Genomic DNA, 57671 nt, shown 5'->3' with positions numbered 1-57671 from the left:
AAAACGGGAAGGGCGCGAAGCTACTAGCTCCGTTTCCGCCCACTGCACTCACGCCGGCAGCGCAATGACCACGAACAGGGTCGCCGCGGCGATGACAGCAGCGCTGAGAGATCCAGCCTCACCGCTGTTGTCATCGCCGCGGCGGAGAACTGGCCTCGGTCCGGCCAGCAGCCGAAAACCGTGGTGCGGAAAGCACCGCTGGCATCCATTAGGGGAGCGCGGTCACAGCTGTAGTCCAGCCTGCTGGTGAGTAGGACCGCCCGGCGTGGGCCGATGGCGACGCCCTTGGGCAGCTCTGCGAGCAGGTCGGCCTCCCGGTGACCAACGCCAAGCAAGTGTTCAATAGGGGTTCACTTCCTCGGGCCGGCAGCAAGAACCCGCCCGTCACGCCGACCTGTTGGGCATTTGCTGGGTGCGCGGGGTTCCGAGGCCACGCTGATCCCGGCCAGTGAGTGCCTGTCCCGCCATCAGGTGCTCCCTCGGCATGGTCACGGCCCGTCCCAGCGTCTGGCGGCCCAGCAGCGCATAAAGGGGACAAAGGGCCAGCGCACGCGCCACGGGCATGCCAACGTCAGTAGCCAGAGAAGGAGTTTCTGCGGCGCATCTGAACGAGCCAAAGATGCCAGAGCGGGGAAGACCTATCTGTGAGCGAGGACCAAGCAGGCGAGCCTACGCCCGCGTGGGCACGCTGACGATTGGAGTGCACATGAGCACGACATCGCGCACCACGCTGCTGATCTTGGACTGCTATACCGTGGAGCCTTCCGGGCTGGGGGTTCCGCCGTACCTGTCCACCTACGCCCGAGCCGCGTACGGCGCGCTGCGTTCCGTGCAACCGCGTGCCCGGGTCGCCTACCTCACGATCGACGACGTTCGCTGGTGCCTCAACGGCGGCCGGCCCTACGAGCAGCTTCCGTTGTCTGACCGGCTCACCTACTCGGTCACCACCAACCGCGAGGAAGCCTTGCGCTTACTCGGCGACGCCGCCCTCACCGTGGTGATCGCCGGGGACGCCGTCCCGTCGGTACACCTTCAGGCCCAGAACGGCTCGGTCGAGGAGATCGCGCGGGCTCTGGCCTGTACTCGCGGCCGCCGCGTGCTGCTCGGCCCGCTGGCTTCCTACGCGCTGGCCGACCCCGCGGGCTACGGCGGACTGTTCGACACCGTTCACACCCATACGCTCACCTCAGCCGGCCTCAGCTCCGGTAGCCGGCAGGCCGCGCCGTACGAGCGACTGGCCGCCGACCGGGTCGATTACTGCGGCCTGATCGAGCAGTTGCGGTGGACACCGATCGCCGAGATCGAGCTGTACCGCGGCTGTACCCGCCGCCGGTTCTGCGACTTCTGCAACGAGCCGGTCAAAGCCCCTACGGTGGATTTCCGGCCGGTCGAGGACGTCCTGGCGGAGGTCGCCATCCTGCACGCCGCCGGGGTCCGGCACTTCAGGCTCGGGCAGCAGACCTGCTTCTTCTCCTACATGAACCGCGACGCCGGAGCGATCGAGAAGCTGCTGGCCGGCATCCGGGAGTCGGCCGCCCCCGACCTGGTGACGCTGCACATCGACAACGCCGACCCGCTCGCGGTGGCCTCGCCGTCAGGGGCGAAGATCGCCCGGCTGGTCGCGTTGTACTGCACCGAGGGCAACTGCGCGCCGATGGGCAATCGAGTCCTTCGACCCGAAGGTCATCACGCGCAACAACCTCACCTGCACCCCCGACATTCTCTTGCGCGCGGTCGAGCACGTGAACCAGGCAGGTGCGCACGTCGGCCCCGGTGGGCTGAGCGTCCTGCTCCCCGGCCTGAACCTGATCTACGGCCTGCCCGGCGAGACCCACCGCACCCACTACGAGAACCTCGCCGGGCTGACCCGGATCCTGGACGCCGGGCTGCTGTGCCCACCGCATCAACGTCCGGCAGGCCCGCGCCTACCCCGGCACGCCGCTCGCCGCGATCCAGGCACAGGGGCCGCTTCCCTCGGCCGAGCACTTCACGAGCTGGAAGGCCGACATCGACCACATCTTCGACCAGCCGATGAAGCAGCGCGTCTACCCCACCGGACGGCAGATCACCGGCCTGCACTCGTTCTTCGTCACCAGCCGCGGCACCTGGCACCGGCGGCTCGGCTCGTACCCCATCCAGGTGGTGGAACGCGACACCGCCCGCCCGCTCTACGAGAGCGCCGACATGACGATTACCGGCCACGCCCCCCGCTACGTCTACGGAGAACGCCATGGCTCTCCAGCAGGTGCCTGATCATCACCGCCCCTTATCGCACGCCGGTGTGCTGGTGCCGTGGGCCAACACGGTGGTGGAGGCCGAACTGCGGGGCTGGGGCCGTGGCCTAACGGTGTGGCACTACGCCCGACTGGTCCCCGCCTGCGGCGGCACAGCCCTCGATGACGACTTTCTGTCCGGGCTGATCGAGGCCGTGCCGCAGGCGCTCCACCAGCTCTCCCAGATCCCGCTGCACCGGGTGTACCTGGCCTGTACATCGGCGGCCTTCACCCGGCCCGGGCGCTTCGCCGACGTCACGGCCGCATCACCGGTGCTCGTGGTGAGCGCGTTCGAGGCGATCGTCGCGCAGCTGCGCAGGCACGGCGTGCGGAAGGTCGCTTTGGTCACGCCCTACCCGGACGCGGTCACCAAGGCCGAGGCCGTCCAGTTCGCCGAGACAGGCATCACCGTCACCGGATCGACAAGCCTCGGCCTCGCCGATGGGTACTGCGGCGTCACCCTCGCGCAGCAGATGGCGCTGGCGGACCAGCTGGGCAACCGAACACAGCCGAACGACACGCACTTCGGCCTGATCAGACGATGTCTCAACCCACCCGCCAGCGCCGTCTTCAACGCTTCCAACACTGGCGCAGTCCACCGTCATGGAAGTGGACGAACAACCCACTCACGGCAGAGCCGACACCGTCGTCTGTATCGATCACGACCACCCGACCATCGGCGTTCACCAGCGCTCTCGGTGCCGGCCCGCCGTGGCTGTGCCGTCGCAATGAGCCAGGTAGTGGTGGAGCTTGTGGAGGGCGTACGGGCGAAGCCCGTGCTTCTGTATTTGCCGCGAAGCGGCTTATATCGACCGGCCGCCTTTACACTGTAGATTTCTAGAGGCCGGCGTTCAGCGCATTCTGTGCCTGGCCGCCTTCATCGCTACCCAGGGCGGCTCACAGCTTCCAGGATGGATGGGCCGCTCGCAGGCGGTGGGCGGTGCATGCTCGCGTGGTCATAGCGTCAGCTCGCCGAGCCCGTGCTCTGGCACCGCTCCTCATGCCGAGGCGCACGCCGGTTCGTGGCCGGCATCTCGATGTGGCTTCGACAGCGCTGGTCGCCCATCCGCTTGCCCTGGCTGGCCGAGGCTGCGCGCGGGACGAACGCTTCGGCTGGGCCGCGCCTCGGACACCTTCTCGCGGGGTCCGCAGTGTCGGTGCCGTCGAAGGAACGAACGTCTCGTGGAACGCGGGAAACGGTGTGGCCCGGGGTGAACGGTCTGACAGTCGCTGTCGGTCCCCGCGAGCCCATCTGATCGTGGGGCGCAGCCGGGCAGGGCAATCTTTGCGTATCCGGTCTTGGAAATCCTGCCCGTGGTCTGCCAGAGGGCCGTACACATCGGATCCTTCCCTGCAAGAGCGGCGGCCCATGCCGGGCTCGAGGTGAAGGCGCAGCATGCGCCGGCGAGGACGGCCAGGGCCATCTTGGCGGAGGGGTGCATGAGATGCGCCTCGCTGTCGGCGAAGACCGGTCGGGCAGTCAGCAGGTGGAGAGCATCTCCAGCAGGGCGTCTTTCTCGCTCGGCTGCATGGACAGGCCCCAGTCGTGTTTGACGTCGATCCAGGAGCGGGCGTACTCGCAGTGGAAGGTCGTCAATGGAGGCCTCCACGCGGCCGGGTCCTTGTCGGCCTTCGACTGATTGACATTGTCGGTGACCGCCCAGAGCTGGGAGTCGTCGAGACTGTTGGCGAATGCTTTGCGCTTGTCCCTGGTCCACGCCCAGGCTCCGCTCACCCACGCCTGCTTCAAGGGCACCATGTGGTCGATGTCGAGGTCTTGCGGGTCGCTCCACTCCCCCGCGTCGTACGGGCTGATCCAGTGGCCGGAGAGGGCCCGGCAGTTGGCGTCGGTTTCGACGTTGTGGCCGTCGCGGATAAGTACTGTTTCGCGGGTGTCGCATTCGCCGTGGACACGAGCCCAGTGGATGAACTTGGCGCGGTCGTAGGTCGCCGCGTTGCTCTCCTCGGCGATGGTGATCGTGTCGAGCTCGGAGCGGGCCTCGTCGACGGTGGGGATGCCGGGCGGGCTGGCCAGGGCGGCGCCGGCGGTCAACGGTGACAGCAGCAGGGTGAGGGCGGCGCTGGCGGCGGGCAGGGCGTAGCGGCGCATGGTGGTTCCTTCCGGCCCCTTCTCGGGCCGGGCATGTGCCATGGTCAGGAGGCGAGGCGGGGCTCGGTTCGAATATCTCGAACCGGCGACCGAACCCGCGATGGCGTCGTCGAACAGCAGGTGACCTGCGCCTTTGGGCGTGTCTGCTGTAACGTCACCGGCCGGTCGCCCAGAATCGGGGCAAAGGCAGGAAACCGTCGCTGCAACCCCCGCGCCATCGGTAGAGAGCTGGGAGCCGGGCTCGGCCATGTCACTCGGAAGGGGCGCTGCACCGCTTGGTCTTGGCCGGGTCCATGTCGGGCAACCGCGACACGCGGCCGCCTCCCCAGATCCGCAAGGTCCGGCGGCTCGTCCGGGGCCGGGCACCGCAGGGTGGCCGACGCAGTCATCGCTGCAGCGCCGCGCGGGGTCACCACGTTTGCGCCCGCGTCCTGGTGGTGGGCCCGGCCGCCGGCACACCACCAGGACGCGCCAGCGCAGGCGGAGGCCTTCGTTGCCGCACCGCGATCGCGGGCGGCTACGATCGCGGCCTGGCCCTTCGCCGGCTGCCGGAACCGAGACGTCGACGACGCTCACCTGGGCGGCGGGCGGGGCCCCGGTTGACCAGTGCGGTGATGAGGTTGACGGCAGCCACGGCCAAGGGGATGAACTCGTGCAGGTGATGCATCTTTTGCGCTCCGTCGCTCGGGGAAAGCACCGGCCCGCTGTCCGGGCCGGTGCTTTCCATTGGCGGGCCGCACGCCGTGTCCGGCAGCTGTCTCGGACCGGCCGGACACATCGGACCAGCCTGCTCGCGATGGCGCGGGAGGGATCACCTGGGCCGCACGTGCTGCTCCGCTGCGCCGGCTGGCGGGGCCCCATACGGGTGGCGCGATGACGGCGTCCCGCCCGGGCGCGGGTTCCGGCCGGCCCGGCACTCCGCCGGACCCGGGCTTGGTACGTACCTGCGAGCAGCTGGGGCGGGCGCTCAATGCTCTGGCCGGCGGACGGGGCCCGACCGCCATCGCCGCTGAGGCGCGCAAGCTCTCCCCGCCCGAGTCGCTGACCAAGCAAACCGTGAACGACCTGTACCACAAAGGCCGGCCCAGCGAGGCGACGCTGGCCGCGTTCCTGCGTGTCTGCGGGGTTCCGCGGGACCAGCACGCGGCGTGGCAGGCCGCCCGCGAACGCGCCGTGGGCCGCCCGGGCGGGACATCGGCTCTTCACCGCCTGGTCGATCTGGTCCGCATCGACGCTACCGACCCGCGTGCGCTCGGAGTTCACGCCGCCATCGACGTGCCCGGCGCCGCGGGCGCTCTGCCCACCTACGTCGAGCGGGACGCCGACACCGGCGCGGCCGGCCTGCGCGCGCGCATCCAGCGCGCCGCCGCCGAGGCGACAGGACAGTTCCTGCTGCTCGTCGGCGCATCGTCGGCAGGCAAGACCCGCTGCGCCTACGAGGCGATCCGGCATCTGCTGCCGCACAGATGGCTGCTGCATCCCGCCGATGCCAAGCAGTTGCGCCAGGCTGCGGCTCATCCTTTCGCAGGTCTGGTGGTGTGGCTGGATGAGCTGCAGCAGCATCTCAGCGGGAGGGGCGGCCTCACCCCGCATCTGGTACGCGCCCTGACCAGATCCGGGGTGCTGCTGGTGGCCACCTTGCGCGAGGACTTTTTCCAGCAGTACGCGCGCGAGATCGGCTCCGGCGACTCCCGCGCCTACGTCAGTGCGTGGGAGGTGGTGCGCAAGCACGCCAGCGTGCTGACCATCCCCGCCCGGCTGAGCGCCGCCGAACAGGCGCGGGCCCGGGCAGCCGCCGCTGATGACCGCCATCTCGAAGCCGGGCTGCGCATCGACGCGGTCGAACTGTTCCCGGCGATCGCCGGCGCACCGGTGCTGGCCCGCCGCGCCGACGGCGCCGATCCCTGCGCCGCGGCCGTCCTGGCGGCCGACGTCGACGCTGCCCGGCTCGGGGTGCTGTCCCCGCTGAGCATCGGCTTCCTGCGCCAAGCCGCGCCCGGCTACGGCCAGGAGCGGCACCGCGGCGCGGCGCCGCACGACTGGTTCGAGTCCGCCATGGCCTATCTGACGCAGCCGCTCGTCGGGCCCACCGCGGTGCTGCAGGCCAGTGCCCCGCCGGGTGCCATGGGCGTACACGGTTACCGCGTGGCCGGCTACCTGCTCCAGGAGCTCGCGCGCCGGCGCCGCTTTACCCCGGTGCCCGCAGCGGCCTGGCGCGCGCTGATCGAGCATGTGCACGACCGTGACGATCTCGTGCGTATCGCGGACGCGGCGGAGTATCGGATGCTGTTCAGCACCGCCAAGAAGCTGCTGTATCGGGCGCACGTCCCGGACGGCAACGACGCATCGAGGCCGCTGGCCCGTCTGCTGATCGGCCAGAATCAGATCCGGCAACTACGCGCGCTGGCCGACAACGGTGACGCCATCATCGCCGACCTCCTGGTCGACCACCTGGTCGACCTGGGCCGCGCTAAGGAGGCCCAGGCCGTCCTCGAGGTCCACGGCAGCCAGGCGATCTCCTACGCCTGGCGCTTGGCCGACTTGCTGGCCGAGCAGGACAAGACCGACGACGCCCTCGCCCTGGCTTACGAGCTCGCCGCCGACAGCGCTGACCCCTTCGCGGACTGGCAGCTGGCCTACCTGCTGGCCGAAGCGGGCCGCATGGACGAGCTGCGCACGCGGGCCGACGCCGGCAGCGAGGAGGCCGCCTTCCGGCTGACGTCCTTGCTGGCCGAAGCGGGCCGCATCGCCGAGCTGCGCGACCTGGCCCACGCCGGCTTCCCCTACGCCGCACATCAGCTGATCGAAACGCTGATCCAGCGCGGGAGATCCGACGACGCCATCACCACCTTGCAGGCCATCCCGCCCGCAGGGCGGTACCCCATCGTGGTGAGCACACTGACCAAGCTGCTGAAAGAGCGTGGCGAGACGGACAAGGCCAACGCCATGGTGCACACCCTCCGCGGCACCAGTCGCCCTGACGCCTTCGCCGAACCGGCCGAAACGCCGGCCGAGGCAGACCCCACAGTCGACCTGGTCCCCCTCGACGAAGCCGAGCTCCACCCCTCCGCCCATCATCTGTCTCCGTTGCCGGCCCTGAACGGCGCGGACAAGGAACAAAACCAGGACCTACGCCCCGGGGCCCCCACCGACCACGACCCTGCCGCGCTCCAGCCTCCCGGCTTGCTCGCCGAGCCGGACCTGTCCAAAGACCTGAATGTTTCGGCCGAGAAGGGAAGCGGCAACTCCGTCGAACGGCTCGCCCAGCTGGGCAGGACGCAAGAGTTGCGCGAACTCGCCGATGCGGGCCATCACAGTGCCGCCCGATGCCTCGCCCGGATGTTAGCTCAGCAAGGCCACGAAGCCGGTCTGCGCGACATGGTCGCGGCCGGCCACTACGAGGCTGCCGACCACCTGGGCTCGCTGCTGGCCGAGCAGGGGCGGATCGAGGAGTTGCGCTCCCTGGTCGAGGGCGGCGCCCCCTACGCCGCCGGCCGGCTGATGAACGCACTGATCGATCAAGATCAGGAGGAGGCAGCAGACCAATGAACCGCTGTGGCTTGCCGCCGAAAACGCAAGGCGGGGGAAGAGCCTGAGCGGCCGCTGCATCCGCGGCCGCCGCCGCCCTCAGCGGAGAGCATCGCCACGGGCCGCGCACGATGGCTGCGCCTTTCGGTGGCCGGTTGCCGGCTCCGTGCGGCCCGGCAGCCATCGCGGGAACGGGTTCACCCGGTCACCCGAATTCGCTCAGCGACTGCCTCCTGTACGGGTAAGCTGCAGACCCGATCTTCCGCGAGGAATCGGTTCACTACTTCATCTTCTTACTGCGACACTACATTTTGTTCAGGTGACAATGACGAGCTTGTACACACATGCCGGCGGCGAAGAAGCTCTCCGCCGCGCTGAAGAAATCTTCTACGACAAATTGCTCAACGACCCAGTACTCAAGCCGCTCTTCCCCGAACGCAGGCCCTCGCACGTGCCTAACCTGACCTCATTCACCGCTGAATCCTTCGGCGGCCCCGATCGCTTCACCTGCGGCCCAGGTTTCGGCCACATCGTCAAAGTCCACCGAGGCTTGCGCATCACCGAAGCACAACGGCAACGCTTCGTCGAGCTCTACATGCAGGCAATCGAAGAAGCCGGGCTACCTCGCGACCCGGATTTCCTGAAGGCAGTGCATGAGCACGTCGATTTCGGCTCCCACGTCGCCATGCAGAACTCCCACGCCGAGACCGACGCCGACCTGCACCCACTTCGTGCAGTCCCCCGCTGGACTTGGGCCGGAGACGAGCCCACGGACGAAGCCAGCTGAGCCAACGCCACGACTTCTACTGGACTTGGCGCGGTTCGCCGCGCCGGGGCCTGAACGGCTTCGTGCAGACATCAGCGCGGCTCAGTGGAAGGCGTCTCATTCTCACACCTCCCGCGCACCTCGGTGATCCTGCGAGAGACTACCCTCTCCGAGCAACATGATGGTCTGCGTCGCGGACACAGCGGGTCCACGCTGTGAATCCGAGGTATCCATTCACCTCTCTCGTCACGACGCTATGCTCCGGCAGGTGGCGACGACCACGAAGCTGCGGTGTCGCCTTTCTGCAACGATTCCACCCGATGAGCAAGTTCTGCCCGAGAGAACGCTTTTGCTACCGCTGTGCGGAGGTAGGGGCTGAGGCCGTTGAGCTCGCGGACTGCGATCAGGAGGTCCAGGCCAGGCCAATCGCGAATATCCCAGCCATAAGCGTCCGTGAACTCGTCGAGCTGATCTCCCGACACGCGCCTGAACCGCCTATGCATGTAGTGAATCTGCATGAGATCCCATTCGCGCGGCCCCACCGCGACATGATCCCAATCTCCCAGGACTGCCCGGCCTGAGGGGTCCCGCATCAGGTTGTTGGGGTGCGGATCGCCGTGGATCAGGCCCAGCGGGTGGGGGAACTCTACCTCCTTCCATGCCAGGCGCAGCTCGGCGATCCGGTTCGCGAGCCAGTCGCGGTGCTCTCGGGACACGCCCTCTTGAATGGTCTTAACAGCGCGGGCCACACTGGCCAGCGGGTCTGTGAATTGATTGACACCCGCCGGGGGCGGCTGCAAGTGAAGTCGGCGCAGGATTTCACCCAGATCCTTCATGCTTGGAGCTGGCGTGGCCACCGCATCCACATAACGCCAGAAAGACACGATGCGATCGTGAACCACCAGAGGTTGGCCGTTGATATCAGCGGGGACTATACACGGAAATCCCAATTCTGAGAGACAGCGTGTCACCTTCACAGAAGACGCGACTTGATTCAGCGCATCGGGGTTCGTCGCAATACGGACCAGTAAGCCCTTGCCAGGGAGCACGAAAAGTGCATTGCTATGCAAGCGTAGTAGTTCAGCCCCCACCGTCGGCACGCTAAGACGCTCGCCAACATCGTCAAGGATCGCTCTCATCTCCACGTACAGGCTGTCGTCAGCCACGGACATCACCCTGCGGTTGGGGCTCAGCAGCCTCAAAAACTTCCCGCACAGCGGAAATCTGCCGATAGGGCGACAAGGCAGTCAGCGCTTCACTCAGCCGAATGTTCACACGCCGAGAGTTCAGTTGCGCCGCCGCGATGATCAGCTCATGGCCAAGCGCACAGACCCGTTCGATATCGAAACTTGTCGTCTGGGTGAGTCCGATGATTTGAACGCCGATCGAGAAGGCGCGTGGGCGTATATCTCGACGTAGTTGCATTGCATCTTCAATAGCGTGAACGGCGTGATCGCCCATCCTGAGGTGGCTATAGCATCGAGCAGCCTCGTGCTGCAGATGCCCCCAGCCGTACGCCTCCATCCACTCCGGCTCATCTCGGCTGCCCGCTTTCTCATGAGCCGCCGAGATCGCATGTAGAGCATCCAATGTCGCTGCACGATCCCCTTTGAGGGAAAAACTCAACGCCTGCTTGGTGAGGATAAACGCTCGCGCCATCGGCGGAGCGTTGGATGCCATGGCAGCCGCACCAGTCGTGTAGGCGATGGCCTGATCGAGATGCGCCCGATAGGCGTGACTTCCGTCACGACGACGGGCAAGCATCGCCTCGTGGATCTCCTGCTCGCCTCGACGAGCCAAAACCCACGCCGCGAGCGTCACATCATCGCTTTCCTGGGCGATGGCGAAGGCCGTGCCGAGCAAGGTCTTGGAGATGCTCGGGTGGCCGGCATCCAGATGCATGGCAGCTACCCGCAGGCTGAACTCGGTGGCGACACTGAATAGTGCACGCCGAACGGGAGAGGAGGCGGAATTCTGCAGACGGGGCGTGATGACATTGTGCAGGTAGTCAGCCGCATAGGCACGGGCATGACTGCCGCCAAACTGCCGATCGCTCGCGATCAGGGCACGCAGCATATCCCTGATGACCGTAATATCCGTTTCCTGTATGCGTGGGATGCGCAGTTCCAACGATTGGGGCACTCGAAGCTCGTCATAGCGGCCAGCCGCTTCTGCACGCGCACGACGCCGCGCAACCGCACGATCCGGCACCAGTTCCGTAAGCGCACCGTCCGCGCCCAAAGCCTTCTCCAGAGCCTCCACCAGCGACCGAGAAGGGCCCTTGTGGTCGTTGGCGACCCGGGAGAGATGCCCCACGTCATAGTGAGTGAGCCTGGCCAGTCCACGCAATGAAATCCCGCGCTCCACCATCAACGCCAGCATCTTCTCACCGAAAGTTGTCATCGCGCATCCACGTCTCGAGTGGCTTGTTGACCACTGTTGTCTGTTGACTGCCTGTTGCCGTTACACAACGGGCAACAGGTCAACACCTTCCACCGTAGCCGCGGCTGGTGGTTGTATGGCTGGCCGTAAGCAGACACCTACGGCTCGGAAGCCTGACGGTGATCTGCCTCCAAGCTAAGGCGGCCCCGGCCTGGTGCGCTAACACCAGGGAGCCCGGGACCTTGATCAGGAATCGAGGTCCTGACCCATGAGGAAGCGTAGAACCATCTCGGCGCTCCGACACCTCGCACGTGAAACCTCATGAGCGCTGCCGCGATGCCTTCCCAGGATGCGGGTGCGCTCCTGCGCTCACGGTTCGGAGCAGCGATGAGCAGCACCTCATCCGGCAGCGCGGTGCACGGCGACGTGACGGCCTCACCGTTCACCTCGGCGGTACACGGGAAGGTGCCGGAAGGCGTCGACCCGATCACGCCCAATGTGGCGCGGATGTACGACTACCTCCTCGGCGGCAAGAACCACTGGCCTGCCGACCGGGAAGCCGCCGAGCAGCTTCTCAAGGTGGCGCCCTGGGGGCGCGAGGCCGCCCGCTCCAACCGCGTTTTCCTCGGACGGGCGGTGGAGGCCGTCACCGCCGACGGCGTGCGCCTGTTCATCGACATCGGCTCGGGCCTTCCTACACAGGACAACGTGCACGAGGTCGCTCAGCGCGTGCAGCCAGGCGCTTCCGTCGTGTACGTGGACATCGACCCAGTAGTCCACGTGCATGCCCGCCCGATCCTCACCGGCAACGACAGCACCCGCGTCGTCCAAGCCGATGTGCGCGACATCGACGCCATCCCGGACCATCCCGACGTTCGCAAGCTGATCGATTTCGAACAGCCCATCGCCGTCGTCATGGGCGCTCTGCTGCACCTCCTCACCGACGCCGACGACCCGGCGGACATCCTGGACACACTTCAGGAAGCGCTCCCGCCGGGCAGCGCGCTGATCTTCAGCTATGCCTGTACCGATGACCTTGAAGAGGGAACCATCAAGGAGGCGACCTCGGTCTACTCGGGCGCGGCCGCGACGATGACGGCCCGTTCGAGCGCCGGCTTCCGCAGGCTGGTCGGCGACGAGTGGACGTGGCGCGAGCCTGGCCTCGTGCCGGTCCGTGGCGGGCGACTCGACCTGGACGACAAGGCCCTGCTGCCTGACATGGCAGCCAACTTCTTCGGCGGTGTGGCCCTCCCACGCCGATACCAGCAACGGGAAGCCGCGTGAGCGCCACCATGGAAGACATCCCCTCGCACGGCCTGGGCCACGAACCGCCCATGCCCGCCCTGTACGACCTGCGAACTGCTCTAGCCGACCACCACCTGGAAGCCTCGATCGTGTTCCGCAATGGCCAGCCCCACTTGCTCATCGGCGAGGCATCAATGCTCGTACGACTGGACAGCAACCACTTCACCTGGCGGCCGGCCAGCCCGTCAGCACCGGCAGACTGGGCCGGGCAGCACGCGGCCGACGACATCGACACCGCGGCCGCCGCGCTGTCCACCGCCATCACCGACGCTCTCGTCCGCCGCCTGACGACCCGGGCCACGCCGGAAGAGCTCGACACTGGCGCACCGGATGACCAAGGGTTCCCCCTTGCTGTCCGGGATTCCGCCACCGCATCAGCCGATGGATCCACCTCGCCAGCTCATGACGCGAGTGCCGAGTTCGAGCACGCTTGCGAAGCGCTGCGATGCGGCACTCTGCAAATCCACGAGCTGTCCCTCGACATGGCCACCGACGCCGAACGCGCCTCACCGGCCCTGGCCGGCGGCGAGGCGCTGGCCAAGGCACTGAACTCCCGGTTTGACGACAGCGCCACCGCCATTCCGATCAATCGCTGGGTGACGGCCATCGGGGTGTGCCGCAACTTGATCGCGCTGACCGATTCCACCCGTTTCGTATGGCTTCCACCTATCGGCCCGGAAGAGCCCGCGAAGTTGCGTGCCACACAGGCCCTGCCGAACGCCGTTCGCCTCCTGAGCCGAGAGAGGGCGCAGATCACCGCGCCTCGCGCGCCATCGGCGCCCACCTGAACAACAACGCGGCCGGAAGATTCTCTGTCGGCCGCGCTTCTCTCCGCAGCCCACGACGATTAGTAGTTCGTCGTGAGCGGGAACTCCACCGTGGGATTCCCATTTCCCATGCACCCCTCCCTTTCCCTGGAGATGTTCTTGAGACGAACGCTTTCAGTACTCGTATCGCTGTCTTTAGCGCTTAGCGGCTGCACGAACACCGAAGCCCCGCAGCCGAACAAGCCGGAGAAGATCACCGTTGCCTACATGCCCATCCCTGACAATGCCGCGCTGTTCATCGCCATGAATCGCGGCTTCTTCGCCCAAGAGGGCCTGGAGATCGAACTCAAGGAAATCAGAGGTACCCTCGAGGCGGTCCCCAAGCTGCTCAGCGGGGCCTGGCAGTTTGCGCTGGCCAATTATGTGACATTCTTCCAGACTGAAGAAAAGCAGCCCGGCAAGCTTCGACTGGTGGCGGACGCGTACCAAGCTAAGAAGAACACCTTCTCCCTGATGGTGAAGAAGGATTCGCCTCTGAAGAGTCTCAAGGACTTGAAGTGGAGCGGCAGCGGGCGCAAGAAGCGTATCGGCGTGGCGACGCCTCAGTCTGTCGCGACGCTCACCACTGAGATAACGCTTGCGACGGAGAAAGACCTCAGCAAGGACGACATCGAGTTCGTTTTCATTAAGTTGCCCGACATGCCGGAGGCGGTCGAGCGCGGCGGCGACCACGGCGGCGTGGACGTGGGCTGGGAGGTCGAGCCGTACATCACCGACAGCGCCTCGGACTACAGCGCCCGGCAGCTGGCTGATGCGGCGTCGGGGCCAACCGACCAGTTCCCGATCGCCGGCTGGGCGGTGTCGACGAGCTGGGTCAACGCCGACCCGGGACAAGCACGTCACCGCGCGGACGTGGTGGCCCGCTTCCAGCGGGCCCTCAGCCTCGGGCAGCAGATCGCGGCCACTGACCGCAGCGCGGTCACCGCGATCCTCCCCACCTACGCGCACATCGAACCTGCCAAGGCGTCCGTGATCGCGCTCGGTTCCTTCCCGACCACGCTGGAGGGACGCCGCTATCAGCGGGTCGCCGACGCCATGCTCCAGTTCGGCTACCTCACCAGCGGCAAACCGATCAACGCCGAGAACGTGATCTGGCGCAGCCCTCTGGCTACCTCTTCCCCCAGTGTCTCTTCATCCACAGGAGCGACCCCGTGACGACCTCCGAACACAGCAGCAGCGGAGCGCAGGCCACGTCGCCGCCCACGTCTACCTCCGGCGGGGACAAGCCGCTCACGATCCGCCACCCACAAGGCGACGACGCGCCCTCCTTGCTCCCTCAACGCGCCCCGGAGGGTTCGCGGTCGCCGTCGATGACGCCGTCTTACACGTCGCCACGCGACATCATCCAGGACATGATCAACGCCCCGTTGCGGTTCGCCGCGCTGCACGCGTTCGTGACGGTGGGCGGCCCGGAGCGTCTGGCCGCCGCAGGGGAACTGTCTGGTGAGGAGTTGGCCGCACGCTGTGAGACCAACACCGCCATAATGGATCAGCTGCTGTCGGCTTTGCACTGCTACGGCATCGTCTCACTTCATCGTGGCCGCTATCGGCTGTCCCCGACGGGGATGGCGCTGTTGCCTGATGCGGACGACTCGATGCATGCGGCGGTGAAGGTCACCGGCTCATCGCTGTGGTGGCAGGCGGCCGGCACGCTGCACCAGACGGTGCGCACCGGTCATCCCGCAGTACTGGACGGTGCACGCGACCCGTACGAGCGCCTGGCCGACGAGCCCGAACTGTCCGAACTGTCCGAGCTGTTCGATCAGTTCATGGCCTCCCGCAGCGCCGCTGTCGGTCGCGACTTGGCCAGTTTGGCGGACGGTTTCGTCGGCGCGCAGACCGTGACTGATCTCGGCGGCGGGCAAGGCGGCGTGCTGGCCGCCATCTTGCACGCCCACCCCACCCTGCGGGGGGTCCTCGTGGAGCGAGCAGATGTCGTCGCGCGAGCCCGCGCTTACCTGACCGATCAGGGCCTGTCCGATCGGACCACGGTCGAGGTGGGCGACATCTTCTCCGTCGTCTCCCCGGGCGCGCAGCGCTACCTGCTGTCGTCGATTCTCCACAACTGGTCCGACCTGGAATGCGTGACGCTGTTGTCGCTCATCCGCACCGCCATGCGCGACAGCGGCCCCGACGCGGAGCTGTGGTGCATCGAGGCCACCAAACCGGCGCAGCCCGGGATCTACAGCCCCACCATCGATCTCGGGCTGCGGATGATGGCGATGTTCCCCGGCGGCAAGGAACGCACCCAGGAGGAACTGCTCGCGTTGATGGAACAGGCGGGCCTGCGGTGCCGCACGACCCAGTCGCTGGCCCACGGTCAGTCGCTGCTGATCGCCGTTCCAGCGGAGGCGGGCAACTAGCGGCAGCTTCGGAAGGCGGTCGGCAGGCCAGAGAACCACACGGCCTGCCTCCGCTTAGCCCTGCCATCTCGTCTGCGCTCACCCCCGTTGGTCATGGCAGCTCGCTCGGTTTTCGCAGCGGACCAGCGCCCTTCTCAATATCGCCCGGAAGTGGGTTCACCATGCGTATCGGTTCCGGCCCGACCTCGATTCGGGCGGGCGCGCTCACCGGCCGGACGCTGGTCATCCCGGAAGTGGTCCGCTGTCTGATCAAGACCCTGCTGACCTTGAGCAACGTCGTCCTGGCCGTCTCCCGAATGTCCCGGGTGTTCGGGACGGCCGCAATCTGTGGGCACGGCCCGAAGCTGTCCTCCGCCCGACCTCACCCTCCAAGGAGTCCGCGATGAGGGCACCAGCCTTCTTTTCGCCGCGGAAACGCATCCTGCTCGGCACGGCCGGAATTGGAGGCGGCGCCGCTGCGGCCGAGATGGCCAGCTGGAGCGGCCTGATCGATCCCCGCTTGCTGCCGCGCTTGTCCACCGTGACCGTAACCGGAGTCGCACTGCCCCTGGACCACGAGTTCTGGACGCACATCGGTGCCACGCTGGCCGCCTGCGGCATCGGCCTGCTCATCGCCGTCTTCACGGCGGTGCCCGCGGGGCTCCTGCTGGGATCTGTGCCGGCGGTGGAACGGGCAGTGCGGCCGCTCCTGGAGTTCCTGCGCCCCATTCCCGCCCTGGCGTTGACCCCTCTGGCGATCTTTCTGTGGACGGAAAACCAGGATGCCAAGATCGCGCTGATCGTCTACGCCAGCTGGTGGCCGCTGCTGATCAACACCATGTACGGCTTGGCGGAGGTCGACCCGCTGGCCAAGCAGACTCTGCGCAGTTTCGGGTTCGGCCCCCTGGCCGTGCTGCTGCGCGTCTGTCTGCCGAGCACCGCGCCCTTCATCGCCACCGGGCTGCGCATCGCGGTCTCGATCACGCTCATCGTCGCGGTCAGTGTGGAGATCGTCGCTGGAGGTATGAGCGGCATCGGTACCTTCATCGCTCAGGCGGGCAGCGCCAACGACGTCGAACGCATGCTGGCGGGCACGCTATGGACGGGCGTGCTCGGCATGGCAGCCAACGCGCTGTGCGGCATGGCGGAGCGGCACCTGTTCCCTTGGCGCCGCGCGAGAACGGAACCATCGTGATCGCCTCGATACGCCGATTCGGGCTGCCCGCCGCCGTCGCCGCGGGCTGGGAGGCAGGAGCACGCACAGCCGGCATGTTCTACTTCCCGCCGCCGAGCGTGATTCTCGCCCGCATGCACGAGATGTGGTTCAGCGGTCCGCCCTCCCGCGGGTTTCTCACCCCGGAGGCTGCCAGTGACCTGCTGCCCAGTTTGACCCGGCTAGGGACCGGGTGGGGCATGGCCGCCGTGGCGGGGATAGCCCTCGGGGTAGTGATCGGCAGCCTGCGCGTGGTGTCCGCGCTGCTGGAGCCGGCGTTGCATTTCGCCCGATCCATACCTCCCTCGGCGCTCTTTCCACTGTTCATGCTCTTGTTCGGAATCGGCACGCCGCTGCAGGTAGCGCTGATCGTGTTCGGAGTGATCTGGCCCATCCTGATCAACGCCATGGAGGGCGTGCGCTCGATCGATCCGGGCTATCTCGACACTGCCGCCGTTCTGCGGCTGGGGCTCGGTCACCGGCTGTTTCGCATCGTGCTTCCCGCCGCGCTGCCGAAGATCTTGGCGGGGCTGCGGCTCAGCGTCTCCCTTGCGCTGATCATGATGGTGGTTTCGGAGATGGCCGGCAGCACCGATGGAATGGGCTATCGGTTGCGTGAGGCGGAAGGCAATATCGACGTCGCCGCCATGTGGTCGGTGATCACGCTCCTTGGCGTGCTCGGCATCGTGCTGAACGCGATCTTCGTTGCCCTGGAGCAGCGCCACCTCGCGTGGAGGGCGCATGCATAGCGCCGCCGTAACCAGCCGAGACTGCAGCGTCGATCCCCCTGCCTTCGACGGCCAGGGCCTGCGACGACATCGGCGCATAGGTTGGGCCCGCTGGCGAACTTGTGCGGACGGGCACTCCAGCGCTCGCCCAGGCTGTAGGCCTGACTCATGTGCTCGGCGGTCAGCCCGGTGTGGGCTGGCGCCATCCTTGCTGTGGACCCGCCAGCCGCCGCCTTCGGCGAGGCCCACAGCCTTCCCGCCCCGCGCTGGCCTGGACGGGGCGGCGGGCCGGCGGCCGTGAGGCTGCGCACCAGCGCAGCCTCACGGCCCATTTCAGCCCTGTCGGAACCCGGGTGCTCACTCTGTGCTGCGCATGTCCGCGCGCGGCCCGCATCCCTGGAGCATCACCACGTGAAGGTGGAACCCCTGTGAGGACTCAATCGACGACCGTTGGCGATCCGCAGCCATATCTGCCGCCCCCCGGACAAGCGGCACCGCGGAAGACGAAAGCTCTCCGCAGCCGCTTCCGGCTGCGTGACCTGCGGGTGCGATGGCGCCTTTTCGCCCTCATCGTCATCCCTACCACCGTGGGTGTCGTGGTCGGTGCCCTGCAGATCGCCTCCTCCATCAGCAGCGCCGCCCAATACCAGCGCATTCGGGAAAAGGCCGAGCTCAGCGCCGCGATCACCACGCTGACCCACCACCTGGCACTGGAGCGAGACCACGCCGTGTACTTCGTCGCCACCGGCCGGAGCAGGACCCGCGAGAAAGCGCTCCGCGAGCAATTCGCACCAGTGGATGCGGCGATCGCCACGGTCAGGGACAAGGCCGCCGCCATCACCCGCGAGCACGGCGACGGCGCCTGGTCCCTGACCCAGCAGATCCTCACCCGCCTGCCCGAGATCGCCACCACCCGCGACACCGCCATCACCTCGCGGCTGCCCGCGCTACCGACGCTGACCAAGTACTCGCAGATCAGCGACCTCTTCCTGCGCATTCACACACAAATCAACCAGGGCCTCCAAGACGAACCGCTCAGCAACAGCGTGCGGACCCTGTCCGCCCTCGCCAAGGCCAAGGACGCCGCTTCGCAACAGCGCGGCCTGCTGGCCGGCGTCGCTGCGGCAGGACGGTTCCAGGGCGGCGAACTCAACACCCTCACCGACGCCCGCGCCCAGCAAGACAGCGAAGTCGCCGTGTTCCGGTCGGTGGCCACCCTCGATCAGCAGCAGTTCTACGACGACACCGTCGCAGGTCCCAACATCGACCTCGCCGAACTTTTCCGGCTACGCGCGCTCGGCCAAGCCAATCAGAACGCGAGGCTCGACCTCGCCCCCGGCCGCGACGACGCCGGCCGCTGGTTTGAGGCCATGACCGACACCATCGACGCCATACGCACGGTCGAGAAGCGCATGACGGAGTCGATCATCGTCCAGAGCCGCACTCTGGAAGAGGACGCTCGCCATCGGGCGCAGCTGGCCGCGGCCCTCATGCTTCTGCTCCTGCTCACGGTTCTCGTCGTCACCTTCCTCATGGCCCAGTCGCTGGTCAAACCGTTGCGCAAGCTCCGGGTTGAGGCCCTGCAGATCGCTGGCCGCCACCTGCCGGACACCGTCCGCCTGCTGCGTGACAAGGGCGCCGACGCGTACGCCGACGTGACCCCCATAGGTGTCGATTCCCGCGACGAGATCGGCGAGGTGGCCCGCGCCTTCGACGAGGTTCACCGCGAGGCCGTACGCCTGGCTGGCGAAGAGGCCCGGCTGCGCTCCAACGTCAACGCGATGTTCGTCAACCTCTCGCGCCGCAGCCAGACCCTTGTGGAGCGGCAGATCACCCTCATTGACGGGCTGGAGCAGGGCGAGCAGGACGAGCAGCGACTGGGAAACCTGTTCAAGCTTGACCACCTGGCCACCCGCATGCGGCGTAACAGCGAAAACCTGCTCGTCTTAGCCGGGCAGGACCCGCCACGCCTGTGGAGCCGGCCCGTCCCCCTCATCGATGTCGCCCGGGCCGCGCTGTCGGAGGTTGAGGACTACCAGAGGATCCAGATCCTCCTCCCCGGCGACAACCCGATCGCCGGCCAAGCCGCCAACGACGTCGTCCATCTGCTAGCCGAACTTATCGAAAACGCCCTATCGTTCTCCCCCCACGACACTCCCGTCATCGTCTCCTGCAACACGATCGACAGCGGCGGCGTACTGCTGTCGATCAGCGACGCCGGGATCGGCATGACGTACGAAGAACTCGGTCAGGCCAATGAGCGGCTCACCAGCGCCCCCACCGTGAATGTGGAGGTTTCGCGCCGCATGGGGTTGTTCGTGGTCGCCCGACTGGCACACCGCCACGGCATCCGCGTACAGCTGCGCCCACACACTCCTGCCGGGCTCACCGCCACCGTGCTGCTCCCCCTCACCCTGCTCGCCCAGCCGACCGGCACCTACCTGAAGCCCATCGGAACCCCGTTCCTCACCGCGACGTCCCCCGCAGCACATCCCGCGCCCGTCGACTACCAGTACGCCGACACTCCACATCCCTTCGCGCCGCAACCGGGTAGCCGGCAACCATCAATGCCGGGCGAGCAGCCCGCCCATCCCGCCAGCATCTGGCAGTCCTCCCCGGGACCAGTCACCGACGAACAGCAACGCCCCGGAAGAGCCCTCCCGTATCGGCCGCAAGAGTGGGCGGAGCGGAAACCTAACCTCGCCTCACCCCCTACGCTGGGACACAGCGGCCGCGACATGGAGGCGGCGGCCACCGGCCCGATTCCGACGGTCACGCCCGCCTCCGTCGGGGACGACTACCTGCCGATCTTCGCCTCCGTCGAATCGGCCTGGTTTCAGCGCGGCAACAGCGACAACAGCCGCTGGGGTTCTCCCCAAACCGATGCGGGGTGGAGCGCAGCCGAGGCCGTAGCCAGATCCGTCGGAGCCGGATCCACAACGTCCGGCCTGCCCAAACGGGTGCCGAAGGCCAACCTCGTGCCAGGCGCGGCCAAGACCACGGCCACTGCAGAAGTCGAATCCCAGCCGCCGGTCTCGCCCGAGGCAGTACGCAACCGCCTGTCCACTTTCCAGCAGGGCTGCCGAGCGGCACGCGACGACATCAGCGCAGGAAAGATCAACGCCGCTGATTCCGAGGACGGACACAAGGGCACATGGACAGCCTGAAACAGGGGGCACTCGGAATCGACTTGATGATCTCTGAGCTCGTCGACGCTGATCCAGGAATCACCCACGCGGCCGTCATCTCCACCGACGGGCGGCCACTCGCGACCACCTTGCACCTTGCCCCTGAGCGGGCCGAGCTCCTGGCGTCATACGCCTGTGAACTGTTGAAACTCGCCTGGGGCGCGGCCACAGGGTTCAACGCCGGCTCAGCGCGCCAAGCCTTGATCGAAATGGGCGGGGGATTCCTGATCGCTGAGATGATCAACGACCAGCTGGGCCTAGCCGTCCTCGCCGACCCCGAATGCGACCTCGGCAACGTGGCGTGGCACATCACACACGTCGCCAATGAGGTCCGCAAGACCGTGACACCAGACGTGCAGAAAGCGCTCCATGCCACCCGATTTCGGTAACACCGCGATCCTCACAGGCTGCCCGCCACCGTCGGCACCGTGGGCCGACCGGCTGCGGCCGCACCAGCTCGACGCGGTCGAGCAAACCCTCAAGGCCTTCGCCGACGGCGACCGCGTGACCCAGGTGCTGTCGTGCGGAACCGGCAAGACCCGCATCGGCGCCGTCGTCGCGGCCGAACTCGCCCCGACCGAGCTGCGCCTCATGCTGGCCCCGACCGTCATGCTGCTCGCCCAGCTGCTACGCGAGTACCACCTCACCCTCGGCGACGCCGCCCTGGGCACCGTCCTGGTGGTCTGCTCCGCCCTCGACGCCGCCGAACGAGCCGGCGTCGAGGAACTGCAGGCCCTGCACGTCCGCGTCACCACCGATCCGACCGTGATCGCGGCAACGGTGTCCCGGCCCGGCCCGGCGACGATGCTGTCCACCTACGCCAGCGTGGCGACAATAAGCCGGGCCCATCACGAACACGCCATGCCGCCGGTGGACGTCCTGGTCGCCGACGAAGCCCACCGGACGGTGTCCGGGCCGCAATGGCGGCGGGTTCACGACGACACCCATCTACCAGCCAGGAAACGCCTGTACATGACGACCACCCCGCACAGGCTCCTCGGCGCACGCCGGGACGCCGACGCGGTGGACATGGACGACGAAACCGTGTACGGGCCGACGGTCTACCGGCTGGGCTACTGGACCGCTCGCGACCTCGGCCTGGCCGTCCCGTACCGCCTGGTGGTGTCGCTGGTGAGCGACGCGCAGATCCGCGCGATCACCGACCAGACCCACGGCCGCGCCGCCATGCACGTACGCGGAAAGACGATCGCCGCGCAGATCGCGATGCTGCGCGCCGCAGCCACGTACAGCGTGGCGCGTGCGATCACCTACCACAACACCAACAACGACGCCCAGCACTTCGCCACGACGCTTCCCGAAGTCGCCCGCCCCTGGTGGCCGCCGACGCGCGGCCCGCCGCGCTGCGCGCTGGCCACATCCGCCACGAGCACAGCCTCGCAGTGCGCCGCCAGCGGCCGCAGCAACTCGCCGACGGACTCGAGGACGGGCTGGCGGTGCTGTCGTCAGTGAGGATGCTGTCTGTTCCACTTCGGCCGGGTTCCGGCGAGCGGCCGCAGCGAGCTGGACGACACCGGCGTAGCCTCCGGCCAGGGCGGCGATGTTGGATTGGCGCACCAACGCGTACGCTGCCATATCGGCAGTCGTCGGCGCATTACGCCCATTCCGCCGCCCGGCGCGTCCATTGCGTGGCCGTCTCCAACTGGCCCAGGTCCTGGTACAGCCATCCGGCCATCTCGGCGTGATAGGACAGCAGCTGCAGCTCGAAGCCGACACCCTGTGGTCACCTGGGAAGTACATGGCGATATCGACAGCCAATTCGCATGCCTCGACCGGTCGTACGTAACCAAGGAATAGCCCCAGACCGACATGTACGACGTCGACCGAGCGTCCAGCGCCGTAGACTTGCACACCAAGATCCGCCCGGCCACCTCGTACTCGAAGGAGGCAGCAGCTTTCCGGGTGAGTCTCGGCAGTCCCCTGCTCGACATCACCCGCGTCACCTACAACGAGGCTGGCCAGCCCCTTCCACTGCTACGCTGCCTCCTCAGCCCGCAGTGTGTCCACGTCGGAGACCGACGCCTGCCGCTCACCGTGCCCTGAACGGCGGCCCCTCCCCTTGAGCCTGGACCAGCACGTGATCTTCCAGACGTCGAACGGCTGAGATCCGAAAGCCCGCAGGAGGTAGTTCGCTAACCGGCGAAGAGGCTTCGCGGCCCGGCAGGCGGATGAGGACCTCGTCAACCAGACCTGCCGCAGCGTAGAACTCTCCAAAACCATGCTTACCAAGCACCAGCAGCGACCGAACCCCTGCCGCATGGAGCGTCTGCAGCACCTTCTCTGGATCACCCTGCGGCATCTCACCAGGCAGAACGAACGTATCGCCATGTCCGCCCGGCGCGCCCTCCCGCAAGCGCCCATCCGGGCCCACCACAGCGTCGTATCCGTGCACGTCGAAGCCCGCGAGCTGGCGGTGATCCCCGGCGTCGTACGTCCACGTCACAAACGGGGCACCCCGCTCCAATGCGGTCAGCCAGGGGCGCAGCACCAGCTCTGCCTCACCGGCCAGCACCCCGACCTCGACATCTACCCCAGCCCGGCGCAATTCGGCCACGCCACCCTCGCCCCGCGACGTCGGGTCAATCACGGCAACCACCACGCGCGCGACGCCGGCCTCGATCAACAGCGCGCGGCAGGCGGGAGCACGCCCCACATGGTTGCAAGGTTCCAAGGTCACCACCGCCGTCCCGCCAACGGCCGCGGCGCCAGCCGCAGCCAAGGCGTTGCCCTCTGCATGAGCCTCACCCTTGCGACGGTGAAAACCCTCACCGATAACGCATCCGCTAGTGTCGAGGATCACACAGCCCACCGGCGGATTCGGGCTCGTCGTGCCCAGACCCAGCGCCGAAACGGCGATCGCACGCCGCATCGCCGCGACCTCCCCGACGGACGCCATCAGACCGCAGACGTGGCGTCGAGCTCGGCCAGGAACTCGGCGACAGGATTCAGATGTGCATGAGATACGAGCTGAGGCGCGACCGAAGTGACCATGGAAAGGATTCTGGTCGATCCGCTGTCCTGGGCAACAGTAAGCGCTTGAATGGCGGCGTTCGCCGCACCTTCCGGCTGGCGCTCAGCAGCAAGAGCGACCGACAACCCGGCGTGGGCCAGCCCGCGGTCCCGTTGGTAGGTCGGCGACAGATCCGTGATCGCGGACTCGAACGCCTGCACTGCCCGCCCAGGACGCCCTAACGTGAGCCAGACCCGGCCGCGCTGCATCTCGATGTACGCTGGCGTGCAGAAAGAGCCGTGACCAGCCCGAGCGTCGCCAGCATCATCCATGATCGCGCACTCACGCGCGCGGTCAAGCAGGTCATGCGATGCCAGTTCAGCTCCCTCAAGCGCCAATCCATGTGCCTGCTGCTGAAGAATCGCAGCCAACATGGGACCAGTGACATTGCCTTGCTCACGACACGCGGCCTCGGCGAGACTCACCACCTGAGCGCCATTGCCCGCTGATTGCGCCTGCTGGCTGCGCCGGAACAACGTCCACGCGACCATCGGACGGTCGCCGGCCTCCAACGCCCACTCCATCGCATGCTGCGTCCAAAGACGGCTCGCGGTCAGATCGCCAGCATCCTCATACAGCCATGCCGCGGACTCGGCGTACTTCGCTGCGAGGCGGAGGGAACCGTTCCGAAGCGGCGGACGCACATGGCGAAGTAACGCCGTCATAATCGTGAGTTGAGTACAGACGCCACCAAGGGCATGCCGCGGACCTAGCAAGTTGTCTGTCCGAACCAGCGTGTGCCACTGCTCGCCCACATGCGAAAGCAGTTCCTCGGTATGGCTCGGAGATAGACGCTGCATGCGGCGATCCACCAGCGGGTCCTCAGTGGGTACAGGCAGAGCCAGCGGATTCACCACCTTCATGTCGTTGTGAGGCGGAGCTGTAGCGGCCCTCGTCCGGCTTCGCGCATTCGCGCGTTCGGGCACCAACTCCACGAGTTCGCCAGCAGCTTGCAGTTCCCCATCGAGCTTGTGAGCCAGCGGCAGAGATGGGCGCTTCAGGTCATTCGCGACCTTTGACAGATATCCGACGTCGTAATGGATGGCCCTGGCCAGCTTGCGCAATGAGACGCCGCGCTCCTCCATCAGCGCTCGCATCTTCTCGCCGAAGCTAGTCATTGCCTGCCCATGTGTCGGAACGGTGTTGACCTGTTGACCGCAGTTGCCTGCTGACCGAAGGGCAACGGTCAACATCTCCCACGGTAGCCCAAGTCGTTGATTCCATGGCTGACAGAAGGCATATCACGCTGGCCGACCTGCTTGTCGGCACTGATTCGCCTCTAGAAAATGGTTCGGCCCCGGCCCGGTGCGTGAACACCGGGGGAGCCCGGGGCCTTGATCAGGAATCGAGGTCCTGACCCATGAGGAAGCGTAGAACCATTCCGTCACTTCGGCACCCCGCACATGAAATCTCATGAGAGCTGCCACGATGGCTTCCCACGACGCCTCCGATGAAGTCCCGACATCGGCCGGTCCCGGAGACATGTTCTCCCGCCCCTCGAAGGCCCGCGTCTACGACGATCTGACCGGCGGCCGAGACAATGTCCTGGGCGACCGGGAAGTGGCGAGCGCGTTGGAGAAGACCTCCAGCCAGATCCGGGTGGCGGCCAGGGCTAACCTCGAGTTCGCTTCGCGCGCCTCCCGCTTCGTCGCGGAGCAAGGGGTTGAACAGTTTCTCAACCTGGGCTGCGGTCTGCCTCCGAGTAAGGGTGAGGCGACCTACACGACGGTCTCCCGCTGCCTCGACGATCCTCGCGTGCTGTACGTGGACAGCGACCCGCATGTCGCCGTCCACGCCCGCGCCCTGCTGGACGTGGACGACCGCACCGGATTCGTGGACGCCGACGTACGCGACGTGGACGCCGTTCTCAGCGACAAAAAGGCTCAGCGGCTGCTCGACCCTGGCAGGCCGGTGTGCATCATCGCCACGGCGGTGATGCACTTCATCGCCCCGTCCGACGACCCGCGCGGCATCCTGTCCCGATACATGGAGCACTTCACCGCGGGCGGCTACCTGGTGTTTTCCTACGCCCGCGATGACCTCCTCTCGGCGCAGGAGAGGGCGCAGATGCTCGCCGACTACACCGCCGGCGACGTCTACCCGCTGCCGCTGGACACGATCCGGGAGCAGTTCCTTGCCGGCCTGGAGCTGGTGGAGCCGGGCCTGGTCGAGGCATCGACGTGGCGGCCCGACGACCCGATCGAGCTCGACGTCGGCCGCGCGCACTTCGTCGCCGCAGTGGCCACATTCCCGGCTCGCGGAGACGACACGGAGGCGGCGCGGTGAAGAGCGACGTCCCCGATGCCAGGACCGCCTGGATCCGGATGTGGTTCGGCCCCATGGCGGTAGCCAGCACGATGGCCGGCATCCCGTTCTGGTGGTACCCGCCCCTGCCCCCGCCCTCACCGCCGCAGGAGCAGGACGACACACACGAGCCCTATCGGAGGTATCCGTGACAGTGACTGACCGTCCGACCTGGGAGACGCTGCCTCAGTTCGTCCGCGAGGCTGTTGAGGAGCGTCTGGGCACGGTGGTTAAGTCGGAGTGCGTGCACAGCCGGCGGCCCGGGTTGGCCGCGCGGATCTACGCGACCGAGGAGGACGCGTTCCTCAAGGCGGTTCCGTTGAAGTTCGCGGACCACATCCTGGAGCCGTTCCGGCGCGAGCGCCAGGCGGCTTCCTTCCTGCCGTGGCCTGGTGCGCCGGCGCCGTGGCTGGCGTGGAGGCGGGAAGTGGGCGATTGGTTGATATTGGCTTTCGAGCTGATCAACGATCGCGCCCGGTACGTGAACCTGCGGCCGGACGACCAGGATGTCCCGATCGTGGTGGGCGCGGTGGAACGGCTGTCCTGGCAGCCGTGCAGGGAGGGCTGGAAGGGCATCATCCCGTCGGCACGGGAGCACGTGCATGCCCTGATGGACACGGCGCGCTCGCTTCTTGACCAGCCCCCGGTGGCACTGACCGACCCTCAGCTCTACAGCCGAGCCGTGGACCGGTTGTCGGTGGATCGGCTTGCGGCTGGAGTCCCCACGCTGGTGCACGGGGATCTGTGCCGGAAGAACATCCTGTACAAAGAGTCTTGCGCCTAGCTGATCGACTGGTCGCAGGCGTTCGCCGGCCCTGGGTGGATGGGGCTGGCGGATCTGGCTCCGCTGCTCATATCGGAGGGTCATTCTCCGCAGGAGGCTGACAGGCTCCTGCGCGGCTCCTCGCCGCTGTGGGAGAAGGCGCACGCAGACGATGTGGCCGGTTTGGCGGCGTTGATGAGCCTGCGTCACTGGGCCCGAGCCGGGCAGCAAGTCGATCCGCCGTACAAGCGGGACGCCCCAGTTCTGGCCGAGGCCGGCCAGAAATGGCTGCGCTACCGGATGGACGCCGTGACAAGCAGACCGTGAGGGGATAGGTCCGCCTTTTTGCCTCTGTAACGGTCCGCGCATCCGCGAGCGCGAGCAGGTGCCGGGCACCTGAGATTCGATTCATCCCCTCTTCACAGAAATCAGCCATGCCATGCGACAGTTACACAAAGTGATATTTTCACTACTTATAGTGGCCATAGCATCAAGATGCTCCGGCACCGCACCTTCCCTGCGGGGCACCGCCGGAAGCGTGGCGATGCCGAAGCTCGAAAGCGGCGCGCTCGACTTCTCGATCATGAACTATGTGGCGGCCATCCAGAAGGAAGTTGCGGATCATCGAGGCCAAGCACGAGCGGGGACGGCCGTACTGGCACGCCGTCGCCCGCCTGCGCCTGGCGCTCACGCTCGACCGCGGCGGCAAGCACGAGATCGAGTTTCACAACGGCCACCTCGCGCCCGCCAGCCCGATCACTCGGCAGGCAGAGGCGGAGGCATGGCACCTGCTCGTCAAGGACAGCCTGCCGATCATCGCGGTCGGCGACTTTAACGCCGCCGCCCTCAACGACCCCGCCCTCCAGATCGCGACGAGCGACTCCATAGCCCGGCGCAAGCTCCACACGGGCGCCGCCCAGGCGCTTTCCGACGCCGGCCTGCACGATGTCGGCGCACTGCTGGGCGTCACCGCGCCGACCGTCCAACGCCCCATCGCCTACCGATGCGACCGGCTTTATACCACGCGCCCTGCCTGGGCGCAATCTCTTGACATCCACGAGACGGGAGAAAGCGATCACCCTCTACTGATCGCCACGTTCACCGTGCCGCGCGAATGAGCAGGCAGGTCACAACACCAGATCGCCCAGCAGGCACCTTCCAGGCGCAGGAGACCTCACGGGATTCTCATTATGAAGCAATTCAGGCAGTTCATAGGACCTTCATTTACTCGGCAGCGTCGCGGTCTCTTACCCCACTTTGAGCCGTTGACCGCGAGCGAACGGCCCCTACGTCCCGCAGCAGCCGACGGATGTTCCCGCACCTCGCGACTGGCCAGCCGCAGGGCCGCCGCATGCATCCCATCCGCGGTATTTCCACCGCCTTCCCGAAACATCTGATCTCCCGCGAGAGGGCCCACCATGACAGCAGACGATATTTCCACCACACGACGGCAGCCTCAGCGGCTGCGGAGTGCCTTGGTCGACCAGTTGAGTGCGCAGGGCATCATCCGTACGCCATCAGTAGAGAACGCCCTGCGCGCCGTTCCTCGCCACATCCTCGTGCCGGGAGTGTCGCTGGAGGAGGCCTACGCCCGGCATTGGCCCGGTGAGGACGGCGTTCTCATGCCGACCGAACCCGCCATCGCCGCCGTACTCCTGGAACTCACGCAGACACTTCCCGGAATGCGGGTGCTGAAGATCGGCTCCACTACCGCCTACCCCTCCGCTCTCCTGGCCCACCTCGCCGGTGAGCACGGCCAGGTGACGAGCATCAACACCGAGGGTGACTTGGGCCAAGCGGTCATCAACCAGTTGTCCCTGACCGGCTATGACTCCATCCGCGTGCTCAACGGCAACGCCCCTGACGGCTGCGCCGACGGCGCCCCCTATGACCGGCTGATCAGCTTCAATGGCATGTGGGATGTGCCACCAGCTTGGCTGCGCCAGATCGCGCCGGACGGGCGGCTGGTCGTTCCGCTACGCATGCGCGGCAGCGTGTACCGGGTGCTGGCCTTCACCCGCACCAACGACCACTGGGAGGAGGTGGCTTCAGAGGAATGCGCCTTCGCGCGGAGACTCGGCGGCATCGCCGACGATCCCCTCACCATGGTGTCACTGACCACCGCCGGCACCGTCACCCTCCACCTCCATCAGGACCAGCACGTCATCCCCGAGAAACTCCTCGGCGTGATCGACCGCACCCGCAGTGAATTCTGGACGAAAGTGCCGATCACCTTCGGCAACCGAAGCGGCGACTACAGCATGCTCGAGCTCTTCCTGTCCGTGTCGATGCGAGACGGACTGTCACGGATGGACGCCAGCATGAGCGCGATCGACACCGGATTGGTCGCACCGATGTTCCCGTGGGGTTCGATGGCCGTACCCGGGAGGGACGGCGACCTCGCCTACCTCACCCTCCGGCCCACCGGCGAGACCGTTTTCGGCGATCCGGTGTTCGAGATAAGCGTCATCGGGCACGGACTCGGCGGCGATGCCTTGGCCGGCCACCTCGCCGACCAGATATGCCTGTGGGATCGTGACTACCGGCACGCCCCGTTACGGGTCGCTCTCCAGCGCGCCGACAGCCCACAACGCATCACTGGCACATATGAGCTTGACAGGCCCAACGCCCTGCTCGCCGTCAGCTGGGGATGACCGTATGGACGGCATCTGCGGCGATCGCTCCGACGCGCCGCCGTCATCTGGACCGGCTCTGACCGCTGCGGATCTTCGCTTCTGATGTCAGGGGAGCCGCTGAACCACGGCGGACGACTCGGCCCGAGCAAAGGACTGACTTGCCCAGCGGGCAAGAGGCCTTCATGTCCGCCCGGCCGACCCACAGGGAACAAGGTGTCACCAAATGTCGCTGCGATGGCGCGGTCCGGTCAAGTAGGTCGTCGGCGAAGCAGCCCTGATCAGCGAGAACGTGACAGGCCTGCTGCCGCCTGAGCCGGACATCGTCACCGGCCAGGTCTTCACCGCGTTGACCCACCGCCCCGAGGACGTTTCGGCCGTGGCCGGGCAGCTCAGCCGCCTCTACGACGAGCCTGCAGGATTGGCGCTGCCGGACCCCTCCTACGTCCGGCGTTTCATCGACGCGATCTCCACCCAGGACAGCGGGCACGTGCCCGACTGCTTCGGCGGCGCCCGCCTGTGGTTCATCCAGCCCGACGGCTCGGTCTGGGACTGCCCGTCCGACCGCCGGATCGCCGCCACCCCGGCCGCGCGCCGGCGCACCATCCAAGGCGCCGACGCGCGCCTCCTGTTCGCCGACCGGCCCGCGTGCACGAACTGCACCCTGTTCAGCAGGGACTGCGTGAACATGTGGCCGCTCGTGCTGGACATGCCGCGGCTGCTGAACGCGAGGGCCGCCCGATGACGCTCCCTCAGATCGGCGGCGGCGAGCGGCTCGACGGGCAGCTCGCCGCCATGCTCGGCCAGATGCCCGACCCGAGCGGCGGCCCGGCCGCCGGCCAGCTCGAACGTGAGCTGGCCGAGGCGTTCGGCGTCCCGCACGCCGTCGCGCTCTCCTCCGGCACCGCAGCCCTGCACGCCGCCCTGTCCGCATGCGGCATCAGCCCAAGGCGACGAGGTTCTTGTGCCGGCGTAGTCGACGGGCGGCTGTGCGCTCACCCAGCTATGTAAACTGTCTTCCTTACACAAAGTAATCTCGCTGGCAAGGTCTTGCATGACGGTCCGGAGGAACCGTGTCGTCCGCCTGAGGCCGAGAGGAGAACACACCATTGGCCTTCTGGACTGATCCACTCACTCTGTACATGAGGGAGATACAGATCCAGCGCTACGCAAGCTCCCTGTGGTGGGATCAAAGCAATCCGAACCTGAAGCCTCCTGCCAACCCGCGGCATCGTCGGGTGATCTGGTTCAAGAGAATGAGGCAGCAGTACCAGATTCAGCCAGCTGAGGTGGTGCGTACAGGAACTGGATGGACCTGGCTTCGCCTGCCTCAACCTGAGTCCGGATCGAGGAGTTGATCTCCAGGTTCCCGGATGATGGTGATCGTGGTTATGTGCTTGTCATCGGCACGGATGACGTTCGACTCCCATCTGACCGTGTCACCGACAGGGCATCCGGTGAATAATTCCTTCACTAAACGAAGCACGCGTCGCTGCGCGGCCGCCCGTCTTTCTAAGCGTGTGCGCCGAGCATGGTGGATGGCGGTGCCATATCGTAGGTCGGCTGGATGCACCCCGAAATGGGCGGCGAGTCTGTGCAACACATGCGCGGAGGGCTGACGATGATCGTTCTCCAGGAACGAGATGTAAGTGGTCGAGATCCCGACCCGCTTGGCTAGCATGCCTTGGGAGAGGCCCGCTCCCAAGCGCAGGCTTCTGAGCCGTCCTCCAAGGGTTTCCGTCTCTGGCATTCATCGCTCCACTTCTCAGGTGTGCGGCGGCACCATCCAGGACGATCAGAATGGCTGTTTATCGCAGTGTGGCAGCGCGTTGGTCGGCGCGGCGATGTGAGGGTGCTCCTGAGCTCGCTTGTCCTTGTTGCGGGGCGTCGCTACTTGTTGATGAACGCAAGTGTGCGGCCTGAGCGGTGCGGCTGAAGGGTGCGGATATAGAGGTCATAGCCGTGGCCTCAAGTGCAGTGTCAGCCTGCTTAAGCACCTCTTGTACGCCCTCCAGAGCTTGCGCCAGGTCTCGCGGGATGCTAGCCATCCGGCTTTCCACGCCATTGAGCGTAAATTGCAGGCCTCGTGCAGCGCTCGCGATATGTCGCGTAACGAAGTCGCGGACTGTTCGTAGGAATGTTTGCACACGAGGATGGGAAGTTACTCTTTCGTAGTGCTTACCGAAAGCCCGTTTCATACTGACGCCTAGATTCTGGGCAGACTCGTACGCGTATCCGATTTTCTGCACAGCGGGGACATGGCCGATCACGGAGGCGTGCCGGCTGAGATCCTTGACAGCCTTGGCTACTTCTGGAGTTTCACTCCAGATCGGCGTGATCTCGTCGATGAAAATGCCGCGTTGCGCTGCCAATTCGGACCGTATGAGCAGGTCCCGCTCCGTTGGTGCATGGCCGAGCGCGTCTCGGAGGACAGCGAATTGTAGATGAAGATCGGAGAAGTCGCATGGTTCGCCCGCAGGGATAATGTCCACAGCAGCAGCGAGCATTCCCTCGTATGCCCTGTTAAGCTCTTGTTCTTGCATAGTCGATGCGTTCATTAACGGGCTCTCCGTTCTTCGGCGGCGCAGAGCGTCCGGATCCCACGCGAACCGCTATGCGAGGAGACTTCCCAGATTCATGTTGAGGTTCTCCTGAGGTGGCGGCAAACAGCGTCATGGAGGCACTACTGGAGGAGTTGATGGCTACGACATCCGCAGTTCTTCGAATGTCGGAGAAATTTTCGCTTGTCCTGAAGCTACCGATTCTTCGTGGTCAAATATCACGATCTATCGGGAAATCGCGTCCGAAGATCCTTGCAGGACCGTCGCACAGCTCGCCACACGATCGAGCCACAAAGCTCCGGCTGAGGATGTCATCCAAGAGTTCTCAGCTTCTTCTGGTCGGCGTTCGCTGGAGCGCATTATCACGTTGCAAGGTGGCACCTCTGGGAGGTTGACCGTGACTGGTGGTTACGGCAGGTGCAGTCGAAGTCACCAGTAGAGCAGCTTGGGCGCGACGCACAAGCACGAAGTGATCGTTGCCGAGATCCCTATCCGCAAGTAGGCCGACATCAAGCCGTCTGCTCACACTTTGAAGATCGCGCCGTGCATCTCTATGATCAGCGGTGGTCCTTTGACTGATCTGGCCTAGGACGTAGCGGACGTTTCCCGCCATATGTTGGCCGGCTAGCTTTCGGACGGTAGCAAACAGCTCCTGCGTGCGCGGATCTGTCAAGATCTTCTGATAATGCTTGCCGAGGGCTTGTTGCACGCTGACGCCGAACTGGTTCGCGCTATCGCATGTTCGCGTGATGGCCAGCGCTTGTGGAAGGCGGCCGATAACGCGAGAATGCTGATTGAGTTTGGAAACTCCTTCTACTAGTTGGTCATGCTGTTCCCAGATGGGACCTTTCATTTCGGCGGACTTGTATGCGGGCGGGACATTTGGCGCTTGGGCGTATCTGCCGTCTGGGGGGGCTCCGAGCTGTTTCTGCAGCTGGGCGAACTGGTGGTGCATGTGTGCCAGTCCGGACATCTCGGTTGGGGGAACGAGTTCGGCGACGGCGGTGAGAAAGCGTTCGTAGGCTTGGGTCAGCTCGTGACCTATGGGTGCTGAGGGCGACATCGCCAGCTCCTGAGGGTGTGAGTTTGACGGCGTTATGGGAGGGGAGCGGCTGCAGCAGCTATCTCGGGCGACGATGTTGTGGGGAGGTCCCACGTCACAGCTCGGGCAGGTCGGTGTGCTGGTTTGTCAGGGCTGATCATGCAGCGATGGAGGGGTCCATGGGGGGCTCGTAGCTCCCGAATCGCGGGATCGAGGCAATCGCGGTGCCAGGTGTCCGGTCCGGTGAAGCCGCCTGCTTCCGGGTCGGTCCAGTACTGCCATGCCAGCCACAAGCCGTGCAAGCGTGCGACAGCCTCTTCGTGTTCCCACCACGCTGGGCACCATGGTGCGGCGGAGCTTGGAGTGCGTTCGCTGAGGTAGGTCGGGATGAGCAGGTGGTCAACCCACTGCTTGAGCAGCGATAGCTCCACGGCATACTCGGTCGGGTTGAGGCGGACGATGAACGACGGTCCTGGCGGCGGGTTCGCTGATTCAGCATCGTGACCGGAATTTTCGGCATCAGGTGGTTCGAAGAGGGTCATGGGCTCTTGCCACGAGCCGGGCAGCGTGGGCTGCTCGTCGTGCGACTCGTCCGGCGGTGGGGTCATGGCACCTGCTTTCGGATGGCTCGGTCGGTGATCTGTTTTTCGATGCGGGCGGCGGCGAGGCGGAGACGCGGGCCGAACGGTTCCCTCATCCACGGCCGCATCCTGATCGGCACGGGGCGGATGCCGGTGAGGAGCAGAATGGCGGTGAACTTTTTGAGGGCACGGATGTCTGCCGCGGTGTAGATCCGCTCTTTGCGTGCCGACACGCTGACGCTTCGGCCGCTGGAGCTGTAGGAGACGCTCGAGTCGATGACTTTGTGATGTCCCACCAGGCGGCTGACTTTTTCGGCGTGGTCGGCGTCGTCGATGCCGGCGCCGATGATCTTTACGGTGCTGGCGCTCCACAGGGCATCCATCCCGGGGCCTCCCCAGACGCGAACGCCTTGCTGGTAGCTCTGCAGGATGGTGACCACTGGTATTCCGGTTCCGCCCAGGAAGCTGTAGAGGTCGGGCAGATCCTCGATGGGTGCTACGTTCGCGGCCTCGTCCAGCACCATGATGAGCGGCGGGTCGGCGCGGCCCCCGACGCGTTCCGCGGCCGCGATGCCGGCTTGCAGGACTGCGTCGGCCAACGCGGCGACGAGGGGTGCTGCGCCGTTGCGGCCTTTCTTCGAGAACAGATACAAGGTGTCGGTTGAGGTGACGAAGGTGGCCGGGTCGAAGACCGGCTGGCCTGGCGTGGGGGTGATCCATCGATTGATCTCTGGGTCCAGCAGGCAGGCGATCGTTTGTGCGGCGGTGTCATACACGCCGCCGCGGGTCTCGGGCGGTAGGGATACGGTGTGCTCGAGTTGGCCCGCCATGCCGACCGCGCCGGCAGCGCGCAGAGCGTCGATGGGGTCCTGTTCGGCCGGGTGGGCCAGCCACTCCAGGACTTGGTGGACGTTTGCCCCGCTGGTGGCGGCGGCGTGGAACAGGTTCGCCAAGAGGTTCCCGGCAGCAAGTGCCCAATAGTTGCCGCGTTCGTTCGCGCTGAAGGACGTGGTGACGAAGTGGGAGGCCAGCCGGCGAGCGCCCTCGACGGTGCGAGCGGTTTTGATCACGTCCCACCAGAAGGTCTGAGCTTGGTGGCAGATCTGCTGGGGGTCGAACACCCATAGCGTGCCGCGGGCCTGGCGGGGTGCGGCGGTGGTGGTGAGGGCGTCTGGACGGATGCTGGTGACCACAGCGGCGCCGGGTGCGCGTATCGCGGTCTGCGCGATGATCGTCGTTGTCTTGCCGCTTCGCGGGCCCATGAATACCAGGTAGACGTCTTCGAAGCTGCCGCGCAGCTCGACGCCGTCGACATCCCCGATGAGCACGCCGGCCTCATCTGAGGGGACGCGTTTGACCGTGCGTAGCGACGGCCGTAGTCGGCGCGCCTTCGTCACCGCCCCGCGATAGGTAAATTCGCGTAGATCGCGCAGCCCGGCAAGCCCGGGCGCGGGCGCGAGCCATCGGTAGAGGATCAGAGCGAGCGGAACGCCTGTTGCGGTGCCGAGGCTGGCGGTGGCGACGATTCCGCCCCACACGGCGATCGGCGACGCTTGTGGCCAGATCGTCTGGGGGCCGGCCGCCAGTTGTAGCAGCAGCCGTACGGTGAACGGCGGCGGGTGCCAGCCGGCGCCGCCCACCACGGCGCCCAGTGTGCCGCCCAGCCAGACTATCCCGGTCAGTAGACCGCCGGTCAGCATGGTGCCGGCGGCCAGCCAGGGCGCGAGTTCGGTGCGCGCACTGCGCTCACGCACCATGGCCGTCTCCCGGGAGGGTGCGCGGCTGCATGGCTCCGTCGGTGTAGAAGAGTCGTTGTTCCCGGGGAGTCAGTTGCATTTTGACGGGCACGCCCAATCTGGTGCCGACCTTGATGAGGTACTTGCCACGTCCCGGGTGGAGCTGAGCGGCGCCGTCCAGGCCGGTGCTGGTGGCCGCCGCCCATGATGCGATCAGGTCGATCTCCGCGCCGGTCAGGGGTTTCTGGGCGCTGATTCGGCGCAGTTCGCCTAGCGGCATCGCCGCCAGGATCAGGACGTCGCACCTTTCCATGAGCCCAGCGGCCTTGGCTCGGTCCTCCTCGGTCGGCAGAGCCTCCAGGTCGCGGATCGAGTGTGTCGACATCAGGGATATTTCGCCGTTTGACCTGTTCAAGCGGGTGATTCCGTCCATCGCGTCAACCATGCCCGGGCCGGCGCGCAGAGCGCGCCACATCTCGTCCAGGGGCAGCACCAGGGGTTTGGACAGCAGGCCGAATGCGCGGGCGATGTCAATCGATCCGTACGAGTAGGCCCAGCAGGCCAGCAGTCCTGCTGCTGCGACCTGCTCGCCCGCCGTGCGTAATGCCGACAAGTCAATGGACACGGCCGGGCGTGACAGGTCCAGGTGCACCGACGTTTGACGATCGAATAGCCCTGCCATGGGTCCGTCGCAGAGGTTCTCCAGACCGGCGATGACCGAGCGGGTCGCGGCACGGTAGTCGTCGTCGCGCACGGCGAGGATGCGCTCGCGCAGGGGTTGAGGTCCTTGCCTCAGAATCGTGATGACGTCGGGAATGATCGGGTCGCAGTCCAGGGCATCGGCGGCCAGCCGGACGGCGGCGTTGAGCGCGGCGCTTTCCTCGGCGAGGGGTCGGCGGCCCAGGCCGTGAGGGGTGGCCAGCAGGGCATGCAGAAGTTCGCCTCGGCGTCCGTCCAGTTCGGCGCGAACGCGGGCCGCCTGGGTACGCGGGAGACTTCCCAGAGCCCGTCCGAGCGGGCCGGAGTCGAAGGGGTTGATGCTGTCCAGTCCGCGGCCCACTCGCACGACCTGGCCGCCGAGCTCGGTGACGAGCGGTGTGTACTCGGCTTTGAGATCACCTGGGCAGAGCATCTGGTAGCCGTAGCCGATCAACCCCAGGCTCAGGCGCTTGAGGATGGCGGATTTGCCGATGCCGGGCTCACCCTGCACCCAGACCGATGGGTTAGTGGTCAAGGAGCCGACCCAGCCGGGCGGATCAACGCAGACCAGTTCGCCGGTGAGCAGGTCGGGGCCGATCGGCACGCCGCAGGCTGGCAGGCCGCCGGCCTGCACAAAGGGGTACAGGCCAGCGACTTGGACGGATGTGCCGAGGTAGAGGGATCCCGGTTCGACATGCGCCGCGCGTCCGCGAGGCCAGCCTCGTCGGGGGGCCAGCGCACCTGGCTCGATCCGCAACAATGGGGGCATCGGCGGCCGCCGGCGGCGAGAGCTGTTACCCATCACTCGGATACACCCCGCACGGCAATCCAACGGCGAAGGCTGCGGCTTGGCCCCAGCGGGCCGGCCGCAGCCGTAGCCGGCTGTGTCCGGCGGCTTGGAGGACCTCCCGCCGTGCCTCCTCCAGTTCGTCTGCACGGGTGACCGTGGTGGTGACGTAGATCGTCCACTGCACGATCGCGGCGCCGCGGGCCTCTTCATGCGCGCCGATGGCGGCTCGTTCAGCGTCCGCCCGTTCGCGGGCGGTCGGCGCGCGACGTGCGCGGCGGCGGACCTCCTCGCGTACCGCGGCAGCGTTGACTTCGCTCTCGACAACCCCGGCGCCGACGAGGCGGGGCAGAGCTCGAAAGGTGAGCGTGACACGGCGGCGGTAGCGGCCGGGGCTGAGCAGGTGCAGCAGCACGTCGTGCGGGACGCGCTGGCGGGGCGCCTCGGCCAGGACCCAACTGGTGGAGTGGGCGGCCTCGTGGTCGTAGCGGTCGCGTCGTTCCCGGGCGTAGGTCGGCCCGGCGTCGCGCCAGCGTAGCTCGTCCCAGCCGGCCGGAGCGGATTCGGCTTCGGGGTCGAAGGCGCAGCGGACGATGCGGATGAGATCGGTGGCGCTGGCCCGTTTGACCGCTTCGGCGCCTGCGGCCGCGACTCCGAGACCATTGAGCGAGGACAGCAGCGATGCGATCGCATCGGGGAGTTTCACGCGGGAGGTCGCACCGAGCGATGGGTCGCAGGTCAGCGTGAGTCGCACGGCCACACGGGATGCTGCCCGAGGTGCGGCGGCGACCAGATCGGCCATGACCGCAGCGGCCAGTCGCGGCGCGGCCGGGTCGAATCGGCTGGCGACATGATCTGCCAGTTGGCTGCCGTTTTCCGGCAGCAGGTCGATGCTGACGACAGCGTGGCGGATGGTGATGTCGTCGGCCAGCCGAGCCAGGAGCCCGCCCCAGGCGGCGACTTGCCGGTTGACGGTGTCGACGTCGGCCAGCAGTGCGCCGCTCGGTGACAGTAGCAACGTGGCCGAGACCTGTCCCGTGCGCTGATTCCACAGCACTCCGATCCGGCCGCGGCCGGGGTCGGCGGCGTCGATGAGCTTGAGGGGGGCGAGCATGCCGGGAAGCGCGCCGTCATGCTGGATCGGGGCGGCCACGTGACCGAGGTAGATGGTGTGGGTGCGCCAATCCGCGTAACGCCATCGCGCCCATCCGCGAGCGATGTCGATGAGCAGCATTCCGTCGCGTTGGGCGATAGCCGCTGCGATGCACAGCAGGGACAGCGGCGCGGTATACAGGGCGACGGCCTGGTCGATGAAGATGCCGGCCATGACGGGCACCAGCACGGCCGCGAGAACCGTCAGCGTTTGTCGGCTGTCGAGTTTCCCGAGTCCCGCGCTGCGGCTGCGCCGCCATCCGCCGTAGGAGCGTGCTTGTGAGGTACTCGTCATGGCGTGTCCGGGCGCCGTGAGCTCGCGTGCGCAGGGCGGGTGTCAGCTGCGGTCATGAAATCCTCCGTCACCGGAGTCGGAGGCCGGTGCAGGGTGCTGGTCGACGGGATGGGGCGTTGCTGCCTCGCCCGCGGCGCCGACGTGCTGCTCCACCACGTGCAAGCCGTGGTCGGCGGCCTCGGCTGCGAAGTACACGACTGCTCCGCCCGGGCCGGCGGTGGCCGTGGTGGCCGCTGTGCCGGGTGTCTCGGCCGCCGTCGTGGTGGCCGAGGTCAGCGGGGCGCTCGCGGTGTCGGGCTGCGGTGTGCTCGGGGCCGCTTCGGCTGTGGTGGCAGCGGGTTCTTCTGCCGTTGGCGGGGGCGTGGCCGAGGGAGCGTCGCCCGACACCGGTAGATCGGCTGGGACGGCCGATCCGGCTGCCGGGTCCGCCGGCGTGGTCGCGCTGCCCTCTGCGGGCGCCGAGGTGTCGGCTTCGCGTTGCTGTGCGAACTGTCCCGCGGAGGTGGGCTGAATCTGCTCGACGTCACCGCCGGCGGCCTCGACGCCGCCGTCGTCGCGGCTTCCGGAGCGGCCGGCCATCATCGCCAGGTCGGTGAGAGCGCGTGTCATGCCACCACCGCTTCCGCCTCCTCCGGCCACGACACCGAGGGGGGCGAACACCCGAAGCAGAGCGGGCATGGCGATGAGGCTCAGCACGAGCATCACCAGGCCGTACACCAGACCGTGAGCGTCACGAGCGGCGGACCACTGACGCGTTGCCGCTGTGATGATCAACGCGACTGCCGGCTGGTAGACGATGATCGCTGCGCCGGCGGTGATGATTTTCGGCATCCACTGACGGGTGGCTCCTCCGCCGACCATCCCGGAGGCGGCAATGGGCAGCAGGAGAGCCAACAGCGGGAGGGTGGCGTTGCGTAGCAGGACCACGACGATCTGGATGATCAAAACAAGGATCACCAGAATGCTGAGCTGCCATTGCACGAAGATCGACGGAACCGCGCCGACAGCGTTGTTCGTGAGTGACATCAGCGTGAGGATCTGCTCCTGGATGCCTTGCTGATCCATGGGCTGGCCATCCGCGGACATCTGATCGAAAATGATCTTTGTGACGACGTTGGCGCCTTCCATGGCAAGGGCGGTCAGACCGACTCCGGCGCCTCCGACGAACGCGGTGATCGTCAATCCGGCGCCGGCCTGGATCAGCGGCACGGGCCGGCCTTGCACCATGGTGCGCATCATCTGCGCCACGACCAGTACCACGCTGATCAGCCAGCCGATCGCGATCGTGACCCCGTAGAGGGTTAAGGCGCCCTGGGCGCGCAGATCGAAGGATGTGAAAGTGACGAACAGGGTCACGAATACGCCGACCAGGGACCGGATGGCGTCAAGCGCCAAGTTGGCCATCGGTTTGATCACGCCCTGTTCGAACGCCTCCGTGGCGGCGTCGCGCAGCCCCTGCCCGGCCGCATCTCCTGCCTCCTGGATCCTCGGTGTGTTGCAGTACAACGCGATGATCGGTGATGGCACCTTGCACAGCTCAGGGGGGATGGTCGGCAGCAACTCCCAGGGCTTGGGCGTGGGTGCCGTACCAGAGGGGGAGGGCGTGGCAATCGCTGTGCTCGTGGCCGTCGGGGTCGTCATGGCGAGCGCTGCCGGATGGGGGACAACCTGCGAGTCCACGGGCGAGGACGGCGGTACGGACCCCTGCGGAGTCGTCTCTGCGGCTCCGGTGCCGGCTTCAGCGGGCCCGACGAACATGACCAGCGTCAGCAGCAGAACGCCGATCGTTCGAGCGGTAGGACCATGGTGGCTGCGCATTGTCACTCTCCCGGGCGGATCGCCCGCCAGTGGCCGCTGTTGAAGGCGGCGCTACCGGGGTCGGCGTAAACCGGGCGCGGCATGCGCGCGGCGGGGGTGCGCAACACGGCCCAATCGCCGCCGCGCAGGCCTGTCTGCCAGCGCAGGTGTCCTGTGCCGACCACGGTGACGGTGCGCATCGGCGCGTGTGCGCCAGCGATCATGTCAATGCGCATGGCCACACTGACATAGACGTTGCCGGCGTCGGCGATGCGCCATTGCACGCCGACAGGCTGCACCGCGACCGTGGCCCCTGCCGGTGGCGCGCCCTCACGCGGCAGGGCAAGCAGCGCACGTAGCCAGGTCACGCTCGCGGCGGCTTCACGCCGGGACTCGTCTCGATCGCGGGAACTGAAGTAGACGTCGACGGCGCCGAGGGCGCGACCCTTGTCGAGGTCCCAGACGGCGGAGAACATAGCGGCCGCGGCCGCGGCGGCACCCTGTGGCGTGCGTGGCCAGCCGACCGGATAGTCACGGCTGAGGCGTCCACGCGCCTCGGGCAGGGTGACCCACCGGGCAGGCGTGACGTAGCCGAAGGTAGGTGCCGGTGTGGCGGGCATGACGCTCGCGGTCGGTGCCAGCGTGGGATCAGCGTTCGCGGGGTCCTGCGGGCTCTTGCTCAGCAGAATGGCCAGCGCCGCGCCGAGCAGGACTGTCATCAGCGCACCTGCGGTGCGCGCCCGGCGTATCCGCTGGCGAGCCAGCTGATCGAGGTCGGTGGCGAAAGGCATCTCGAAGCTCGTTCAGGACCAGTTGGCGACGAAGTCGACGATGGGGATGGTCAGCAGGACTCCGCCCAGCCCGACCAGGACCCAGCCTGCGTGGCTCATGCCCTCGGCGGCCATGTGCTGGCGTGAGGACTTGCCCCACATGACCTTGATCCAAGCCGCAGCCATCATGCAAGCGCCGACGACCCCGCTTACCACCTTCAAAAAGCCGAAGATGCGCCCTCCGAACCGCGCCAGCTCAGGCGGCGCCGTTGCGGGCGGGTCACTGATGATCGGAATGCCTCCACCCGGGTTTCCCGCACGCAGGTCCTCGGCATCGGGAAACACCTGCATCACCGACTGGAGCGCATCCATCAGAGCCGTCATGGGCGTGATCCCGAACCGGCCGGCAGTTCTCGTAGGCGGTGACGCAGCCGCCGGGCCAGGCGGGCGATCCGCCTCGACGTGGTCAACGCCGTGGTGACGTCCAGTTGGCGCAGGGCGAACACGTACGGAACGTTGATCACTCCGCTCACCTCGGCACTGATCGCTTTGAGTTGATAGCGCGACAGCGGCGGTAGGCCGAACGGGTCCGCCTGCCGCACGAGCAGCACCGGCCGGGGGATCTGATCAGGCCATTGGGCGATCATTTGCGCCGCCTGTGCTGTGCCTGGCGCGGTTGAGGACGCCACCACGGCGATGCGACTGCTCTGCGCCATCGCCTCGCCGGTGAACTCCACGGCGTTCGCCGTATCAGCCTGATGATTCAACAGCAGGACCAACGTCGATGTGCCGGCGCCCGGATGTGCGCCGATCAAGGTCCAGGGAGGGCCGGCACCTGAGTGCCTTCTGCTCTTCTGCATATATCGCCTCTTACGCGCCACTGGCGTGTGGAGTACCTTCTGCTACTTGACAGAGGTTCTAACACTCTTGACAGAGCCTTGACAAGAACGTCAGCAGAAAGGACCCAGGCGGCAGACAATGCGCACCGTTTTGATCCTCGCCGTCGCCCTGCTCTTACTCCCCTTCGCGTGCGCGCCTACGATGCTGGCCCTTGCCTCACCGCTGATGCTGGGCCTTGCCGGCGACTCGATCGTCAAAGAAGGAGCCGTCGCGGGCCTCCCCGGCCTCCCGCAGGGGCTTGAGCGGCTCTACCAGACGGCCGCGAACACCTGCGCTGGACTGGACTGGACGGTGCTGGCCGCAATCCACAAGATCGAATCCGACTTCGGACGCTCGAACCTGCCTGGGGTCAAGGCCGGCACCAACCATGCTGGAGCCGCAGGCCCCATGCAGTTCCTCATCTCAACCTGGGGAGGCAGCGCTCGCATCAAGATCGGTTCCCGGTTCAACGGATATGCGAGCGACGGCGACGGCGACGGCTGGGGGGACGTGTACAACACCGCCGACGCCCTCTTCGCCGCCGCGAAATACCTGTGTCGTCATGGAGCGCCACGCGCTGTGCGTCAGGCCGTCTACGCCTACAACCACTCATGGGACTACGTCGACAGCGTACTGGCCCTGGCCAAGACCTATGCCGACGCATCTGAGCTCCGCCCCGAGCAACCCAGAGGCGATGATCGCGTCACACCGCGCATGCGAACTGCGCGCGACCTGCTGCTCCAGCGTTTCCGCATACCTTTCGGAGTCGGCTGCTATCGGCAGAACGACAGCGTCGCCGGCGGCGGTCGCGGAGAACATCATCTTGGCCGGGCATGTGACTTCATGCTCAGCAGGGGCACCAAACCGTCGCCGGGCAACCAGGCGCTCGGCGACGCGATCGCCGCATGGTTTCAGGCCAACGCCGCACGTTTGGGCGTCTCCTACGTCATCTGGAAGCAGCGCATCTGGTCACCCGCACGCGCCGGTGAGGGATGGCGGACCATGTCCGATCGGGGCGGCGTCACAGACAACCATTTCGATCATGTGCATGTGACGGTGCTCTAGGAAGACATCGCACCCTCCAAGGTTTTGGCCGGGGCGAGCTGGCGAGGACACCAGCCATGATCATGACTATTTACAATCCCCTTGACTCATAGTCATGAATCTAAGGCGGAACTCGCCTCTCATGTTCTAGGATCACGGGCATGTTGTCCGACTCAGGCACTCCCGCCGACCCGGCATCGCTGACCGGTGCCGCGGCGCTGGCTCGACTCAGTGGTCAAGCCGGAACGGGCGCCTCGGCCACGACAACGCGTTCTCCCGCAGGTGATCACCTATCTCCCTCGCCGATGCATGACCATGAGGCCGGGCTCGTTTCCCCGCCTCAGCGGAGCGACGAAGAAGAGGAACGGCGTTTCCAGCGGTTCTGGAACGAGAGGGACGCCGATGTCGACAATTCTGACGACAGTCTTGACGGCAGCCCTGGCGATGATGCAGATCGCGATCTCGACGACGAGCATGACTGGGACCTCGGCGGCAGGCGACGGCCCGTGGTACCGCTCGCGCTCAAAGCTGGGGCAGCGGTGGGAGCACTCAGCCTGGCGGTCGCCAGCTGGTCCATCTTCTCCGAGCCTCGTTCCCCCTCCGATGCACAAGCCTTGTCGGTGGCCTCGGCGACCAGCCAGCCATCGCTGCTGGCCAGCCTTCCCCCGGTTCCTCAAGCCACGCAGCCGGATCCATCCCGGCCGACCAGACAGTCGGCCACGCGAGCGCGTCGGCCAGCCTCAAGCGGCAAGGGCAGTCCTTCGCCGTCGGTCTCGCCCCACCAGCCTTCGTCCAAGCCCTCAATCAAGCCCACCGCCGTCCGGAAGAGTCCAACGGCGAGCCCGACATCGCGGAGGCTCGTTCCGGCAGAGGACTTGGCGATAGGGCCCAGCATGCTGCCACCTCCTCCGCGTCAGGAAGACCACGGACGCCTGGGAACCGGCCCGACCGTCGCTCCACCGCCTCCTGTTGGCTGATGCCTTCCTGTCACTTCCCCCCGAAACCGAGGTTCTGCCCTGTGTCATCCCAGACCGGCTCCCGCCCTTCGCACCGTGCGCGGCACGCATCGCCCGCCGTGAGCAGGCAGTATCGCCCGCCGGATGACATCCCCACGGAACAATTTGCGGCGGTTACCTTCGCAGTTGGACCCGATGTGTCTTCGGACCCGCTGTGGGCTTGTGTCGCCGACGTGCGGACCACCGCGTTGGCGGCCGCGGCGACCATCGAGGCTCTCCTGGCAGAGTCGCCCGCCACGTGGTCGTAGCAGCGGCGGGCGATCTCCCGTCGAGACAAGCACGTTCGTGCACACCACAACGAGAGATTGCCGCCGCTGGCATCTGAGCGCCTCCAGCGCCAGGCGCTCGTGGCGGGGCGTTGGACAAGCGCTGGCGTTCACTCAGGTGAGCACGACAGGCAGCCGTATGGGTTGCTGGTTCAGCGCGTCACCAGACCAAGGAATGTCGTCCAGTGCAACGGCTGGTCGAATGTTGGGAGCGACGAGGATCAGAGCACGCAATGCTTCTTGCAGGACCATCCGACCCAAGGCCCGGCCCAGGCAGAAGTGCCGGCCGTGCCCGAAGGCCAGGTGCGGTCGCGCTGGGGTGTCACCTGCATAGCGACGGATGTCGAATCTTCCAGGCTCGGGGAAGGCGTGTGGACAGTGATTTGCGTACCAGAGGTGCGGCAGCACGGCCGTTTCGGCGCCCACGGTGGTTCCCGAGGGCAGTTCTACCTGCGCCGTAAGATAGCGCAGCAGCCCGGAGGAGCCAGGTCCGTCGAAGCGCAGAATCTCCTCGACGGCTGGGGCGATCAGCTGGCGATCGTTGACCAGCGCCTGATATTGCTCCGGATGCAGCAGCAGCCTGAGCACGCCGCGAGAGATCATCATGGCTGTTGTCTCGTGACCGGCGATCATCAGCATGATCAGAAGATTGATCAGCACATCGTCGCCGAGCGGGCGGCCGTCGAGTTCGGCCCTGATGAGATCGTCGATCAGCTCACTGCCGGGCTCGGAGCGGTGGGTTGCGATCAGGCTCGCGGCATAAGCCTGGAAAGCAGCATAGGACTCGGCCCGTGTCTCCGCCGAGGCGGCTGAGACCGTTAAGAAGGCCGAGCTCCACTGGTGGAAGCGTGGGTAGTCTGCTGGCGGCACACCCAACACCTGGCAGATGACGTGTGAAGACAGCGGCAGCGCGTAGCCGGTCACGATGTCGACCTCGGAGCCGCGGACCGGATCGAGAAGGTCATGCGCGATGTCCGCGCAGGCGGGACGCAACTGTTCGGCAGCTTGTTCGGTGAAGAGCCCTTTGAGAATGCCCCGCTGACCGGCGTGCGCGGCCCCGTCCAGATTCATCAGGACCCCTTTCGCCACGTCTTCGAAGGACATCCCCTTCGCGAGCCGCGGCATACCGGGGGTGCACAGCCTCTCGCGGCTGCTGTGCTCACTGGCCAGCAAGGCACGAACGTCGTGATACTGGACCGCTGTCAGAATGCTGGCTCCGCTGGGAACGGTCATGGGCGCGACGGGGCATGTGCGTTGCCGTTCAGGCAAGGCGGGTGATGGGGTGCCGTGCGGACCCGGCGGGAGTTCGAGTGGATTGTCGGCGGCGGCTTCGAGTTCTGCGCTCACTGTGGGCCTCCTGGGTGACAGTGGGTTGCGGGATGAACTCTCGATCTTTGTGGTCGTCAAGGACGAAGGCCGCCGCTCATCTCATAATCGGCCCCCGTGATGCTCGCGGCGTATGGGGAGAGCATGAAGGCGGTCAAAGCGGCGACCTCGGTGGGTGCCACCATCTGGCCGGTTCTCATGCGGAGGGTTTTTGGCAGTCTCTCGAAGAACTCTTCGAGCGTGACGCCGTTCATCGCGGCTATGTCTTCCCACATGCTGGTAGCTACCGGACCTGGAGAAATGCTGTTGCTGCGGACGCCGTAGCGGCTTGCGTGGAAAGCGATGCTGCGAGTCATGGCGATCAAAGCGGCTTTGGAAGCGCTGTTGTCGATCGGGCCGGCGCCGGGCATATGCGCAGCCAGCCCCGCGATGTGCACGATGGCGCCGCGTGTTCGCATCAGGGGCAGTATTTTCGTGACGATCTCGAAAGCGGTGACTACATTGACTTCAAAGGTTGTCCGCCACTGTTCGGGGGTTACCTGGAGATCGTCCTTGCGTGCCCCGAACTGCACGCCTCCGACGCAGTTGACAAGGAAATCCACGTGACCCAGGTGGATCTCCGCTTGCCTGACGAGGGCCGCGACACCGTCAGGGTGGGTGAGGTCGGCCTGCACGAGGAAGGCTCCAGAGTCCTTGACTTCGGGGCTCGCTGAGCGGGATACCGCGAGGACTCTGACGCCTTCGTGATAGAGCCTGCGCACGACCTCCAAGCCGATGCCCCGACTAGCACCAGCGACGATCGCTCGCTTGCCGGTCAAGTGCAGATCCACGCGGCAGCAATCCTCTCGGCAAGAGCCGGCTTCAACGGAGCCAGCTGCTACAAGACAAACGCATACTGCAAGTCGGGTCTGGCCGTTCCGCCGCGGGCCACATCGCTGGATGGCGGCATGATCGTGGCCACCTCCATCGCGATGTGCCCAGGAGTGTCGCCGGTCACCAGGCCTAGAACGGACCAGTCGACCATGGCGAGGGCCCCGGGGTTCTCGACAAAAAATGCGATGGGCACGTCCGCGAAACATTCCAGGCCAGCACACTGCTGGTCTGCCTGTTGCCCCGTCAGCACCTGCTGATAGGCAGTTTGCAAGGTCCCGAGTGGCCACAGTTCCCGAAAGGTCTCCGCTCTGCCCACACGCACGTGACCGCACGCGACACCCGCGCGATCGACGCGTGGTGGATCCACCTCAACCTCCAGCGGCAAGATGCTTCCCTTGACGAGCTCCAGCGCCGCCTCTCGCCACCCTTGCTCAGTGGGATCGACCCTGTGACCCACCAGTCCCACCAGATCCCGCAAGGACAGCTCGACCTCGGCATAGGCCAGCCAGCCCTTGAGTACAGCCGAGAGCGGCCAGGTACTCCAGGTGGTTCCGGGTGGAAGCGCCCGTTCCAGATTTTCGTGGATATCGCTGCCCGACGGCTCGCAAAGGACCCGGTTCCAGCCGCTACACATCAGCACTGACGGCATCGGCAGTTCCAGCCAGCCGGCGATGTAGGTGTTGTTGATCATCGCAATGCAGGTGATACCGGCCTGCTCGCATGTCGTCCGGTACAGTCCGTGCATCATCTCGTGAAGTGCATGAGGTCCCGGCCCCCCCATGGATCCGGGACCTCCGCCCGTACACGCCGGGCGCCACAATCCCGCCGGGTCACGGGATTCCGGGGTACGGGGATCATCGGCAAGGCACCACCCGGTGTGGCTTGACGTCCCTGCAGGCGAAGGTAGGTAAGCCAAGGGTCAGCCTCCTTGCTGAGTATTTGGTCGCACTGTCAACGAACGGCTTTGACCGGCCGTATTTGCCCGGAGGCCAAACAGTTGAAGCAAAGTTGCCTACTGGCAAATACGATCACTGGTGTGACCGCCTGTTGTCAACAGCAACTTTGCCCAGGGGAACATCTTTTGCCTGCGGGCAAGACTCGGTATGTTGATCACAGCTCCATCCGTCATCCTCAAGGAGACGACCCGTGCCTGACACTCCGGGCTGTCCGCCGCTTTCGCGCGCCGACCTCCAGCAGCTGCTTGACGCGGTAGGCAGTCTGCCGGCGAACCAGCCGCTGTCGCCCGCCGCCCGCCTCAAGTTGCTGATCGAACTCAGGCGCGACCCGCGGGGGGGAGAGAAGTACAGCCAGGCGTACATCGCCGCACAGACGGGGCTGACCGACAGCGCCCTCAGCAAAATTCTGCGATTCCCCGATCGAAGGCCGCAGGCCCATACTCTTCACAGGATCGCGGAATTCTTCCAGGTACCCCTTGACTTCTTCACCAGCACTGACATAGGCGAAGTGTTGCGTCGCGAGATGCAAAACTTGTCCCGAGCAGACAAGCTTCTGCAGGATGCCGACGACCTCGGACTGGTCGCCACCAATCTCCGATCCATCACCGACCTCGGGGCTCGAGCGAGTCAGGCCGCTCAAGAGGTCGACGCACTCGCGCAGAATCCCGCCAATGCGCCCCATCTGGAACCGACTCTCTCGGCCCTCGAGGCCATGATTGGCCTCCTCCAGGTCGCCACCCGCGAGCACGAAGCCCGACGTCGGCAGGGCCACGACGGCTCATCTGCGTAATGTCATAACCCATCGCCCTGGGGAGCCGGGAAGTTAGCCATCGCTGCCGCTCGGTCCTGCAGAATTAAGTCGCTCCACCGAAGGAGATACGCATCGTGGTCATTGCCAGAACGGTGCTTATCGATGAGGTCGTCGAGTTACTGCCCCATCGCTTCTCACCGCGGACGGACATCCCAGACGTGTGCGACCGGCTCAGCGGGTTGCGTGGGCGCGAGGTGGTTCCTGTTCCCTTCGACTCACGCGATCATCCGCACATCACCTGCTCTGTCACGGGGTTCTGCATCCGGACCCAAGCCCGTGATTTCCTAGGCTATCCCGCGGATGCTTCGGACGCGTATAAGACCATAGTCTTCCTCCATGAGGTAGGCCATTGGGCGACGAACGACGCAGGGCAGCCCTTCAGCCATGCGGCTCTCATTCGTTCCGCAGCCCCCACGCTGTGCCGGCTGAGGGACGGCGAAACCATACAGGACGTTCTCGGCCGCGACGACTACGACGATCCGCAAGAACGCGCGGCTGAACGCTTCGCCCTTGACGTGGTAGGAACCATAACGTCCGGCGTCCATCGCGCCGACCCCTGGTCCCCATCCGTGTTACGCGGTGTACACGGTCCCATCGCCGATCCCTTCGGTTCACGGTCAAGGGAAACCCGGTGCCCGACTGGCTGAACTACGCGTTCGTTGGGGTCATGTGGTTGATCGTTCTCGGCCGAGGCGTCGCGATGTGGCATACCCGGGGCCATCTGATGATGTGGCTGGCACTGTTATCTGGCATCAGTAGCATCACCATCGATCAAACGCCACCACTGGCCGATTGGATCACCAAGCAAGCCGGGACACCGGCACTTGCCTTTGTTCTGGTCACCGTGCTCGCGCTCGCGGCCGTTACCTGGGTCACCACTTTTTTCCTGGCAGCTACCGAAACGGAGAAGGATTCTCGCTGGAGCCGCCGCCCGTGGTATTCGTGGTACTTCACAATCCCGGTGATGATCGCCCTGACAATCATCGCCTTCTCGGGCCGCCTCGACATGCACTCTGCCTACACGGCGGTGTGGCAACACTCGGCGACGCCGCAACAGCTGGCCATGATTGTGCTGTACGAGCTACATTTGCTCTTTAACCTCGCACTCATGACTTACCTGTTCATTAAACTAGCTCGCCGTGAAAATATCCCGTACATGCGCTTGGCATTGCGGATACTTGCCGCAACATCCGTCGGATCCGGTTCTCGCGGGGTCTACACGCTGGCAACCATCGTCGCGCCTCGCCCTTTCTGGCCCGAGACCACCGCGATCGTTCTCGACTTGAACATTATCTCCTACCTCCTTGGTTTCATCTCGATTACCGTCCTGGGCGTCGTAGGACTAGCCCAACACCGGACAGTTCGGCGGCAGCTGAAAGCACTCCTCCCCCTCCAGACAGCCTTGAGAAGCGCAGGACTGGGCCATCCCAGCCGCCTAACTGAGGACAATATGCCATTACGACAGGCACTGATCGCTCGCTACACCCAGATTGAAGATGGTCTCTGGCGACTGCGCCCTTACGGCACTCAGGATGATGTGGCCCGGGCTCACCTGTACATGCGTTCACAATGGATCTTGGGTAGAAGGCGCCGGGAGGCCATCGCCATGGCTGCGTGGATCTCCCTGATGCTTCACCGTCAAGAGCAGGGGATCACGCCTGCGCCTATTGACAAGGACGCGAGCACTGCCGCCCAAGGTACCTGGGTTGGCTCTGCCACCACTGCGGCAAAGCCGTTCATCATGCTGGCGCCATTCTTCGTCATTATACGTCGGACATGGGGTCGCGTCTGGGCCCGGTTACTGATTCTTCTTCGTAAGAAGCCTAGCTACATCAATCGGGACATCACACGGATGGCCCGGGTCTCAGCCGCCTTTGAAAGGCATCCCCAGGTGGCCAAGTTCGTCGAGACCTACGCGAAAAGCGCTAAGCAATCTTCATCCGCCTGATAGGCGGTTCCGCACACCCAAGCCCACGACGGGCGCAATGACGGGCCTGGCCTCGCACCGTGAATAATCGTCATGTCGGCCGCCTCCCGCGCAGGACGAGACACAACAGCCCTTTGCTGAGCGATGCCGCTCCCGCGGAAGGACCCTCATGGCTTCATCTTGGTCCACACTGGCACGCCTTCCCTCCGTACCGTTCCCGATCGTCATCGCCGTCATGTTGCCCATTGCCGTGGGAGGGCACGCAGCGGGAAGCGCTGGTGCAGCGTGGGGACTGGTATCCGGCCTCTTCACTGGCTTTGTGCCTCACCTGCTAGACCGGCATGCCAAGCGGCGTCGCGCACCGAGCACCTCGACTCCTCCGAGGCCACTGACCCAGATTGCCGGCACGACAGTGTCTCTGCTGCTTGGCCTGGTCATCGTCCTCGCCGGGCACGCGCCTCAACCGCTCGTCGCCTGCAGTGTCGTGTTCTTTGCGCTCATGGTCGCCATCGTTTCCATCCAGAGATTGTGCAGTTGGAACATCAGCATTCACGGAGCGAGCGCCGGCGCCGCTACCTCCATCAGCTTCCTCCTCTGGGGGCCCGCGTTAGGACTGCTCGCTGTGGTGCTCACGCTTTTGATCGTCATGTCCCGTGTGCGGATCCACCGCAGCACCAGCGGTCTCCAAGGGCACGAGCCTCTCGAAGCGGTCAGCGGCGCTCTGCTCGGAGCGGCATTGGGTGGGTCCATCTACGTTTTGCTCAGCTAACCTTGGTCGACTGGCCCTCACCCCCATCGAAACACGCTGCGATGTACCACCAACAGCCGAGACGCTTGCGGGACTCGAGATCTGGGTACTGCGTGCTGCTTGGTTAAGAAATTCGTGAACCATCGATGAAAATGGGGCCCACTCTGCCCCTGCAATGAGGTCATCGACACCCGCCAACAGGACGCTGCGCTCCGCTCTGTCAGTATCGCGGAGGTTTCCGCCATGGATGCGGCGGAACGTCCAGGCACTATTCATCGTACGCATTCGGCGACTGCAGGTAGAGCCACGCAACTCTACCGAGTGGGGCTCACCGATCGTCCTGCGCGTGACAATCCCCGTTGGCTTGAGTGCTAGCTGTCGCGGCTATGTCGAGGGCGGGATTGTGGTCGAAGAATCCGACCGGCTTCAAGCTGAAACCGACAGACTCGACCGGCATGACCGGCCAGTCTTCCGGCCGGACGAGGTGCGTGGCGCCCACGGTGTACCAGCAGACGAGTTCTGTATCCACCAGCGGCCGGTTGGCGGCCGTCCATTCGGGCAAACCAGCGCCCCCAGGGTGCTGATTCGGGAAATCGCCGGCAGCACGTCGCTCGCCGGCGCGATAGGGCGTCACCCAGAGGTGCTTGGTCGCGAAGCGTGCCCGCTTGCTGATCGGTGAGGTCTCGTCGGCCAGGAGTACTTGGCTTACATGAGTGGGCACAAGCTTGTAGGCCACCGGCTGACCCACGGCGTTGAGTGAGCCGTGGTTGACGAACTTCCAATGGCGGCCCTTGTCCGGGGCCGCCAGCCGCTGTGCTTCGGCCTCGGTGCGCAACAGCCTGGAGGCGGCGGTGAATGCATTTCCGTACGGGTTGCCGGGCCCGGACGGCTCCGGCACGGTCTCCACTTCATAAACACTGTTGTTCGGGCCGTCCACGCACATATCTAGCCGGAAGTTAAACAGGTGCTGATGGTGCGGACCAGCCAGCTCGGGGGTGACGAGGTTCGCGTACGCGTTGCTGGTGCCGGGAATGATGGCCTGAGCTTGGATGATGCCAAGGAGCTTCACCTCGGCCTGGATGGTGCCGTCGAGGTAGAAGTACCAGTAGAAGCCGTACTCGTAGTTGCCGACGGTGGCGATGAAGGATATGACGAGCCGCCGGGACCGGCGCACCTGCGTGGTGCCGGTGCTCATGTCGGTGTGCCGCCAGAGCACGCCATGATCTTCCTCATGTAGGCAGATGACGTTGCGCACTGTGGGGGGCGCCCCAGCCTCGTTCACCGTGACGGCGTCGAGATAGACGATCTCGCCCAGGCAGTCGCAGCCGAGCCGGAGGCTGTTGGCGACTCCGGGTGCTCCCAAGCCGACGTCCCCCGCGTCGAAGGCGGCCTTCCAGGACCAGTTCATGTCGGGCGAACCGTACGGCACCACCATCTCCGACAGGCTGGCCCGGTAGATGATCGGCCGCAGGCGCCCACCGTCGACATAGCCGATCTGGTGCAGTAGGAGTCCTTCAATCGGATGCATGGAGGCGCGCACCCGCCACGGCCCCCAGCTGATCGCGCCGTCGTCCACGCTGAAGCCGGGACCGCGGGGCTGCACGATCTGCAGCGGCGCGAGCTCCCGGGTGCCGCCGTCGTAGCGGCCTTTGTCGCGCGGTACTGCGACGGCTTCACCGTCGTGCAGGTGAAGGATCTGGCCGGTGTCGCGGTCGAGCAGCACAACGAGATTTTCGATCGGGCGCGCGAAAGGGTTGTCCTGCGGATTGTCCTGCATGTAGGCCACGCATCGGGCGAGCCGGCGGCCCTCGCCGTCGACGGGAAGGCCGAAGTTGCCCGCCGGCCACGGTTCGACGTGAACGTGGTCCATGGCGTAAATGCCGCGCCGAGCGCACGCCTGCTGGAATCCCGGATCGGCCCGGACCGCGGCAGCGTTGGCCAGCCACTCCTCCAGCATGATCGGAGGCTGTCCTTCTCGCACGTAGGTGCAGGACACGAGAGTTTCCGGCGGCAGAGCCACGGTGATCACAGCGGTCCTGCGAAGGTGTCGTTCGTAGGTGACCACGATGATGTCGCGGCGGGGCGCCACCCCGTCCCATCTGAGCACGAGGTCTTTGGCGGGCTCGGCCAGCGCGCAGTACGCGATGCGCGCCGAGGAGGTCACCGCGCCGCAGGTGAGCGCCACCCGGCACGCTGCTGCGGCCTCTTCCTCGGTGAGTGGGGCCAGGGGGTTGCGGACCCTGGCTCCGGTGGCGCTGCTGGTGGGCGGCTGAGTCATGACGAAACCCTCTTCCAAGGGGTGGGCCAGCGGCTCTGATCGCGTGCGCGGGCTGGCCGCTTCACTGGCCAGATCGGGGAGGGCGGGGTGAGGGGTTCGGAGCCCGGTCGCCGCAGTTGGAGGACGCAGATGCCGGCGAGGGTGATGAGCGCGCCGAGCAGAGCTTGAGGGCTCAATCGATCGCCGAGCCAGATGACGCTTAGTCCCGCGCCGAGCAGGGGGATCAGGTTGAGCACGATGCCGGCCTCGGCGATGGCGACGTGGGATACCGCGAGGTTGTAGGACAGGCAGGCGATGGCCAGGAGGAGGCCGCCGGCGAGCGCGAGCGTCCACAGTGCCGGCGAGCCGGGCAAGGCTGCAGCCATGGTGCTGCCGGAGTGCGCGGCCGTCAGGACGAGCAGGCACAGCAGGCCGATCGTGAATTGCCATGCGGTGTAGGTGAGCACGTCACCTCCGCGGGTGCGCCTGAACCAGGCGATGGCGGTGGAGTAGATTGCCGATACAGATGTGGCGCCGAAGGTGAGCAGGATGCCGGCGGACAGCGACAGGCTGGTGGGCGTCCCGGACAGCAGCCACACCCCTGGCAGGCAGAGCAGCAGCCCGGCCCATCCCGCGACTCCGAGCCGCTCACGCAGCACCAGCACGCCCAGCACGACAACGAGCATGCATTCGGTGCTCAGGAGCAGCGAGCCGGTTGCGGCTTGCACCGCGGTCAGCGCCAGCGCGAACAGCAGGCCGTTGCCGGCGGGTTCGAGCGCGCCCAGGAGCACAGCTCCGCGCAGTTGTGGAATGGGCCGATAACCTCGTGCCGCCACCACGATCCACAGCACGGCGGTGGCCGTTGCCACGTGCACGAGCAGGAGCGTCAGGACCGGCATTCGCTCGGCGAGCGTTGCTGCGGTGACCGGCGTGCGGGTGGCCCAGCAGACTGCGGCGATGACCAGGAGCGTTCGGTGCCGCCCGGGGAAGCGGAGTGGCAGGCCGGCCAGGTTCTGGGCGTGAGCTCGAAGGCCAGTCATCGGGGGATGCTGGCCTGCTGGTAGATGGAAGCGGCCAGGCCCGCCAGGTCGATGCGGCGGCCATCCTGATCCGTCGCGTGCCGGCCTGGGTCATGGGCGTACAGGTCCGGCCGTGGACGGTCCTCATCAGTGGGCTGGACCCAGAACCGGCTGAGCGGGTACAGCCCGATCGCTGAGACTGGATCCCCCATGGTCATCTCCGCGGCGCGCTGGCGTAGCCGTTCCAGGATCGGCCACTCCTGCGGATCGTCCACGAAGACGACCACAGATCGCTGGCCATGGATCGGCTGTCCGGCGCGATAGGCGGCAGCGATGTAGGTGAGCTTGGCCAGGTCGAGGGGCGTTGTGGGGGGTGCCACGTCGATGAGGCCGCGCCAGATCCAATCGTGGCGGCAGGCGAGGTTGACGAGCTCTTCGAGGGACGGCACACGGCCGCGGGCCAGGGCAGCCCGCAGATGCAGGGCCACGTTGACGAGCTCGGGCTGTATCCGGACGCGTACCGGCCGCCGTCCGGCCAATGTCGCCCGGAAGGCTCGCGCCTGGCGGCGGACCATCTGATGGTGGCGGCCCAACGCCCAATCGGTCCAGCGAGCCAGCAGGCGCGCGGGCCAGAATCCGTCGAGGGCGGCCTGCCATCCGTAGAGCGGATAGGCCAGGTAGGGGGTGTCTGGGCGGAACACGGCCGGCTCATCACTGGGAACACGGGCGATGACGCTGGCGGCGAACGTGCTCAGCCGTAAGGCGCCCTCCAGTTCGGGCAGCGTGGGGCGCGGGTCCGCTTCGATGGCGATGATCGGCTCGGTGAGGTTCCTTCCTCGGGTCTCCAGCAGGGAGATCCGGCGGTCTGTGGCGGTGACCAGCCAGACCGCAGGCATGGAGTAGAGGCACACGCCACTCACCACCTCCACCCGTCTGCGATCACGGGCATCGTGACGGGGCGGCGCGCCACGGGCCCACACATGGTGGGTGACACCGTCGAGGTGCACGCCGATATAGGGAGTCCGGCCGGAGTGCCCTGGCCTCAGGTCATGTTCCATGAGTGCGTCGCCGCTCAGGGCATCATCAGCAGGTCCCTGCCAGAGGTGGGTGAGGTTCGCGCGAAGCCTGGAGTCGGCCTTGTTCACTGCTCGGGCCCAGGCAGGCGGCGCTTCCGCGAGGGCCACCTGATCCAGACCGGCTGCCAGAGCGTAGGGCTGCTGGGGGGCGTCGACCAGGGGGCGGCTGGTCAGCTCGGGGAGGGCTTCCTCGCGGAGGTGCAGGGTGTGGAAGGCCGCCGCTTGGGCGGCGCTTGCGTAGGCGATGTCGGACACATGGTGGGGAGAGGCGGGCACGGGCATGTGAGCTATGCGTCCTTTTCCTGGGGTCGGATTCGGGCGTTGGAGCTGGGCGTTGGACCGGGGGTGGTGGCCTGGCTGGAGGCGTGACTGTGCTGCGGGGCTGGTGAAGGCCAGCCTGGGGGCGGCGTGGACGAGGGTCCGGCAGCGGGTCAGCGCGGGTATCGTGAGCACGCCCGGCCGGCTGCGGCTCGTACCTGGTCACCGGTGCGACGGGCGTGCCTCGTACGGCGGCGGGTCGGCTGGCGTTTCTTTCTGCGGTGGCTGGGTGGGGTCGTGCTGCTGGCGCGCCGCAACGGCCTGGCTTGCTGCGGTAATGCGGGCTGCCAGGGTCATGTTCGCGCGTCCGTGCCGGATCATGGCGATGCCCATCACGGCTCCTGGATCGGGCCGGTGGCCGGCGACACTGCCGGGCGTGCGTGGAAGGGCAGGATGGTGGCGCTGGCTGCGCTCAGCGCATCCAGCGTGGCCGGCTGGTAGGAGAGGCTGGCCAGTCGTCTCTGCAGCAGGGTGGGCAACGGGCTGGCCGATGCGGACTTCTTGCCGGTGACGAAAGTCCAGCCGTGCTCCCACGAGGAGTAGCACAAGATGCTGGGGAACACGTCGCTGTAGCGCTTGAGCGTTGCTCGCAGGGTTTCCTGCTGCCACAGGATGAAGGAACCTGCTTGTGTGCTGAGCACGCCGTCGGCGGTCAGAAGGTCCTTGCATCGCTGCAGGAAGTGTCGGGTGTAGAGGCGATTGTGCTGGGCGCCGCCCGTTGGATGCTCGTCCTGTACATCGATCACGATGACGTCGTAGTGGGTGCGCTCCTCAGCCGGGAGGGTGTGGTTCTCCTTCAGGCGCGCCTCGACGAACTGAAGGCCGTCCTCGATATGCAGGCGCACCCGGTCCTCTCCGGCAAGCGCGGCGTCGACTTCGGCCGGGGTGTAGCCGTAGGGCAGGTGCCTGGCGCACGCCTGCACGCACTCGAGGTCGATGTCGACGTGGTCGATGAGTGCGGCGCCCGCGTCGCGAGCCATCTGGGTGGCAACGCCTTCGCTGGAGCCGACGATCAGCACGCGGTCCCGGACGGGGGTCCGCCCGGGTCCGGCCAAAGCCAGCGCGGGCACCATCAGCGCCTCGTGGTAGACCAGCTGTGACGGCCCCTTCTCCGCGCTTTGTCGCTCCATCACGTCGGCCGCGTCGATGTCGCCGCTGAACAGGGTGATGCCGTGCTCGGTCCTGCCGATCAGCATGTGCTGGTAGGGGGTCCGCGCCTCGTACAGCACCTCGCTGACCGTCCATGTGCGGGTCAGGCCGGGTGCCAACGGCTCGGTGATGTATCTGGTCATGTGTGTGCCGCCTTTCGATGGTCGGAAGGGTGATGCGGGAGGGGCGGGGCGGAGCCGGGTGTGCCGCGATCGAGGAGCAGGACGTTGTATCGCGCGGGCCGTAGGGCGGCGCGCAGGACCTGCAGAGCTCGTTCGGGGTCGGCTTGGCCGCAGGTGAAGAAGTCGATGAAGCAGGCGGACTGTTCGGGCCAGGTGTGCACCGAGGCGTGCGACTCCGACAGCAGGGCCACGACGGTAGCTCCCTGGGATTCGAACGTGTGGTCTATCATGTGCAGCAGCGTGGCGTTGGCCTCCTTCAGCGCCTGCTGGAGCGCCACGCGCAGGAATTCCGTGTCGTTCAGCAAGGTGGGGTCAACGTCGTAGAACTCGCTGAGCACGTGGCGGCCACGGAAGTCGACATCGGGCGCCGGCGCGGCGGTCATCCGTCGTTCTTTTCGTGCTCGCCGGAGTCGACGATGGCCACAGCGAGCGGCGGCAGGCCGCCGAACCTGACGGCGGAGTAGCTGGCGGTGTAGGCGCCCGTGCACGTGATCAGGACCCGGTCGCCCGGACCCAGCGCGAGCGGCAGTTCGGGGCGGTGGCGTTGGTAGAGCACGTCGTCGGGGTCAGGTGTCGGGCCGGCGACGATGACCGCTCCTGTCGGGCCGTTCACATCCGGGGCGTGCATCGGGTAGTGGATCATTTCGTGCTCGGTTTCGATCAAGCCGCCGTACTTGCCGGCGTCCAGGTACACCCATCTCGTGCCCTCCCGGTGGAGGACCTGGACGACCTCGGTTTCGATCACTCCGGCGGATGCGGCGATGGCGCGGCCCGGTTCGAGGACGAGCTGCGGCCGGTTGTCGCCGAAGTGGTGGTCCAGGCTTGCGGAGATGGCGGCGGCGTAAGAGTTCAGCTCGGGTACCGGATCGGTGTAGGCGGCGGGCAGGCCGCCGCCCAGGTTCAGCAGGGGCAGCGGGCCGAAATCGTGGGCGATGCTGGCCGCGGCCTCGATCGGTTTGGGGTGTAGCTCGTTTGCAGTGACTGGCTGAGCTGGGCGTTCGCTGTCCTGGGCTG

52 protein-coding genes are annotated in these 57671 nt (G+C 66.3%); 26 read left to right on the top strand and 26 right to left on the bottom strand.

What is annotated here, in order from left to right:
- Positions 1 to 706 precede the first annotated feature (706 nt).
- From ABFX54_RS03200 to ABFX54_RS03190, 3 genes are read left to right on the top strand one after another with little or no spacing between them, the layout of a single operon-like run.
- Positions 707 to 2035, top strand: coding sequence for a hypothetical protein (locus tag ABFX54_RS03200; RefSeq protein ID WP_346101352.1), 1329 nt, complete (start codon positions 707 to 709; stop codon positions 2033 to 2035).
- Positions 2032 to 2253, top strand: coding sequence for a hypothetical protein (locus tag ABFX54_RS03195; protein WP_346101351.1), 222 nt, complete (start codon positions 2032 to 2034; stop codon positions 2251 to 2253). Before ABFX54_RS03200 ends, ABFX54_RS03195 begins: the two co-directional genes overlap by 4 nt.
- The gene (locus ABFX54_RS03190; RefSeq protein WP_346101350.1) at positions 2231 to 3106 is read left to right on the top strand and encodes a hypothetical protein; all 876 of its coding nucleotides are present in this window, start codon (positions 2231 to 2233) and stop codon (positions 3104 to 3106) included. The genes ABFX54_RS03195 and ABFX54_RS03190 overlap by 23 nt, the downstream gene beginning before the upstream one ends.
- Positions 3107 to 3753: 647 nt before the next feature.
- On the opposite strand, the gene ABFX54_RS03185 is transcribed toward ABFX54_RS03190, so the two are convergent.
- A complete protein-coding gene (locus ABFX54_RS03185; RefSeq protein ID WP_346101349.1) occupies positions 3754 to 4383 on the bottom strand; it encodes a GmrSD restriction endonuclease domain-containing protein in 630 nt (209 codons plus the stop codon).
- 873 nt (positions 4384 to 5256) lie between these two features.
- Between ABFX54_RS03185 and ABFX54_RS03180 the strand changes: the two genes are divergently transcribed.
- Together ABFX54_RS03180 and ABFX54_RS03175 are read left to right on the top strand one after the other, a co-directional pair.
- On the top strand, positions 5257 to 7932 hold the full coding sequence (locus ABFX54_RS03180; RefSeq protein WP_346101348.1) for a hypothetical protein: 2676 nt from the start codon (positions 5257 to 5259) through the stop codon (positions 7930 to 7932).
- Between the two features lie 313 nt (positions 7933 to 8245).
- Positions 8246 to 8698, top strand: a complete 453-nt coding sequence (locus ABFX54_RS03175) for a globin domain-containing protein (protein ID WP_346101347.1) — start codon at positions 8246 to 8248, stop codon at positions 8696 to 8698.
- Positions 8699 to 8931: 233 nt separating this feature from the next.
- Here the strand turns inward: ABFX54_RS03175 and ABFX54_RS03170 are convergent, their stop codons facing one another.
- Together ABFX54_RS03170 and ABFX54_RS03165 are read right to left on the bottom strand one after the other, a co-directional pair.
- On the bottom strand, positions 8932 to 9843 hold the full coding sequence (locus ABFX54_RS03170; protein ID WP_346101346.1) for a phosphotransferase enzyme family protein: 912 nt from the start codon (positions 9841 to 9843) through the stop codon (positions 8932 to 8934).
- Positions 9836 to 11080, bottom strand: a complete 1245-nt coding sequence (locus ABFX54_RS03165; protein ID WP_346101345.1) for a helix-turn-helix domain-containing protein — start codon at positions 11078 to 11080, stop codon at positions 9836 to 9838. Before ABFX54_RS03165 ends, ABFX54_RS03170 begins: the two co-directional genes overlap by 8 nt.
- Positions 11081 to 11446: 366 nt before the next feature.
- Here ABFX54_RS03165 and ABFX54_RS03160 point away from each other — a divergent pair, with 366 nt between their 5' ends.
- From ABFX54_RS03160 to ABFX54_RS03120, 9 genes are all read left to right on the top strand, one after another.
- Positions 11447 to 12343 (top strand): SAM-dependent methyltransferase, encoded by an 897-nt coding sequence (locus tag ABFX54_RS03160; protein ID WP_346101344.1) that lies wholly within the window; start codon positions 11447 to 11449, stop codon positions 12341 to 12343.
- Positions 12340 to 13152: a hypothetical protein gene (locus ABFX54_RS03155; RefSeq protein ID WP_346101343.1), complete on the top strand. Its 813-nt coding sequence runs from the start codon at positions 12340 to 12342 to the stop codon at positions 13150 to 13152. Before ABFX54_RS03160 ends, ABFX54_RS03155 begins: the two co-directional genes overlap by 4 nt.
- Before the next feature lie 138 nt (positions 13153 to 13290).
- Positions 13291 to 14346 carry an ABC transporter substrate-binding protein gene (locus ABFX54_RS03150; protein ID WP_346101342.1) on the top strand — a complete coding sequence of 352 codons (1056 nt, stop codon included), beginning with the start codon at positions 13291 to 13293 and terminating at the stop codon, positions 14344 to 14346.
- Positions 14343 to 15554: a methyltransferase gene (locus ABFX54_RS03145; protein WP_346101341.1), complete on the top strand. Its 1212-nt coding sequence runs from the start codon at positions 14343 to 14345 to the stop codon at positions 15552 to 15554. Before ABFX54_RS03150 ends, ABFX54_RS03145 begins: the two co-directional genes overlap by 4 nt.
- Positions 15555 to 15936: 382 nt before the next feature.
- Positions 15937 to 16728, top strand: coding sequence for an ABC transporter permease (locus ABFX54_RS03140; RefSeq protein WP_346101340.1), 792 nt, complete (start codon positions 15937 to 15939; stop codon positions 16726 to 16728).
- Positions 16698 to 17495, top strand: coding sequence for an ABC transporter permease (locus ABFX54_RS03135; protein WP_346101339.1), 798 nt, complete (start codon positions 16698 to 16700; stop codon positions 17493 to 17495). The genes ABFX54_RS03140 and ABFX54_RS03135 overlap by 31 nt, the downstream gene beginning before the upstream one ends.
- A 566-nt stretch (positions 17496 to 18061) precedes the next feature.
- A complete protein-coding gene (locus tag ABFX54_RS03130) occupies positions 18062 to 20641 on the top strand; it encodes a sensor histidine kinase (RefSeq protein ID WP_346101338.1) in 2580 nt (859 codons plus the stop codon).
- Complete coding sequence (locus ABFX54_RS03125) at positions 20629 to 21051, top strand: roadblock/LC7 domain-containing protein (RefSeq protein ID WP_346101337.1); 423 nt, start codon at positions 20629 to 20631, stop codon at positions 21049 to 21051. Before ABFX54_RS03130 ends, ABFX54_RS03125 begins: the two co-directional genes overlap by 13 nt.
- The gene (locus ABFX54_RS03120; RefSeq protein ID WP_346101336.1) at positions 21032 to 22132 is read left to right on the top strand and encodes a DEAD/DEAH box helicase family protein; all 1101 of its coding nucleotides are present in this window, start codon (positions 21032 to 21034) and stop codon (positions 22130 to 22132) included. Before ABFX54_RS03125 ends, ABFX54_RS03120 begins: the two co-directional genes overlap by 20 nt.
- Before the next feature lie 577 nt (positions 22133 to 22709).
- Here the strand turns inward: ABFX54_RS03120 and ribD are convergent.
- Both ribD and ABFX54_RS03110 read right to left on the bottom strand, forming a co-directional pair.
- Entirely contained in the window at positions 22710 to 23549 is an 840-nt protein-coding gene (ribD, locus tag ABFX54_RS03115) for a bifunctional diaminohydroxyphosphoribosylaminopyrimidine deaminase/5-amino-6-(5-phosphoribosylamino)uracil reductase RibD (RefSeq protein ID WP_346101335.1), read from the bottom strand.
- Positions 23550 to 23575: 26 nt separating this feature from the next.
- Positions 23576 to 24808, bottom strand: coding sequence for a helix-turn-helix domain-containing protein (locus tag ABFX54_RS03110; RefSeq protein WP_346101334.1), 1233 nt, complete (start codon positions 24806 to 24808; stop codon positions 23576 to 23578).
- A gap of 364 nt (positions 24809 to 25172) precedes the next feature.
- Here ABFX54_RS03110 and ABFX54_RS03105 point away from each other — a divergent pair, with 364 nt between their 5' ends.
- The 8 genes from ABFX54_RS03105 (at position 25173) to ABFX54_RS03070 (ending at position 30401) form a co-directional block, all read left to right on the top strand.
- The gene (locus ABFX54_RS03105) at positions 25173 to 25976 is read left to right on the top strand and encodes an SAM-dependent methyltransferase (RefSeq protein WP_346101333.1); all 804 of its coding nucleotides are present in this window, start codon (positions 25173 to 25175) and stop codon (positions 25974 to 25976) included.
- On the top strand, positions 25973 to 26146 hold the full coding sequence (locus tag ABFX54_RS03100; protein ID WP_346101332.1) for a hypothetical protein: 174 nt from the start codon (positions 25973 to 25975) through the stop codon (positions 26144 to 26146). The genes ABFX54_RS03105 and ABFX54_RS03100 overlap by 4 nt, the downstream gene beginning before the upstream one ends.
- The gene (locus ABFX54_RS03095) at positions 26143 to 26778 is read left to right on the top strand and encodes a hypothetical protein (protein ID WP_346101331.1); all 636 of its coding nucleotides are present in this window, start codon (positions 26143 to 26145) and stop codon (positions 26776 to 26778) included. The genes ABFX54_RS03100 and ABFX54_RS03095 overlap by 4 nt, the downstream gene beginning before the upstream one ends.
- 39 nt (positions 26779 to 26817) lie before the next feature.
- On the top strand, positions 26818 to 27084 hold the full coding sequence (locus ABFX54_RS03090; RefSeq protein WP_346101330.1) for a hypothetical protein: 267 nt from the start codon (positions 26818 to 26820) through the stop codon (positions 27082 to 27084).
- Positions 27085 to 27371: 287 nt separating this feature from the next.
- Positions 27372 to 27875, top strand: a complete 504-nt coding sequence (locus ABFX54_RS03085) for a hypothetical protein (protein WP_346101329.1) — start codon at positions 27372 to 27374, stop codon at positions 27873 to 27875.
- A gap of 300 nt (positions 27876 to 28175) precedes the next feature.
- A complete protein-coding gene (locus ABFX54_RS03080) occupies positions 28176 to 29411 on the top strand; it encodes a class I SAM-dependent methyltransferase (protein ID WP_346101328.1) in 1236 nt (411 codons plus the stop codon).
- Between the two features lie 271 nt (positions 29412 to 29682).
- On the top strand, positions 29683 to 30135 hold the full coding sequence (locus ABFX54_RS03075; protein ID WP_346101327.1) for a hypothetical protein: 453 nt from the start codon (positions 29683 to 29685) through the stop codon (positions 30133 to 30135).
- Positions 30132 to 30401 (top strand): DegT/DnrJ/EryC1/StrS family aminotransferase, encoded by a 270-nt coding sequence (locus ABFX54_RS03070; RefSeq protein WP_346101326.1) that lies wholly within the window; start codon positions 30132 to 30134, stop codon positions 30399 to 30401. Before ABFX54_RS03075 ends, ABFX54_RS03070 begins: the two co-directional genes overlap by 4 nt.
- A gap of 319 nt (positions 30402 to 30720) precedes the next feature.
- Here ABFX54_RS03070 and ABFX54_RS03065 read toward each other — a convergent pair whose 3' ends face one another.
- The 10 genes from ABFX54_RS03065 to ABFX54_RS03025 form a co-directional block, all read right to left on the bottom strand.
- Positions 30721 to 31140: a helix-turn-helix domain-containing protein gene (locus ABFX54_RS03065; RefSeq protein ID WP_346101325.1), complete on the bottom strand. Its 420-nt coding sequence runs from the start codon at positions 31138 to 31140 to the stop codon at positions 30721 to 30723.
- Positions 31141 to 32276: 1136 nt separating this feature from the next.
- Positions 32277 to 33014, bottom strand: coding sequence for a hypothetical protein (locus ABFX54_RS03060; RefSeq protein WP_346101324.1), 738 nt, complete (start codon positions 33012 to 33014; stop codon positions 32277 to 32279).
- Between the two features lie 32 nt (positions 33015 to 33046).
- The gene (locus tag ABFX54_RS56820) at positions 33047 to 33535 is read right to left on the bottom strand and encodes a DUF4913 domain-containing protein (RefSeq protein ID WP_428834493.1); all 489 of its coding nucleotides are present in this window, start codon (positions 33533 to 33535) and stop codon (positions 33047 to 33049) included.
- 62 nt (positions 33536 to 33597) lie between these two features.
- The gene (locus ABFX54_RS03055; protein WP_346101323.1) at positions 33598 to 35331 is read right to left on the bottom strand and encodes a type IV secretory system conjugative DNA transfer family protein; all 1734 of its coding nucleotides are present in this window, start codon (positions 35329 to 35331) and stop codon (positions 33598 to 33600) included.
- Positions 35321 to 36766 carry an ATP-binding protein gene (locus ABFX54_RS03050; RefSeq protein WP_346101322.1) on the bottom strand — a complete coding sequence of 482 codons (1446 nt, stop codon included), beginning with the start codon at positions 36764 to 36766 and terminating at the stop codon, positions 35321 to 35323. The genes ABFX54_RS03055 and ABFX54_RS03050 overlap by 11 nt, the downstream gene beginning before the upstream one ends.
- A gap of 37 nt (positions 36767 to 36803) precedes the next feature.
- Positions 36804 to 38243, bottom strand: coding sequence for an SCO6880 family protein (locus ABFX54_RS03045; protein ID WP_346101321.1), 1440 nt, complete (start codon positions 38241 to 38243; stop codon positions 36804 to 36806).
- Between the two features lie 42 nt (positions 38244 to 38285).
- Positions 38286 to 39803, bottom strand: a complete 1518-nt coding sequence (locus ABFX54_RS03040) for a hypothetical protein (RefSeq protein WP_346101320.1) — start codon at positions 39801 to 39803, stop codon at positions 38286 to 38288.
- A 260-nt stretch (positions 39804 to 40063) separates the two neighbouring features.
- Complete coding sequence (locus ABFX54_RS03035; RefSeq protein WP_346101319.1) at positions 40064 to 40831, bottom strand: hypothetical protein; 768 nt, start codon at positions 40829 to 40831, stop codon at positions 40064 to 40066.
- Positions 40832 to 40843: 12 nt separating this feature from the next.
- The gene (locus ABFX54_RS03030; RefSeq protein WP_346101318.1) at positions 40844 to 41194 is read right to left on the bottom strand and encodes a hypothetical protein; all 351 of its coding nucleotides are present in this window, start codon (positions 41192 to 41194) and stop codon (positions 40844 to 40846) included.
- Complete coding sequence (locus ABFX54_RS03025; RefSeq protein ID WP_346101317.1) at positions 41191 to 41670, bottom strand: hypothetical protein; 480 nt, start codon at positions 41668 to 41670, stop codon at positions 41191 to 41193. The genes ABFX54_RS03030 and ABFX54_RS03025 overlap by 4 nt, the downstream gene beginning before the upstream one ends.
- A gap of 118 nt (positions 41671 to 41788) precedes the next feature.
- Between ABFX54_RS03025 and ABFX54_RS03020 the strand changes: the two genes are divergently transcribed.
- The gene (locus ABFX54_RS03020) at positions 41789 to 42754 is read left to right on the top strand and encodes a lytic transglycosylase domain-containing protein (RefSeq protein WP_346101316.1); all 966 of its coding nucleotides are present in this window, start codon (positions 41789 to 41791) and stop codon (positions 42752 to 42754) included.
- A gap of 269 nt (positions 42755 to 43023) precedes the next feature.
- On the opposite strand, the gene ABFX54_RS03015 is transcribed toward ABFX54_RS03020, so the two are convergent.
- From ABFX54_RS03015 to ABFX54_RS03000, 4 genes are all read right to left on the bottom strand, one after another.
- The gene (locus ABFX54_RS03015) at positions 43024 to 43209 is read right to left on the bottom strand and encodes a hypothetical protein (RefSeq protein WP_346101315.1); all 186 of its coding nucleotides are present in this window, start codon (positions 43207 to 43209) and stop codon (positions 43024 to 43026) included.
- Positions 43210 to 44129: 920 nt separating this feature from the next.
- Positions 44130 to 45362 (bottom strand): cytochrome P450, encoded by a 1233-nt coding sequence (locus tag ABFX54_RS03010; RefSeq protein ID WP_346101314.1) that lies wholly within the window; start codon positions 45360 to 45362, stop codon positions 44130 to 44132.
- Positions 45363 to 45418: 56 nt separating this feature from the next.
- Positions 45419 to 46171, bottom strand: a complete 753-nt coding sequence (locus ABFX54_RS03005) for an SDR family NAD(P)-dependent oxidoreductase (RefSeq protein ID WP_346101313.1) — start codon at positions 46169 to 46171, stop codon at positions 45419 to 45421.
- 47 nt (positions 46172 to 46218) lie between these two features.
- Positions 46219 to 46962 (bottom strand): hypothetical protein, encoded by a 744-nt coding sequence (locus ABFX54_RS03000; RefSeq protein WP_346101312.1) that lies wholly within the window; start codon positions 46960 to 46962, stop codon positions 46219 to 46221.
- Between the two features lie 398 nt (positions 46963 to 47360).
- On the opposite strand from ABFX54_RS03000, the gene ABFX54_RS02995 reads away from it, so the two are divergent.
- The 3 genes from ABFX54_RS02995 to ABFX54_RS02985 all read left to right on the top strand — a co-directional run bounded on the left by ABFX54_RS02995 (position 47361) and on the right by ABFX54_RS02985 (position 50677).
- Positions 47361 to 47960 carry a helix-turn-helix domain-containing protein gene (locus ABFX54_RS02995; RefSeq protein WP_346101311.1) on the top strand — a complete coding sequence of 200 codons (600 nt, stop codon included), beginning with the start codon at positions 47361 to 47363 and terminating at the stop codon, positions 47958 to 47960.
- A gap of 652 nt (positions 47961 to 48612) precedes the next feature.
- Positions 48613 to 49929 carry a DUF6545 domain-containing protein gene (locus ABFX54_RS02990; protein WP_346101310.1) on the top strand — a complete coding sequence of 439 codons (1317 nt, stop codon included), beginning with the start codon at positions 48613 to 48615 and terminating at the stop codon, positions 49927 to 49929.
- 391 nt (positions 49930 to 50320) lie between these two features.
- Positions 50321 to 50677: a hypothetical protein gene (locus ABFX54_RS02985; RefSeq protein WP_346101309.1), complete on the top strand. Its 357-nt coding sequence runs from the start codon at positions 50321 to 50323 to the stop codon at positions 50675 to 50677.
- A gap of 307 nt (positions 50678 to 50984) precedes the next feature.
- Here the strand turns inward: ABFX54_RS02985 and ABFX54_RS02980 are convergent, their stop codons facing one another.
- The 7 genes from ABFX54_RS02980 to ABFX54_RS02950 all read right to left on the bottom strand — a co-directional run.
- The gene (locus ABFX54_RS02980) at positions 50985 to 52934 is read right to left on the bottom strand and encodes a primary-amine oxidase (RefSeq protein ID WP_346101308.1); all 1950 of its coding nucleotides are present in this window, start codon (positions 52932 to 52934) and stop codon (positions 50985 to 50987) included.
- Positions 52931 to 53953 carry a DMT family transporter gene (locus ABFX54_RS02975; RefSeq protein ID WP_346101307.1) on the bottom strand — a complete coding sequence of 341 codons (1023 nt, stop codon included), beginning with the start codon at positions 53951 to 53953 and terminating at the stop codon, positions 52931 to 52933. The genes ABFX54_RS02980 and ABFX54_RS02975 overlap by 4 nt, the downstream gene beginning before the upstream one ends.
- Positions 53950 to 55263, bottom strand: coding sequence for a hypothetical protein (locus ABFX54_RS02970; protein ID WP_346101306.1), 1314 nt, complete (start codon positions 55261 to 55263; stop codon positions 53950 to 53952). Before ABFX54_RS02970 ends, ABFX54_RS02975 begins: the two co-directional genes overlap by 4 nt.
- Positions 55264 to 55488: 225 nt before the next feature.
- Positions 55489 to 55659, bottom strand: a complete 171-nt coding sequence (locus tag ABFX54_RS02965) for a hypothetical protein (protein WP_346101305.1) — start codon at positions 55657 to 55659, stop codon at positions 55489 to 55491.
- Positions 55659 to 56618 carry a spermine/spermidine synthase domain-containing protein gene (locus ABFX54_RS02960; protein ID WP_346101304.1) on the bottom strand — a complete coding sequence of 320 codons (960 nt, stop codon included), beginning with the start codon at positions 56616 to 56618 and terminating at the stop codon, positions 55659 to 55661. Before ABFX54_RS02960 ends, ABFX54_RS02965 begins: the two co-directional genes overlap by 1 nt.
- Positions 56615 to 57040, bottom strand: a complete 426-nt coding sequence (gene speD, locus ABFX54_RS02955) for an adenosylmethionine decarboxylase (protein WP_346101303.1) — start codon at positions 57038 to 57040, stop codon at positions 56615 to 56617. Before speD ends, ABFX54_RS02960 begins: the two co-directional genes overlap by 4 nt.
- Positions 57037 to 57671 (bottom strand): type III PLP-dependent enzyme domain-containing protein (locus ABFX54_RS02950; protein WP_487047315.1); only part of this gene is annotated, 635 nt, incomplete at its 5' end. The genes speD and ABFX54_RS02950, both read right to left, overlap by 4 nt.

It is taken from the genome of Nonomuraea maheshkhaliensis, assembly GCF_039529435.1.
In the GTDB taxonomy this organism is placed as follows: Bacteria; Actinomycetota; Actinomycetes; order Streptosporangiales; family Streptosporangiaceae; genus Nonomuraea; species Nonomuraea maheshkhaliensis.
Note: the sequence above shows the minus strand (reverse complement) of the source record. Positions and strands in the feature narration are given on the sequence as shown.

Coding starts and splice junctions, on each gene's coding strand:
- ABFX54_RS03090 (WP_346101330.1), top strand. CDS start 26,818: ATGGGGCTGGCGGATCTGGCTCCGCTGCTCATATCGGAGGGTCATTCT.
- ABFX54_RS56820 (WP_428834493.1), bottom strand. CDS start 33,535: ATGACCCTCTTCGAACCACCTGATGCCGAAAATTCCGGTCACGATGCT.
- ABFX54_RS03000 (WP_346101312.1), bottom strand. CDS start 46,962: ATGATGCACGGACTGTACCGGACGACATGCGAGCAGGCCGGTATCACC.
- ABFX54_RS03190 (WP_346101350.1), top strand. CDS start 2,231: ATGGCTCTCCAGCAGGTGCCTGATCATCACCGCCCCTTATCGCACGCC.
- ABFX54_RS03120 (WP_346101336.1), top strand. CDS start 21,032: ATGCCACCCGATTTCGGTAACACCGCGATCCTCACAGGCTGCCCGCCA.
- ABFX54_RS03070 (WP_346101326.1), top strand. CDS start 30,132: ATGACGCTCCCTCAGATCGGCGGCGGCGAGCGGCTCGACGGGCAGCTC.
- ABFX54_RS03045 (WP_346101321.1), bottom strand. CDS start 38,243: ATGACGAGTACCTCACAAGCACGCTCCTACGGCGGATGGCGGCGCAGC.
- ABFX54_RS03025 (WP_346101317.1), bottom strand. CDS start 41,670: ATGCAGAAGAGCAGAAGGCACTCAGGTGCCGGCCCTCCCTGGACCTTG.
- ABFX54_RS03140 (WP_346101340.1), top strand. CDS start 15,937: ATGAGGGCACCAGCCTTCTTTTCGCCGCGGAAACGCATCCTGCTCGGC.
- ABFX54_RS02980 (WP_346101308.1), bottom strand. CDS start 52,934: ATGACTCAGCCGCCCACCAGCAGCGCCACCGGAGCCAGGGTCCGCAAC.
- ABFX54_RS03015 (WP_346101315.1), bottom strand. CDS start 43,209: ATGCTCGTCGTCGAGATCGCGATCTGCATCATCGCCAGGGCTGCCGTC.
- ABFX54_RS03030 (WP_346101318.1), bottom strand. CDS start 41,194: ATGACGGCTCTGATGGATGCGCTCCAGTCGGTGATGCAGGTGTTTCCC.
- ABFX54_RS03060 (WP_346101324.1), bottom strand. CDS start 33,014: ATGTCGCCCTCAGCACCCATAGGTCACGAGCTGACCCAAGCCTACGAA.
- ribD (WP_346101335.1), bottom strand. CDS start 23,549: ATGCGGCGTGCGATCGCCGTTTCGGCGCTGGGTCTGGGCACGACGAGC.
- ABFX54_RS03055 (WP_346101323.1), bottom strand. CDS start 35,331: ATGGTGCGTGAGCGCAGTGCGCGCACCGAACTCGCGCCCTGGCTGGCC.
- ABFX54_RS03180 (WP_346101348.1), top strand. CDS start 5,257: ATGACGGCGTCCCGCCCGGGCGCGGGTTCCGGCCGGCCCGGCACTCCG.
- ABFX54_RS03110 (WP_346101334.1), bottom strand. CDS start 24,808: ATGACTAGCTTCGGCGAGAAGATGCGAGCGCTGATGGAGGAGCGCGGC.
- ABFX54_RS03165 (WP_346101345.1), bottom strand. CDS start 11,080: ATGACAACTTTCGGTGAGAAGATGCTGGCGTTGATGGTGGAGCGCGGG.
- ABFX54_RS03035 (WP_346101319.1), bottom strand. CDS start 40,831: ATGCCTTTCGCCACCGACCTCGATCAGCTGGCTCGCCAGCGGATACGC.
- ABFX54_RS03020 (WP_346101316.1), top strand. CDS start 41,789: ATGCGCACCGTTTTGATCCTCGCCGTCGCCCTGCTCTTACTCCCCTTC.
- ABFX54_RS03200 (WP_346101352.1), top strand. CDS start 707: ATGAGCACGACATCGCGCACCACGCTGCTGATCTTGGACTGCTATACC.
- ABFX54_RS03065 (WP_346101325.1), bottom strand. CDS start 31,140: ATGCCAGAGACGGAAACCCTTGGAGGACGGCTCAGAAGCCTGCGCTTG.
- ABFX54_RS03195 (WP_346101351.1), top strand. CDS start 2,032: ATGAAGCAGCGCGTCTACCCCACCGGACGGCAGATCACCGGCCTGCAC.
- ABFX54_RS03080 (WP_346101328.1), top strand. CDS start 28,176: ATGACAGCAGACGATATTTCCACCACACGACGGCAGCCTCAGCGGCTG.
- ABFX54_RS03185 (WP_346101349.1), bottom strand. CDS start 4,383: ATGCGCCGCTACGCCCTGCCCGCCGCCAGCGCCGCCCTCACCCTGCTG.
- ABFX54_RS02975 (WP_346101307.1), bottom strand. CDS start 53,953: ATGACTGGCCTTCGAGCTCACGCCCAGAACCTGGCCGGCCTGCCACTC.
- ABFX54_RS02965 (WP_346101305.1), bottom strand. CDS start 55,659: ATGGGCATCGCCATGATCCGGCACGGACGCGCGAACATGACCCTGGCA.
- speD (WP_346101303.1), bottom strand. CDS start 57,040: ATGACCGCCGCGCCGGCGCCCGATGTCGACTTCCGTGGCCGCCACGTG.
- ABFX54_RS02960 (WP_346101304.1), bottom strand. CDS start 56,618: ATGACCAGATACATCACCGAGCCGTTGGCACCCGGCCTGACCCGCACA.
- ABFX54_RS03105 (WP_346101333.1), top strand. CDS start 25,173: ATGTTCTCCCGCCCCTCGAAGGCCCGCGTCTACGACGATCTGACCGGC.
- ABFX54_RS03160 (WP_346101344.1), top strand. CDS start 11,447: ATGAGCAGCACCTCATCCGGCAGCGCGGTGCACGGCGACGTGACGGCC.
- ABFX54_RS03125 (WP_346101337.1), top strand. CDS start 20,629: ATGGACAGCCTGAAACAGGGGGCACTCGGAATCGACTTGATGATCTCT.